The sequence below is a fragment of the Kribbella sp. NPDC043289 genome (assembly GCF_056436705.1).
This window is the reverse complement of record NZ_JBWKCB010000001.1, coordinates 1145203-1193007: the sequence shown is the minus strand read 5'-3', so window position 1 is coordinate 1193007 and position 47805 is coordinate 1145203. Positions and strand designations below refer to the sequence as shown.

The window sequence follows — 47805 nt, the reverse complement described above, 5'->3', positions numbered from 1 at the left end:
TGACCCGGACCATACGACTGGTTCGGCTGACCCGGGCCGTACGGCTGCTGCGGCTGACCCGGCTGCCCGGGACCGTACGGCTGGTTCGGCTGACCCTGAGCATGCGGCTGACCCGGACCATACGACTGGTTCGGCTGACCCGGGCCGTACGGCTGCTGCGGCTGACCCGGCTGCCCGGGACCGTACGGCTGGTTCGGCTGACCCGGGCCGTACGGCTGCTGCGGCTGACCCGGAGCGTGCGGCTGCTCGGGCTGGCCTGGGCCGAAGGGGTTCTCGGGCTGACCGGGTGCGTGCGGCTGGCCCGGACCGTACGAGGGCTGACCCGGACCGTACGACGGCTGTCCGGGGTTGTATGACGGCTGCGCCTCGCTCGGCCTGTACTGGGGCTGGGGACGCGCCGCCGGCGTGTGGGGTTGCGGCGGGGTCCACGGCTGCTGAGGCGGGTCGAACGGGTTGTGAGAAGTCTGCGGTGACGTGCTCCGCGTCGGCCGCTCCAGAACGATCGGGTCGCGGAACTCCGGTGACACCTCGCCAGGACCGCCGTGGTCGCGGACGTGGATGTGCCAGACGCCGGTCTCCTCGTCCTTGACCATCCGGGTCGGGTAGAACGGCGAGTGCGGCCCGTGGACCACCTCGTCGATGCCGACTGCGGGGTCCCGCATGAACGACAGGTCCTTGCCGTGGCGTGAGTCGATGTGCAGTACGACGCGACCCGCCGAGTACTGCCCGCCGCTGAAGTCCTCCGCACCTTCCGCGCCCTTGGCGGAGTGCGTGAACGCCGGCTCCTTCGCCGTCTGACCCGGGCGGTAGCGGTTCAGGAACCTCTCGAAATCGTCCACCGTATCGAAGCTCAACCCGCGCTGGATCTCGCCGCGGAAGTCGGGCAACTTGTTCAGCGTCGACGCTGCCACCCGCGCGACGGGGTTCCGCTCGACCGAGCGATCGCCGGCCCGGAACGCGTCGTTGATGTCCTGATGGTCGTGACCGATCAGCATCCGCTCGAGCGACGTCACCTCGCTCTCGGTCAGCGCGTTCGGGTCCCCGAGCTCCCGCCCGAGCCGCTCACGAATCTCCGCGAGCTTCCGGGGCTCCATCCCACCCCTCTGCGTCAACGCCCGGTGGTCCGCCGCCGAAGCCCGGAACCCCCGATCCGCCAACTCCGAGCCGGCGAAGGGATCCTCCCCGTTCCCGCGGTGCCCCCCGTACTCCCCACCATCCCCACGCCCACCAGCATGCGTCTCGGGGGCGTGCGTCTCAGGAGTGTGGGTGTCGGGGGTGTGCGCGTCCGGAGCGTGCGTCTCCGGCGTATGCGACTGCGGGGTATGCGACTCCGGGGTATGCGACTCCGGGGTGTGCGTGTCCCGGGCATGACTGTCCGAGGTATGTGTACCCGGGGTGTGCGAGTCCGCGTGCGTGCCCGTTCCCGGCGTGTGCGACTCCGGCGTGTGCGACTCCGGCGTGTGCGACTCCGGGGCATGCCTGCTATCTGGGGTGTTCGTACCCGGAGTGTGCGAGTCGGCGTGCGTGCCGGGCGTGCCCGGCGTACCCGGCTCCGGCGTGTGCGTACCCGGCTCCGGCGTGTGCGTACCCGGCTCCGGCGTGTGCGAACCCGGCGTGTGCGACTCCGGGATGCCCGAGCCCGGCGTACCTGGCTCTGGGGTGTGCTGGCCCGGAGTGTGTGGGTCGGCGGCGTTTGTGCGAGGCGTGCCTGAGCCTGGGGTGCCCGCTCCCGGTGTGTTTGGGGTGGGGTTGGGGGCGTCCTTGGGCGGGGGGACGTAGCGGGGTGGGGTGTTGGGGTCGGCGGGGACGCCTTCCCAGTGGCCGCCGCGTTCCCGGACGGCGAACTGCATGTCGGTGATGTGGACCTCGCGGGTGCCACCGTTCGGGTCGACGTGCTTGTACGGGTTGTCGAATGACCCGTCGGGGTTGACCGGCCGGTGGACCAGCCCGCCCGGCGGCTGGCTGTCGACGATCCGTACGACGCCCCCGTCGTCGACGAATGCGTTCAGCACGTGGCCGCCGCCCGGGATGTTCGGGTTGCCCGAGTGCCAGCGGACGAACACGTTCGCGTGCGTGCCCGGCGGCCGGCCGGCCAGCGCGTCGTGCACGGTGCGGAACGCGGCCTCGGTGAACTCGCTCGGGTTCAGGTTCGAGCGCTCGATCGACAGCTTGTGGCCGGGCTTGAAGTCCTTCAGGCCCATCCATTCCAGTGTCGGCTCGGGCATCTCGCCGCGGGCGAAGTTCCGTCCGTTGGCCAGCTCCGGTACGTCGCCGTTCAGGATCGACGCCGTCTTGCGCGAACAGTCCGCGCAGTTCATCTGGAACTCGGAGCCCCGGCCGTGATCCGGGTTCACGTGCCCGACCCACTTCTGGATGCTGCCCTCGGGCGGGTCGCCGATCGACGCACGCAGAGTCTGACGGCGCGGATCGTGCGGGTCCCGCGGCAGGAAGTTCCGCCCGTCGACCTGGGTGTCGTTCGGGTTGGCGTTCGGGTCCTGCGGGCGGTTCGGGTCCGAGTGCGCCGGGTACGGACGCTCGGGCGGTGTCTGATCGCGCAGGTGATCCGGCTTCAGCCGGTCGATCTCTTCCTGCCGCACCTTCGGGTCGTCGTACTTCGGGTCGTTGGCGTCGTCGTGCTTCGGGCCGTTCGGGTCGTCGTGCTCCCGCCGCGGCGCGTCGGGACGCGACTCCTGCCCTGGACGGTGCGGCTGGTTCGGCTCGTGCGGTACGTCGCGATGCCCGCCCGGCGTGCCATGACCAGCCACCCCCGGATGCACCGCGGGCGGCGCCACCACGTCCGGTGTACGCGCACCCGCCGGCGTCCCGTCCGGCGCATGCGTCGAGTCGGGAGCGTGCGTCGACTCGGGCGTATGCGTCGAGTCGGGCGTATGCGTCCCGGGCTCAGGAGTGTGGGTGGTGCTCGGGGTGTGCGTCCCCGGCTCCGGCGTGCGCGTACCCGGGGTTTGCGTACCGGCCTCGGGCGTGTGCGTCGACTCCGGCGTATGCGTCGACTCGGGTGTGCGCGTGCCCGGCTCAGGCGTCCGCGTTGGGCTGTGCGTCCCCGCCTCGGGCGTGTGCGTCGTACCCGGGGTACGCGTACTCGGCTCAGGCGTATGCGTGGTGCTCGGCGTGTGCGTCCCAGGCTCAGGCGTATGCGTGGTGCTCGGCGTGTGCGTCCCAGGCTCAGGCGTATGCGTCGTGTTCGGGGTGTGCGTCCCTGGCTCGGGAGTGTGCGTGGTGCTCGGCGTGTGCGTGCCCGCCGCGGGCGTGTGGGTGGGCGTGCCCGCCTCAGGCGTGTGCGTGGTGTTCGGGGTGTGTGTGCCCGCCTCTGGCGTATGCGTCGTGCCCGGCGTATGTGTCCCTGCCTCAGGCGCATGCGTCATGGACTCGGGCGTGTGAGTTCCCGGCTCGGGTGTGTGCGTCGAATTCGGCGTATGCGTGGACTCCGGCGTGTGCGTGCCCGCGGCAGGCGTGTGCGTGGACTCCGGAGTATGGGTCGCGCCGGGAGTGTGGGTGCTCTCGGGAGTGTGCGTGCCCGCGCCAGGTGTGTTGGTCGACTCCGGGGTGTGCGTCGTGCCCGGCGAATGCGTCGTCGGCTGACCGGGCGTGTGTGAAGTCGGCGAACCCGTCCCCGGATCAGCGTGCGAAGCAGGTGACGTCGTACCAGGATCAGCGTGCGACGCAGGCGACGACGTACCAGGCTCAGCATGCGAACTCGGCGACGTAGTACCAGGATCCGCGTGCGATCCCGGCGACGCGGTCCCCGGATCAGCGTGCGATACGGGCGACGTCGTACCAGGATCAGCGTGCGACGCAGGCGACGACGTACCAGGGTCGGCGTGCGATACCGGCGACGTCGTGCCCGGGTCCGCGTGCGAGACCGGTGTCGTCGGGGACTCGACGGTCGGGGTGTGGACCGACGGGGTGTCCACCGTCGGCGTGTGCGTGCTCGCCGGCGTCACGTGGGGCGTGTCCGGCGTGCCGTGCGACGGTACGTCGACATGCCCGCCCTCCACCGACGGTACGTCGACGCCGACCTTCGGCACGCTCTGCATCTTGAAGGTCTCGCCAACGATCGGGATCTTCGACATCCCGTTGACGACGTTGCCGACCTTCGGGATCTTCGACACCGCCCCGAGCGCCGCGTCGTGCATCGCGGCCCGGCCGATCTGCAGTTTCTCGGCGACCCCGGCGACCTTGGCGACCGTCATGCTGGCCGCGCCGAACTTGCCGGCCATCGCCGCGGTCTTCACCGCACCGGCGCTACCGCCGCTGGCGACCGTCGCGACGATGTTCGTGAGCGCCATCCCGAAGGCCTTGCCCGGGTTCTTGCTCCACTCGTCCCAGGCGACGAACCCCTTGAGCATCTCCTTGCCCATGTTGAGGCCCTGCTCGCCGAACTCCTTCACGGCGTCCGGCCGGGTGTTCAGGCCGGTCACCGAATCGAACGCCGCCCAGGCCAACTGGTACGGCGCGGTCACCACTTGGGCGACCATCATCCCGAGGCCCTTCCAGGAATCCCCCGCCTGCTGCCAGGTCGGCATGTCCCAGCCGAGCTTGTCGTGCATGAAGTCCCGCAGCGGACCGATCGAGCCCAGCGCCGGCAGCACCGGGATCAGCGTGAGGATGCTCTGCACCGTCTCGCCGACCACCGTCAGCACGCCGACGACCGCGTTCACGGGGAACTCGAGGCAGTCCTGCCACCACGGCTTGTCCCGCTCCTCCTCGGTACCCCACGCGGGCGGATCCGGTTCCTTGTCCTCGTCCGGCTTCGGCGGCGGCGGGTCGCCCTCCCGCTGGCCGGTCTTCACGTCCCAGGGTTTGCCGCCGTACAACCGGGCAATCGCGTTCGCCGCGTTGAAGCAGATGGTCGGCATCTCCTCCTGCATGATGCGGGTGACGTCTTTGACCATCCGGTTGTTGTCGTCGATCATGTCCTGATCGTTCTGCCACTCCGGATTACCGTTCTTCCGGCGGTGCCAGTCGTACGCCTCGGTGCGGATGTTGGTCAGCTGGGTGAGCTTTTCCTGCACCGCGCCGGCCAGGTTGCGCAGGTGTCCCGCGACCTGCGGCAGCGTCGGCCCGAACTCGCTCAGCTTGGTCTCGATGATCTGCGTCGAGCCGATCAGGCGGTACTTCTCGGGCGCCTGATAGTTGCCGTCCAGGCCCTTGAACGTCCTGTTCACGGTCTGGCCGAGCTGCGTGAACTTCGGCCCGAGGTCCCGCAGCGCCTGGTCGTGAGCATCGATCGTCTGGATCATCCTGGTCAGATCGGCGATCGGGATGCCTTCGGGTTTGATCATGGCAGCTCAGTCCTCAGTCACACGGGGGTCAACAGGTGCGTGGGGTACGGCGTACGGCGCGTCGATCAGGAGTCGATCAGGACTGCGGCCGGGCCGCGATCATCGCGGCGTCGAGCGACTGCAGGCTCGGCTGGAACGAGCTGATGCCGTGGTCGGCGACCAGGAACATCAGGTTCGAGTAGCCCGGCGGGACGAACACGAGGTACTCCTCGGCCTGGTACGCCGCCCACTCGGCCAGGTCCTCGGCCGTCGCCGAGTTGTCGGGATCCGACGACTCCGCGGTCAACCACTCCGCGAGTCGCACGCGCCCGGCCTGCGCTACGTCGTCCGGCACCACCGATGCCGGGTCCTGGTCCGTCATACCGCCCTGTTCCTTCCTGCGCCCCCGCCGCCCGGCACGTCCGGGATCACGCCGTTCTGTGCCGCCTGCTGCGCTCGCAGCGCCATCTCTTCCTGGCCGCCCATGTAGGCCTTGACCGCGTTCTGCGCGCCGGTCAGCGAGGCGCCGACCTGCTTCGCCGCAGACTCCAGGTTCGGACCCCAGTGCTGGGCGTACTCCCCCAGCGACGCGGCAACCACGGAGAACATCTGCCAGTTCAGGCCCTCCGCGAGCCCCTGGAGCGACGTTCCGTACGACTTCGCGTAGCCGTCGAACGGCTCCGCGGCCGTCACCGTCTTCTGGAGTACTTCGTTCACGCCCGCGATGTTGATGTCCCAGTCCACTGTCTTTCCTCCGATCAGCCGGATCCGGCCCACAACGAGCCCGGACGCGCCCCGTCAGGGGAACGTCCGGGACGGTGACGCTGAACTCGGCGGTCAGCCGCCGATGTTGTCGACCGCTGCGCCCGCCTTCTTCAAGGTCGCGGCGGCGGTGGCGTCGTTCTGCGACAGGGTGTCCTTCAGCGACTTGATGATCGCCAGGGTCTGGTCGGCCGCCTTGTTGAAACGGTCCTCGACGCCGCGGTAGTTCTCGGTCACGCCGCTGGCCGACGCGTCCGACAGCGCGGCGGTCACGTTCTGCTTGTGCGCCGCGATCAGCGCGGTGATCTGGCCGGAGAGGTTGTGGATCGTCGTCTGGACCTCGCCCGAGGCCGCGGTGTCGTAGCTGTTGCGGTTCGCCATTGCGGGTTCCTCTCTCAGCGCTTGCCGAATTTGGCGGAGTTGAAGTCAGCCGCGCCCTGGTTCTTCTTCGCGGTGTCCGCCATGTCGCTGTCACCGGTGCGGAACGCCGTGTCCATCCCGGACTGTCCCTGGTTGATCGCGGCGAGGCCGGCGTTCAGGTCGGCGGCGATCCCGTCGACGTTGCCCTTGAAGGAGTCGAACATCGCCTTACCGGCACCGTTCATCTTGCCTTCGAGCGGCTGCGCGGCGGCAACGAGTTGTTTCACCAGGCCGCCGAGGTCCTGGGTTCCGGTCGAGGTCTTCTTGGCCAGTTGGCTCAGGGTGTCCTGACCCATGTCCCAGCGTCCGGTCACGATTTCTCCTTCGACAGTGTGGTTGCGCCGCAGCGCCACGATAGTCGGAGAAACAGGTCAAGACCTGAATGGCAGACCGGCCCACGGACCCTTTCGATCAGGATCGAAAGGTCCGCGTGACGCGACTGTGAACTACGCCACGCGAACCCTGCCGAGACATTGCTGTGAGCAACAACAATTGCCCGATCAGGCAACGATCTGAACTGTGATCCCGACGCTGCGGGATCACACTTCACGACTAACCGGCGGTGCGCTTCCGGGCCGTCGCCGCGGTCTTCTTGACCGCGGTCTTGCGCGCCGGGGCCTTCTTCGCCACCGCGACCTTCTTGGCGGCGGTCTTCTTCGCCACCGTGTCCTTCGCCGCAACCTTCTTCGCCGCAGCCTTCTTGGCAGGCGCCTTCTTGGCCGGCAGGGCCTTCGCCGCGACTGCCGCCTGTTTCGCGCTCGGCTTCGCTGCCCGGCCCTCAAGGATCTCGGCCAGGAACTGACCGGTGTACGACGACGGGTTCGCCGCGACCTCCTCCGGCGTACCTTCCGCGACCAGCGTGCCGCCGCGGCGACCGCCGTCCGGACCGAGGTCGATCAGCCAGTCGGCGGTCTTGATGACATCGAGGTTGTGCTCGATGACCAGCACCGAGTTGCCCTTGTCGACCAGGCCGCTCAGAACACCGAGCAGCTTCCGGATGTCCTCGAAGTGCAGACCAGTGGTCGGCTCGTCCAGCACGTACACCGTGCGGCCGGTCGAGCGGCGCTGCAGCTCGGATGCCAGCTTGACCCGCTGCGCCTCACCACCGGACAGCGTCGGCGCGGGCTGCCCGAGCCGGACGTACCCGAGGCCGACCTCGACCAGCGTCTTCAGGTGTCGCGAGATCGCCGGGATCGCCGCGAAGAATTCCGACGCCTCCTCGATCGGCATGTCCAGTACGTCCGCGACCGTCTTGCTCTTGTAGTGCACCTCGAGCGTCTCGCGGTTGTACCGCGCGCCGTGGCACACCTCGCACGGGACGTAGACGTCCGGCAGGAAGTTCATCTCGATCTTCAGCGTGCCGTCGCCCGAGCAGGCCTCGCAGCGGCCGCCCTTCACGTTGAACGAGAAGCGACCCTGCTGGTACCCGCGGACCTTCGCCTCGGGCGTCTCCGCGAACAACTTCCGGATGTGGTCCCAGACCCCGGTGTACGTCGCCGGGTTGGACCGCGGCGTCCGGCCGATCGGCGACTGGTCGACGTGGATCACCTTGTCGACCAGGTCCATGCCGGAGATCTTCGTGTGCCGTCCCGGGACCGCCCGGGCGCCGTAGATCTGCCGCGCGAGCGACGTGTAGAGGATGTCGTTGACCAGCGTCGACTTGCCCGAGCCGGACACCCCGGTGACCGCGACGAACACCCCGAGCGGGATGGTCACGTCGATGTCCTTCAGGTTGTTCTGCCGGGCGCCGTACACCGTGAGCTCGCGGCCCTCGGTGAGCGGACGGCGCACCTCCGGGATCGGGATCTCGCGGCGGCCGGAGACGTAGGCACCGGTGATCGAGTCCGGGTGGTTGCGCAGGTCCTCGACCGTGCCGGACACGACGACCTGGCCGCCGTGCTCACCGGCGCCGGGGCCGATGTCGACGACCCAGTCGGCGTGGTCGATGGTGTCCTCGTCGTGCTCGACGACGATCAGCGTGTTGCCGAGCTCCTTGAGCCGGACCAGCGTCTCGATCAGCCGCCGGTTGTCCCGCTGGTGCAGACCGATCGACGGCTCGTCGAGCACGTACAGCACGCCGACCAGGCCCGAACCGATCTGCGTCGCCAGCCGGATCCGCTGCGCCTCGCCACCGGACAGCGAACCCGCCGGCCGGCTCAGCGCCAGGTAGTCCAGACCGACGTCGAGCAGGAACCGCAGCCGCTCGCCGATCTCCTTGACCACCCGCTCCGCGATCTGCTTCTCCCGCGGGGACAGCTCCATCTGCACCAGGAAGTCGTGCACCTCGTCGATCGACATCGCACTGATCTCCGCGATGTTCTTCCCACCGAGGGTGACCGCGAGCGAGATCGGCTTCAGCCGCGCGCCGTTGCAAGCCAGGCACGGGACCTCGCGCATGTACTCCTCGAAGCGCTCCCGCCCGGTGTCGCTCGACGCCTCCGCGTGCCGGCGCTCGACGTACGGGATCACGCCTTCGAAGGTCGTGTAGTACGAGCGCTCGCGGCCGTAGCGGTTCTGGTACGAGACGTGGACCTGCTTGTCGTGGCCGGTGAGCAGCGCCTTCTTCGCCTTCGCCGGCAGCTCACCGAACGGCGTGCTGGTCCGGAACTTCAGGTCCTTCGCGAGCGCCTCGAGCAGCCGCTCGAAGTACTGCGAGACGTTCTGCCCGGACCACGGCTGGATCGCGCCCTCGTCGAGCGACTTCGACGGGTCCGGGACCAGGAGCTCCGGGTCGACCTCCATCCGCGTGCCCAGACCGGTGCACACCGGGCAGGCGCCGTACGGCGAGTTGAAGGAGAACGACCGCGGCTCCAGCTCGTCGATGGCGAGCGGGTGGTCATTCGGGCAGGCGAGCTTCTCGGAGAAGCGGCGCTCACGGTGCGCGTCGTCCTCCGGGAGGTCGACGAAGTCCAGCACGACCAGACCGCTGGCCAGGCCGAGCGCGGTCTCCACCGAGTCGGTCAGCCGCTGCTTCGCGGAGCCCTTCACCGCGAGCCGGTCGACGACGACGTCGATGCTGTGCTTCTTCTGCTTGTCGAGCTTCGGCGGCTCGGTGAGCTGGATCGTCTCGCCGTCGACGCGGGCCCGGGAGAACCCCTGACCGGTCAGCTGGCGGAACAGGTCGACGTACTCCCCCTTGCGGCCGCGGACGACCGGGGCGAGCACCTGGAACCGCGTGCCCTCCTCGAGCTCGAGGACCCGGTCGACGATCTGCTGCGGGGTCTGCCGCGCGATCGGCTCGCCGCACTCCGGGCAGTGCGGACGCCCGGCGCGCGCGAACAGCAGCCGGAGGTAGTCGTAGACCTCGGTGATCGTGCCGACGGTCGAACGCGGGTTGCGTGAGGTGGACTTCTGATCGATCGAGACGGCCGGTGACAGCCCCTCGATGAAGTCGACGTCGGGTTTGTCCATCTGCCCGAGGAACTGCCGGGCGTACGCCGAGAGCGACTCGACGTACCGCCGTTGGCCTTCGGCGAAGATCGTGTCGAAGGCCAGGCTGGACTTCCCGGACCCGGACAGGCCGGTGAAGACGATCATGGCGTCCCGCGGCAGGTCGACCGAGACGTCCTTCAGGTTGTGCTCACGCGCTCCGCGCACGATCAGACGGTCAGACACAAGCTCACTCTCAGCCGTTCTCGAGGGGGTATCCGGGTGGTTCTCTCACTGGCCCCGTCATGCTAACGAGGCCCACCGACAAAAACTTCCGCCGCCGGAATCGGTGCCTGCTCCGGGGATCGCCTTCGAAAGTATATTCGATCAACGAAGCGGGTCGGCGCAGGCTACGGGCTGTCCGGTACCCGACATGACGCGCGGCGCCGCAAGTGCAAGGATCGACGGAGTCACCGAGATCCAGGGAGAAGGCAGATGCCCGAGTACCACGGGAACGTCAAGGTCGGCGGACCGGCACAGACACACGAGCTGGCCCGGTTGATGATCACCAAGGTCGCGGTCGGGCCGATGGACAACAACGCCTACCTGCTGCGCTGCCGGCAGACCGACGAGCAGGTCCTGATCGACGCCGCGAACGAGGCAGACACGCTGCTCCGGCTGATCGGCGACGGCGGCCTCGCGCGGGTCGTCACCACGCACCGCCACCAGGACCACTGGGAGGCGCTGGCGGAGGTCGTCGCCCGCACGGGCGCCACCACAGTCGCCGGCCGGTACGACGCCGAGGGCATCCCGGTCCCGACCGACCAGCTCGTCGACGACGGCGACCACATCGCGGTCGGCCAGTGCAGCCTGCGCGTCATCCACCTCGTCGGCCACACCCCCGGCTCGATCGCGCTCCTGTACGACGACCCGGACGGCGCCCCGCACCTGTTCACCGGCGACTCGCTCTTCCCGGGCGGCGTCGGCAACACGCAGGGTGACGCCGAGCGCTTCACGTCCCTCGTCAACGACGTCGAGGCCAAGCTCTTCAACCAGCTCCCCGACGAAACCTGGGTCTACCCCGGCCACGGCTCCGACACCACCCTCGGCACCGACCGCCCCAACATCGCCGAATGGCGCAAGCGCGGCTGGTAGATGTTCGAGTACCACGGGTGGGCCACGCTGCGTGATTCCGAGGACGGGTACGACGGAGCAGCCGACGACCTGACCGACGTGACGTACGACGCGGTGAAGAAGGAGATCGCCGACCTGCGCAACGACCTGCAGGTCGCGGATCTCCGCATCGCCAACGGCTCGGCCCACCTGTGGCTGGCAGGCCTCCGCAATCACCGCCAGCGTGACGTGATCGAAGTGTTCCAGCGGATCGCCGGGATCGCCCCGTGGTCGTACGGGCTGCTGCACGTGTACGACGACGAGGATCAGAACCGCTGGATCACCTGGGTGATGAAACGCGGCAGCGTGACCCCTGAAGCGGACTCCTACCTGTCGCCGCATGTAGGCGTGGTGGAAGACGCAGAGTGACCAGGTTCGCCGTGGATGGCGATGGGTCCTTCATCCACTTGGGGTGATGGAGCGGTGCAGCCGCGGCCTGATGCTGGCCGCAATGATTCATCTGCGGGTCGTCAGTCCACCCGAAATCACCGATGCGGTGGTGCCCGTGCTGCGCGCGGAGCCGACGGTGATGAACCTGGCCGTGTTCCGATCCGCGGTGAGCAAGCCCGACGGGGACGCGGTCCAGTTCGACGTCCAGCAGGCCGCAGCCGACCACGTCATCGAGCGGCTGCGCGAGCTCGGCGTGGAGCAGCACGGGACGATCACGCTCGAGAACATCGACGCCTCGGTCTCAGCGCTCACCGACGATGTCCCGGCAGGTCGACTGCGGTTCCAGCAGTTCGCGCCGGTGTGGGCCGAGGTCGAGGCCCGGATCCGGCTCGGGGGGATCTACCCGCCGAGCTGGTTCGGGTTGCTCGTCATCGCGAGCCTGATCGGTGCCGTCGGGATCCTGACGAACTCGCAGATCCTGATTGTCGGAGCCATGCTCGTCGGGCCGGAGTACGGCGCCATCCTCAGCCTCGCCTTCGGCGTGACCCGCCACGACGCCACCCGGGTCCGGCACGCCGCGGCCGCCCTGGCCGTCGGGTTCGCCCTCGCGGTGATCGCCGCGCTCGCGTTGTCCGCGGTGATCCGCTGGGCGAACCTACAGCCGAAGGCCTACGCGCTCGGAATCCGGCCGGTGTCCGGTCTGATCAACACCCCCAACTGGTTCTCCCTGATCGTCGCCTTGCTGGCCGGGGTGGTGGGCGTTGTCTCAGTCACCGAGGCCAGATCGAGCACGCTGATCGGGGTGTTCATCTCGGTCACGACCATCCCCGCGGCGGCCGACATCGGGGTGTCGCTCGCGTTCGGCAGCGGTAGTGAGGCTTGGGGCGCGACCCTCCAGCTCCTCCTCAACGTCACGGTTCTGACGGCTGTGGCGATCGCCGGACTTCCCGCACAGCGAGCCATTTGGCGACGGGCGACCCGCCGGCGTACCCGACTTGGAGGTTGATGACATGACCGGCACACAACACACCGAACCTGCCCGCGGGCAGATGACCCAGGACGGATTCCGCGCGCTGTACCGGCGGCTGCGGGACGACCGGCCGTGGGGACCTGACGACCGGCGCGGAGCGTTGAACTACCTCACCCCCACCGAGAGGCTCGCCGCCGCCCGCGAGGTCCGGCTCGGCCGTGCGGTGTCGCTGGCCGCACCGATAGAGGGCCGGGTGACGCCGGACAACCCCGACCCCGCGCGGCATCGCATGAAGGGGTTGCCGGCGACACAGACCGAGCACGGCCTCGCGTTCGCCCTCGATCGGATCGAGATGAACATCCACGGGAACGCCGACAGCCACATCGACGCCCTGTGTCACGTGGTCTTCGACGGCGAGATGTACGACGGAGTGCCCGCGGACACCCTCACCGAGGCCGGGGCATCCGAACTGTCCATCGCCACGGCTGCCGACGGAGTCGTCGGTCGCGGCGTGCTGCTCGACGTACCGAAGTCTCGCGGGGTGGATTGGCTGGAGCCGGGCGACCAGGTGACCGTCGACGACCTGCTCGCCGCCGAGCAGCGTGAGGGTGTCCGGGTCGGCCGTGGCGACATCCTGCTGGTCCGGGTCGGCCATCGGCTGCGGCGCCGCGAGCTCGGGCCCTGGGATGTCGCGGCGGCCCGCGCCGGGCTGCACCCGGATGTCATGCCCTTGCTGGCCGAGCGAGAGATCTCTGTGCTGGGAAGCGACGGCAACAACGACACCGCGCCGAGCCTGGCGGAGGGCGTTGACTTCCCGATCCATGTGCTTGCCATCGACGCGCTCGGGATCATGCTGATGGACTACCTCGAGTTCGATGAGCTGGTGCCGGTGTGCGAGGAAGCCGGGCGCTGGTCGTTCCTCTGCGTCATCGCGCCACTCCGGCTACCAACCGGGACCGGATCACCGATCAACCCGATCGCCGTCCTCTGACGACCCGTCTCGTCCTAGGCTGCCGGGGTGACTGGGTTCGCGGAGTATCGGCCAGGGAGTTCGCGGCAGACTATCGGCGCCGCGGTCGTCGTACGGCCGGCAGAGATTGCCGATCTCGACGCCTGCGCCGAGCTGATCGTCTCGCGGACCGGCGGGTCCGCGACCGATCGGCGTGACCGCTTGCTGGCGGATCTGCGGGATCCGCTGAAGTACGTGGCGGTCGCCGTCGTCGACGACGAGATCGTCGCCTATGGCGGAGTGATCCGTCACGACCGCTCCCCCGCGGATCCGCCGACGACCGCTCCGTCCGGCTTCTACCTGATCGGCCTGATCGTCGCGCCCGCGTGGCGGCGGCACGGGATCGGCGATCTGCTGACGCAGGAGCGGATGCGGTGGACCGCCGAGCGCGCCGACGAGATCTACACGTTCGTCAACCTCGCGAACGCGGCGATCCTCGACCTCCACCAGAGGTTCAGGTTCACCGAAGTGACCCGCGACTTCACCTTCCCCAACGCTCCACTGAAACCTGGGACCTGCGTGCTCCTGCGATCCGACCTCAGCGATCGGTGAGTTCGGCCGGGTAGGCGATCACGTCGACCAGTGCGTTGTTGCGGATCGCCGTGATCTCGGTGCGACGGGCGATGGCGTCCTCGAAGAGTTGGCGTTGCAGGGACTGCGCGTCGCGCAGGGGTACGCCGTTCACGGCGAGAACGAGATCGCCTTGGCGCAGGCCCGCGGCGGCTGCCGGGCTGGCCGGGATGACCTCGACGACCCGTAGTGCCGTGCGTTGGTCGAAGCGTTGCACCAGCGCCGGATGCAGCGGAGCGGGCGTGCTGACCAGGCCGAGGTACCCGCGGCGCACTCGCCCGTCGTGCAGGAGCGAGTAGATGATCCGGCGGGTCGTCGGGTTGATCGGTACGGCGAGCCCGAGGCCGATCCCGGCGACCGCGGTGTTGATGCCGATCACGCGCCCGTTGCCGTCGGCAAGCGCACCGCCGGAGTTGCCCGGGTTGAGCGCCGCGTCGGTCTGGATGACGTCCTCGATGATCCGGTTCGCCGACCCGCTCCGTACCGGTAGCGACCGGCCGAGCGCACTCACCACGCCCGCGGTCACGCTGCCCGCCAGGCCGAGCGGGTTGCCGACCGCAACGACCAGGTTCCCGACCTTGAGATGGTCCGCGTCGCCGTACTCCGGCGGGTCCGGGACCTCGCGGTCGGCCCGCAGTACGGCGAGATCCGACAACCGATCGACGCCGACCACGTGCGCCTGCGCCGTCGTACCGTCCGCGAACTCGGCCGACGCCCCGGAACCGTCACCGACGACGTGGGCGTTCGTCAGCAGATGCCCGTCGCCGGTCAGCACCACGCCCGAGCCGGACGAGTCGCCGCGCCGGCTGTGGATCCGCAGGCTCGCGACCCGCGGGATCAAGTGTTCGGCCACGCCCGAGACCACTCGGGAGTAGGCATCCAGAACGTCGTCCCCAGCGATCTCATCAGCCATCTCGCGCCTCCTGAATTACATCATTACACCGCAAGCCAAGCGCGGGCCACGGCGTGAACCGGACCACAATCCTGACCGATCGGTTGAAAACTGGCCGATCGGTCAGTCACGATGCTGTCATGGCAGTCACCACCCCCGCCCGGGAGCGGACCAGGAACGAGATCGTCCGGCAGGCGATGGACCTGTTCCAGGCCGGCGGCTACAACGCGACGTCGCTGCAGGACATCGCGACCGCGGCCGGCTGCTCCAAGGCGACGGTGCTCTACCACTTCAGCGGCAAGCCGGCCGTGCTCGCCGCCGTCCTCGAACCCGCCGCCGCCGACCTGGCGCAACTCGTCGCGGCCGCGGCCGAGCTGCCCCGGCCCGCCGCCCAGGAGCTCGCGATCAAGAGCTTCATCGACCTCGCCGTCGTGCACCGCGGCGTGGTGGACGTGCTGCAGGACATCATCCCGGTGATCGAACAGATGACCGAGGTCGCGCCGCTGGTGGCCGACGGGATGCGACTGACGGAGTACATGGCCGGATCCGACGACCCGCTCGAGCACGACCTGGCGAAGTTCGCGATCAACGGTCTGCTCGGCGAGTGCCGGCACTCCGGTGAACGCACCGACGACGAGCTCCGAAGACTCTGCGACATCGCCCTGCGGAGACTGCTCCGCCGCGCCTGAGCCTGCCCCGAACCCCGCCGCGCCGACGGGCGCTGCACCCCTGCCTGTACGCGGTACCTGACAGCGAATCACGCCGTACCTGACACCCGAAACGGACCCCGATGGCCAACTTCCTGTACCGGCTCGGCCGGTTCTCCTACCAGCGCCGTCGGCTCGTCGCGGCGGTGTGGGCGCTGTTCCTCGTCCTGCTCGGCGTCGGCGCGCTCACGCTGGGCGGCAAGACCGCGAACACGTTCTCGATCCCGGGCACCGAGTCGCAGCGCGCGCTCGACGCGCTCAAGCAGGAGCTGCCGGCCGCCAGCGGCGCGTCCGCCACGGTCGTGGTGAAGGCTCCGGACGGCAAGACGCTCGCCGACCCGACGGTGAAGGCCGCGGTCGGCGCGACGGTCGCCAAGGTCACGAAGGTGCCCGAGGTGATCGCGGCCGTCGACCCGTTCACCAGCAAGGCGATCAGCCCGGACGGTACGACGGGGCTGATCAGCGTCCAGTTCGACAAGCCGGCCGACGAGCTCTCCGCCGAGAGCAGCGACGGGTACGACGGTCTGAGCGGCCTCAGCTCGGGTGACCTCAAGGTCGTTCCGGGTGGCCAGATCAAGGCCGGGATCCCGGAGATCGGGGCGACCGAGGTGATCGGTGTCGCGGTCGCGGCCGTCGTACTCGTCGTCACGTTCGGATCGCTGGTAGCGGCCGGGATGACGCTGGTGACCGCGTTGCTCGGTGTCCTGGCCGGGATGGCCGGATTGTTCATCGTGACCGCGTTCACCGACGTGTCGTCGACGGCGCCGATCCTGGCGTTGATGCTCGGCCTCGCGGTGGGGATCGACTACTCGTTGTTCATCAGCTCGCGGCATCGCTCGCAACTCGCCGAGGGGATGGATCCGGAGGAATCGGTGGCGCGAGCTACCGCGACAGCCGGCTCCGCAGTGTTGTTCGCCGGCGCGACCGTAGTGATCGCCCTGGCTGGGCTGTCGGTGGTCGGCGTGCCGTTCCTGACCGCGATGGGGCTGGCCGCCGCGGCCACCGTACTCACCGCCGTACTCGTAGCGCTGACGTTGCTGCCGGCGCTGCTCGGCTTCGTCGGGAACCGGGTGCTGCCGCGGAAGATCCGGAAGGCGCCGACGACGCACCATCACGCGCGCGGCTTCGGGTTCCGGTGGGGTCAGTTGGTCACCCGGCTCCGGGTGCCGATCGTTGCTGTCGGCATCGTCGGCCTCGGGTTGCTGGCGATCCCGGCGAAGGACATGCAGCTCGCGCTTCCGGACGGAGCCTCGGCGGCGGCCGGGAGCAACCAGCGGGTCGCCTACGACCTGACCGCGGCCGCGTTCGGTCCCGGGGCGAACGGCCCGCTCGTGGTTGTTGTGAAGAGCAACGACGCGGCGACGTCGAACGGGATCGTTCAGCAGGTCCTGGGCAAGGCGCAGGGACTGCCCGATGTGGTCGCCGCACAGCCGGCGGCGGCAAGCCAGGACGGTACGACGCGGTTGCTGCAGGTGATCCCGAAGAGCGGGCCGGCCAGCGAGCAAACGGCTGACCTGGTGAAGAACCTGCGCTCCGCGGTACAGCCGCTCGCCACGGGTGACGCGAGCATCTCGGTGACCGGGAACACCGCGGTCGGGGTCGACGTGTCGAACAAGCTGTCCGACGCGTTGCCGACGTACCTGTTCGTGGTGATCGGGTTGTCGTTCCTGCTGTTGCTGCTGGCGTTCCGGTCCGTGCTGGTGCCGTTGAAGGCGACGCTCGGGTTCGTGCTGACGATCGGCGCAACGTTCGGGATCACGGTCGCGGTGTTCCAGGAAGGGCATCTGGCGAGCTGGGTCGGGCTGGACTCCCCCGGTCCGCTGGTGAGCTTCCTGCCGATCATCATGATGGGCATCCTGTTCGGGCTCGCGATGGACTACGAGGTGTTCATCGTGTCGCGGGTCCGGGAGGAGTTCGTGCACGGCAAGCACGCGAACGACGCCACTATCCAGGGTCTCGGCCACGGCGCCCGCGTGGTCACCGCCGCGGCCCTGATCATGGCGTCCGTCTTCGCCGGCTTCATCCTGGTCGAGGACCCGATCATCAAGGCGATCGGCTTCGGCCTCACCATCGGCGTCCTGATCGACGCCTTCGTCGTCCGGATGACCCTCGTCCCCGCCATCCTCAGCCTCCTCGGAGACCGCGCCTGGTGGTTCCCGAAGTGGCTAGACCGCCTGACTCCCCGAGTAGACATCGAAGGCGAAACCCTTCGGATCGACAAGGAACCGCGAACCGACGAACTCGCGGGCGTACGCTGACGCACGCCACGGGGCATCAGCAGCAGCTGGTGCCCCACCCAACAAACTCGACGCATCACCCACGCGGTACGGCGTGTAGCTCTCCGCCGAAATGCTCACCCGACCGGCGAGGACCGGGCTGGGAATGACGTAGATGCTGCCGTCGCCGAGAACGATGAAGAACAGGTCGATCGAGTCGGGGTCGTAGGGCATCTTGCTCGCGGACTTGTCCAGCACGTACGGACGCCGCCCGATGCCGACGTTCCAGTAGCCGCGCCTGGTCCGGGCTGCACAGGACTTGACCTGCACGCGTTGAACGCCATCTGGCGTGGTTACGAGCAGGTCGTATTCCTGAGGCTCGATCGGCAGCGCAACGGCACATCCCCGCAAGGTGAACCAGGCCATCGCCAGCGGAGCTGCCGAAAAGCGGAGCATCTCGGGCCGGACCGGCTCGTCGAAGACCTCGATCGGTGTTGGCTGCGCCAGTGGTGACTTCAGATGCGTGCAGTCCAGACCCAGCCGGACGGCGTGACCCTTGATCCGGACCCGCTCTGCTCCGTTGTCGACGATACCGAGGCTGACGATCACGTCCGCCCAGCAGCTTGCGCCCGCCACGGCCTCGCGCAGTTGCTGATCAGACCAGCGACGCTGGCCCGTGAAGTGTGACGTGTCCAATGCGAGCCGCGCTGCGTGCCGCCTGATCGATCCGGTGGAGGTGTTTTTCAGCCCGAGTGCACGAGCAACGGCTCTCCACGACGGGCTGCTCTCGACCGCCTCGGACAATTGAGCATCGGTCCAGCTACGTCGGTTCTCGGTGTTCTCCATGAGGGCAAACGTAATGAGGAGCACCGACAGAATCGGTGCCCCTCATGGCGGTCGGGCTGCCGAGATTTGAACTCGGGATCTCGTGTCCCCCAGACACGCGCCCTAACCAAACTAGGCCACAGCCCGCCAGCTCGCTCCGAAGAACGAACCGGGGTAAACCATACCCCATCTGGAGAGCTGCTCTGACCAGGGTCCCGTCAGCGTTTCTTGTTCTTTTGGCGGGCTCGGATTGAGACGTGGACGGGGCTGCCGACGAAGCCGAAGTCCTCGCGGAGGCGGCGCTCGATGAAGCGCTGGTACGACGGCTCGATCTGGCCGGAGGTGAAGATCGCGAAGGTCGGCGGCATCGTGGTGGCCTGGGTGCCGAACAGGATCTTCGGCTGCTTGCCGGAGCGCACCGGGTGCGGGTGCGCGGCGACGAGGCGGCCGAGGAACGCGTTCAGCTGTCCGGTCGGGACGCGGGTCTGCCAGCCCTCAAGCGCCGCCTCGATGCCCGGCACCAGCTTCTCCATGTGCCAGCCGGTGAGCGCGCTGATGTTCACCCGCGGTGCCCAGCGGAACTGCACCAGGTCGCGGTCGATCTCCCGCTCCAGGTAGTAGCGCCGCTCGTCGTCCATCAGGTCCCACTTGTTGTACGCGATCACCAGCGCCTTGCCGGCTTCCTCGACCGCGTTCATGATCCGCAGGTCCTGCTCGGTGATCGACTGCGAGGAGTCGATGACGACGACCACGACCTCGGCGCGCTCGATCGCGGCGTTGGTCCGGAGCGAGGCGTAATACTCGTGGCCCTGGGAGTTCTTCACCTTGCGGCGGATGCCGGCGGTGTCGATGAAGCGCCACTCATGGCCGCCGAGCGTGATCAGCTCGTCGACCGGGTCGACCGTGGTGCCGGCGACGTCGCTGACGACGACCCGGTCCTCCTTGGCCACCTTGTTCAAAAGCGAGGACTTCCCGACGTTCGGCTTGCCGACGATCGCGACCCGGCGCGGTCCGCCGATCTCACCGTCGCGCTCGGCCGGGGCCTCCGGCAACGCCTCGAGGACGGCGTCCAGCATGTCGCCGGTGCCGCGGCCGTGCATCGCGGAGACCGGGAACGGTTCGCCGATCCCGAGACTCCACAGGTTCATCGCTTCGGACTCGATGCGCTGGTCGTCAACCTTGTTCGCCGCGAGCACCACCGGCTTGCCCGACTTCCGCAGTACCCGGACGACGGCCTCGTCGGCGTCGGTGATACCGACCACGGCGTCGACCACGAACAGCACCGCGTCGGCGGCGTTGATCGCGACCTCGGCCTGGGCGGCGACCAGCGCGGCCATCCCGACCGCGTCCGGGTCCCAGCCGCCGGTGTCGACGACGGTGAACTCACGGCCGGCCCAGTTCGCGTCGTAGGAGACGCGGTCCCGGGTGACGCCCGGGGTGTCCTCGACGACCGCCTCACGGCGGCCGATGATCCGGTTGACCAGCGTGGACTTCCCCACGTTCGGCCGGCCGACGATCGCGAGCACGGGCAACGGCCCGGAGTCCTCGCGGTCGTGCGTCGGTAGTTCGATGGGCAGGTCAGTCATCAGGGTCCCTCTGGTCTCGCCAGCCCGGAAGCGGGTGGCCGGTAGATTCCACGGCCGCCCTCACATGGGCGCGCAGAACGTCGCCAATGTGGTCGGCGACCGCTTGTACGTCGGAATGTCTCCTGGGAAAGGGTACGCGGTCGACGGCGAAAGCCTCGCCGTACACCACGTCGATCCGGCTCCCGGACGGTGGATGGCCCTCCACACCGGCGCCCGGCAACCGTGTTCCCATCAGCGCCACCGGCAGGATCGGCGCGCCGGTGACCATCGCCAGGTACGCGATCCCGACCTTGATCCGGCTGAAGTCCCCCGGTCCGCGGGTGCCTTCCGGGTAGATGTTCAGCACCCGCCCGTCGCGGAGCACCTGCAGCGAGCGCCGGACCGCGAGCATGTCGTACGACGACCGGTCGACCGGGATCTGACCGACCCGGCGCAGGAACGTGCCCTGGAATCCCCCGAACACCTCGATCTTGCCGAGCTGGTGCAGCATCCGCGGCGCGACCGCGCCGAGCAGCGGGGCGTCCAGCAGACTCAGGTGGTTCGGCGCCATCAGCAGCGGGCCGGTGAGCGGGAACCGCTCCTCGTGGTGGACGGTCAGGTCGTACTTGCGCAGGAAGTACACCTTGGCCAGCTTCCGCAGCGACAGCGCCAGCCGGTACGGCTGCGGGGACAGATCGTCCGTCCGGGGAAGATCCTTGTGCAGATCCTTGTCTCGGCCGATCTCGGCCGTCATGACTCCCGGCCCCGCGGAACTGTCTCGGCCTCCTTAGCCAGTCGGCTGATCACGTCGACGACCTCTTCCAGGGTCATGTACGTCGAGTCGATGGTGACCGCGCCGTCGGAGGCGATCTGGAACTCGGACACCGTCGAATCGTCGGCGTCGCGCCGGACGATCTGGTCGCGGAGCTCCTCCGCGGTCACGGAGCCGGCCGCCAACTCGGCGCCGCGGCGGGCCATCCGGGCCTCCTGGTCGGCGGTCAGCAGCACCTTCAGCTCGGCGTCGGTCGCGACCACCGTGGCGATGTCGCGGCCCTCGACGACGATCCCGCCGCTCGGCTGCGCGTCGTCGATGATCGCCCGCTGCCGCTGGATCAGCTCCTTGCGGACGTCCAGGTTGGTGGCGATCTTCGAGACCACCTCGCTGATCCGGGGCTCCCGGATCGCGGCCGTGACGTCAATTCCGTCGGCGATCACGAACTGGTGACCCGGGTCGGTGCTGATCTCCAGCCGCAGCTCCCGGGCGCGCCGCGCGACCGCTGCCGTGTCGTCCAGATCCAGCCCGCGCTCGACGGCAGACCACGTCACCGCACGGTACGTCGCTCCGGTGTCCAGGAACCGGAGTCCGAGACGGGTGGCTACTCCGCGGGCGGTGCTCGATTTACCGGAGCCGCTCGGCCCGTCAACAGCGATGATCATGCCCCGAAGATTACCGTCGCGAGGGGACAAACTTAGCGGTGGACCACCCAGCCACGCTCGGTGAGGACGTCGACGAGCTGGTCCACGGAGGCGGGCTTGACCGCCAGTTCGACCTCACCGACGGGACGGCCCGGGCTGTGGTCGATCCGCAGGTCCTCGACGTTGGCGCCGGACTCGGCCGCGTCCGCGAACAGCCGGGCCAGCTGGCCGGGGCGGTCGGGGATCGTGACCAGGACGGTCACCAGGTCGATGTGCGGCGTACCGTGCTTGCCCGGGACGCGGACCGCGCCGGACACGCCCTGGCCGAGGATGGCGGTCAGTTCGTCGCCCGCCTCTTCCTTGCCGAGAGCAACGAGAAGCCGGTCGAGCTCGCCGCGGATCTGTTCCAGCAGGCCGCTGAGCGCGGTCGAGTTCGCGGACACGATCTGGGTCCACAGCGCCGGGTCGCCGGCCGCGATCCGGGTGACGTCGCGGACGCCCTGGCCGGACAGCTCCAGGTGCGACGACGGCGCGTTCGCGAGGGTGCCGGCGGCGAGTGCGGACATCAGGTGCGGCAGATGCGACACCCGGGCGACACCGAGGTCGTGGTCCTCGACGGACATCTCGACGGTCCGGGCGCCGGCTGCTTCGGCCAGTCGCCGGACGAGGTCGACCGCTTCGGGGTCGCTGGTGTCGTGCGGCGTGATCGCCCAGGTCGCGCCGTCGAACAGGTCAGCACGTCCGGCCAGCGGACCGTTCCGTTCGGAGCCGGCCATCGGGTGACTGCCGACGTACCGGCTGAGGTCGCCGGTCAGGCGGCGAGCGTCGGCGAGCGGCTTGGACTTCACGCTGGCCGCATCGGTGACGACCGCGCCCGACCGTTCGGTCTGCACGAGCTGCTCGGCGATCACCGCACCGACGTGATCCGGCGGCACGGCGACCACGACCAGCTGCGGCTCGATGTCGACCCGTCGCGAGCCGGCCCCGATCCGCTCGGCCATCAGCGCGTTGTCCGCGTTCCCGTCGACGAGCTCCACGACCACCCCGAGCCGCGCGAGCGCGAGACCGATCGACGTACCGATCAGCCCGGTGCCGACGACGCGGACCGGGCCGCGGAGCTCACTCACTGGGCGCCGGTCAGGTCTGGACGGAGAGCGACCGCGCCGTGGAGGTAGACGTGCTGGATCTTGTCTCGCGACCGCGGGGTCTCGGTGTGCAGCATCAGCCGGACCACCCGCGGTAGCGCGTGCGGGACCGGGATCTCCTGCATGCACATCAGCGGTACGTCGGTCAGCCCGATCTGCCGCCCCGCGACGGCGGGAAACTCCGACCGCAGGTCCGACGTGACGGTGAACAGGATGCTGATCAGATCCTCGTTCTCCAGATCGTTCGCCTCCAGGACCGCCTTCACCAGCTCCGCGGACCGCTCGAGCAGATGCTCACGCTCGTCCACGTCCAGTTGGGTGGCACCCCGGATCGCCCGTACCGCCACGTCTCGCCTCCTTGGTCGTCTGCCCCAAACCTTAGGCCAATGTAGTCAAAGCGCGGACAGCCGTCTCAGCGGCGTCGACCGTCTGCTCCAGCAGCAGCGCGATCGTCATCGGTCCGACACCGCCTGGAACCGGTGTGATCAGCCGGGCCACCTGCGCCGCTACCTCGAAATGCACGTCGCCGACATTGCCCTCGTTGTAGCCGGCGTCGACCACGACGGCGCCCGGCTTCAGCCAGTCACCACGGACGAAGTTCGGCTTCCCGACCGCGGCGATCAGCACATCGGCGGTCCGCACCAGTTCCGGCAGGTCGCGGGTCCGGGAGTGCGCGTAGGTCACCGTGGCGTTCGATGCCAGCAGCAACATCCCGGCCGGCTTCCCGAGGATCGGGCTGCGACCGATCACCACCGCATGCGCCCCTTCGAGCGGTACGTCGTACGCCTCGAGCAACCGCATGATCCCGCCGGGGGTCGCGGACCGGAATCCCGGGTCGCCGAACGCCATCGCGGCGAACGACCGCATCGTCACGCCGTCGACGTCCTTGCCCGGATCGATCGCCTCGAACGCGGCCCGCTCGTCGATCTGCGCGGGCACCGGGTGCTGCAGCAGGATCCCGTGCACCGCCGTGTCCGCGGAGAGCTTCGCGATCTCGGCGACCAGCTCGTCGGTGGTGGTCTCGGCCGGCAGCACGATGCTCCGGGACGCGATCCCTGCCTTCTTCGACCGGTTCTGCTTCATCCGCACGTACGTCGCCGACGCGGGATCGTCTCCCACCAGGACGGTCGCGAGACACGGCTGCACACCGGTCCGCTCCTGCAACGCGTGGGCCCGCTCGGCCGCCTTGGCCACCATCTCGGCCGCCAGGTCGGTCCCGATCATCAGGTCAGCAGTCATCTGTGCGCACTCCTCTGGGCGTCAGTTCACAAGTGCCCAGGCGCGCGGCGAAGCCGGATGGCAGACCGTTCCCCGGTGGTCGTCCACCTCAGCGCCAGTCGCGGTCCGCCCTCAGGATACCGACCCGGTCGGCCGTCACGCCGCGCGGCTGAGCTCCAGCACCGGAATGGTGCGGACACCAGCGGTACGCCGCTCGTAGTCGGCGAAGCCCGGGTAGCGGCGCGCCTGCTCGGCGTAGATGCGGTCGCGCTCCTCGCCGGTCACTTCACTGACCTTCACGTCGAACGTCTCGGTCCCGATCTCGACGGTGCCGTCGCCGGCGGCGATCAGGTTGCGGTACCAGTCCGGGTTCGTGGGGGCTCCGCCCTTGCTCGCGAACACGTAGACGACGTTCGGGTCGGTCTCGTTCTGCAGGTACATCGTCGGGGCGATGTACTCCTCGCCGCTCTTGCGGCCACGGTGGTGCAGCAGGACCATCGGGGCGCCCTCGAACGGCCCGCCGACCCTGCCTTCGTTCTCCCGGAACTCCGCGATGACGTTCGCGTTCCAGTCGCTCATATCAAGGTCCCTTTCAGAGAAGTCCTGCGTGGTCCAACGCGAGATAGGCGGCATCGATTCCGGTCATGGCACCGGGCATCCGCAATTCGGCACGGAACGCGTCCACGGACAGCTCGACCGGCACGCAGTCCTCCGCTTCGTCCAGCTGCTGCTTCCCGTCGGGACGGCAACCGCGCGCGATCGCGACGTACTTGCGGAACGTCGACGACGCACCGGACCACTGCCAGCCGACCACGTCGAGCGTCTCGCAGGTGTACCCGGTCTCCTCCTCGAGCTCTCGGGCACCGGCGACGGCCACTTCCTCCCCGGGCTCCACCAGGCCACCGGGCAGGTTGGTGACGACGCTGTCCGGGCCGGCGCGGAACATCCGGATCGTGACGATCCGCCCGTCCGGCGTCAGCGGCAGCACGGTCACCCCGGACGCCACCCCGGCCTCCGGACCGAGCACGTCCCACTCGACCTCGCGACCGTCCGGCATCCGGTACGTGCGCAGGCGCACGCTCAGGAAGCGCTGGAAGCCCTTCTCTTCCCCCAGCAACTCCCACGGCGCCGGGTCGGCGGGCCGAGACAACTCAGCCGCCACGGTGTCCGTGACGGCTGAGTTCTCGTGCTGATCCGTCACAGCGGACGGTCGTCGTCGGAGTTGTCCGGCGGAGCCACCGGTACGTCGTCCGACGGCGGCGCGACCGGGGTGTCGTCCCCCTCAGCCGACGTGGTGTCCTCGGCCTTGGCGGACTCGCCGTCCTCCGAGTCCGTGGAGCCGGCCGCGTCCTCAGCCGGCCGGGACTCGGACAGAATCCGCTCGAGGGTCTCCTCGGTCATTCGCTTGAACTTCCGCACCTGGGACCTGCTCCGGTCCAGGACGGCGACCTCGAGCTGGTCCGGGGTCAGCGCCCGGACCTCGGTGCCGTCGTGGCCGAGCGCGTCCACCGCGAGCCGGAGCGCGCCGGCCAGCGAGATGCCGTCGGTGTAGTGCTCGCCGATGTACTCCGCGACCTGGTCGGCCGGACCACCCATCACGGCGTACCCGCGGACGTCCGCGATCGAGCCGTCGTAGGTGAGCCGGTAGATCTGGTCCTCGGCCGTCGAGGAGCCGACCTCGGCGACCAGGATCTCGACCTCGAGCGGCTTCTCACCGCCAGAGGAGAAGATCGCGCCGAGGGTCTGCGCGTACGCGTTGGCCAGCGCCCGGCCGGTGACGTCCCGCCGGTCGTAGGAGTACCCACGCATGTCGGCCAGCCGCACGCCGGCGATCCGCAGGTTCTCGAACTCGTTGTACCGGCCGACGGCCGCGAAGGCCATCCGGTCGTAGATCTCGGCCACCTTGTGCAGGGCGGGCGAGCGGTTCTCCGCGACGAACAGGATGCCGTCGGCATATTGCAGCGCGATCGCGCTGCGGCCCTTGGCGATGCCTTTCCGGGCGAAATCCGCCCGGTCCCGCATCAGCTGCTCGGGCGAGACGTAGAAGGGAACGCTCATCGAATCCTCTGTCAGTTCGGTCGGGGGGACAAGACAGCGTCAGGTCAGGGACGCCGCGGCCGGACCGTCTGGCCGCAGGTGCCGCTGGCTCCAGGCCGCGTCGACGAGCCCCGCGACCTCGTCCTCCGGCAGTCGCCGGTAGCCGTCCGCGGTGACCACGCCGACCACCGGGAAGATCCGCCGGAGCATGTCCGGGCCACCGGTCGCCGAGTCGTCGTCGGCCGCGTCGATCAGGGACTGGATCGTCACCGTCACGCAGTCGATCTCGGACAGGTCCTCGCGGTACAGCTTCTTCAGCGCGCCGCGGGCGAACAGCGAACCCGAGCCGACACTGTGGAAGTGGTGCTCCTCGTAGCGACCGCCGGTGGCGTCGTACGAGAAGATCCGCCCGCCCTTCAGGTCGGCGTCGTAGCCCGCGAACAGCGGCACCACGGCCAGACCCTGCATCGCCATCGCCAGGTTGCCCCGGATCAGCGCGCTCAGCCGGTTGGACTTGCCGTCGAGGCTCAGGGTGGCGCCCTCGAGCTTCTCGTAGTGCTCCAGTTCGACCTGGAACAGCCGGACCATCTCGATCCCGAAACCGGCCGAGCCGGCGAAGGCGACCGCCGAGTACTCGTCGGCCGGGAACACCTTCTCGATGTCACGCTGGGCGATGATGTTGCCCATCGTGGCCCGCCGGTCGCCGGCCATCACCACGCCACCCGGGAAGGTCGCGGCGACGATCGTCGTCCCGTGCGGGACCTGACTGGACAGGTCACCCGCCCCCGGGGACCGCCGTCCGGGCAACAGGTCGGGCGCGTGCCCGGCCAGGAAGTCCATGAACGACGAGCCCCCTGGGGTCAGGAAGGCTTCCGGCAACCGGCCGGAGGCATCGAATGTCATCGAGCGGTTCACTCCCCACCCTTTTGAACGAATCCGCGAACGAACTCCTCGGCGTTCTCCTCGAGGACCTCGTCGATCTCGTCCAGGATCGAGTCCACGTCCTCGTCGAGCCGTTCCTTGCGCTCGGCGACGTCTTCGGACGTCTCGACCTGCTCGACCTCTTCCTCGGTCGAGGAACGCTTCGGCTGCTTGTGCTGCTGACCGCCGTCCTTCGCCATGGCCACCTCCTAGAACCGCTGGGAAGGCCGCCCAAATCGGCCTTCACTAGCGACCCTACCCGGCGCCGCCCCCAGTAATGGTGCGAACCAGGTCACTCGCGGTGTCGCATTGGTCAAGAAGTGCCCCGACGTGCGCTTTCGTGCCCCGCAGCGGGTCCAGCGTCGGGATCCGCTGGAGCGATTCCTTCCCGGGCAGATCGAAGATCACCGAGTCCCAGGAGGCGGCCGCGACCTGCGGCGCGTACTGCTGCATGCAGCGGCCGCGGAAGTAGGCCCGGGTGTCGGTCGGCGGGTGCGCGACGGCCATCCGGATCTCCTCGTCGGTGACGACGCGCTGCATCCGGCCGGACTTCACCAACTTGTAATACAGGCCCTTGTCCGGGCGCAGGTCGGCGTACTGCAGGTCGACGAGGTGCAGCTTCGGGTCGTCCCACTCCAGGCCGTCGCGGTCCCGGTAGGACTGCAGCAGTTTGTACTTCGCGACCCAGTCCAGCTGGTCCGACAACTTCATCGGGTCGGTGGCGAGCTGGTCGAGGATCTGCTCCCATCGGTGCAGCACGTCCTTCGTCTGCCGGTCCGCGTCGTCGCCGTACCTGTCCTCGACGTACTTGCGGGCCTGCTCCAGGTACTCCGTCTGCAATTGGACGGCCGTGAGCTTGCGGCCGTCCTTGAGGGTCAGCAGATGCGTGCAGGACGGGTCGTGGCTGACCTCGTGCAGCGCGGTCACCGGGCGGTCCACACCGAGGTCGTCGGTCAGCCAGCCGTCCTCGATCATCGCCAGCACCAGCGACGTCGTCCCGACCTTCAGGTACGACGAGATCTCGGACAGGTTGGCGTCGCCGATGATCACGTGCAGCCGGCGGTAGCGGTCCGGATTCGCGTGCGGCTCGTCGCGGGTGTTGATGATCGGGCGTTTCAGCGTCGTCTCCAGGCCGACCTCGACCTCGAAGTAGTCCGCCCGCTGGCTGACCTGAAACCCGTGCGTGGCACCGTCCTGGCCGATCCCGACGCGGCCGGCGCCGGTGACCACCTGACGGCTCACGAAGAACGGCGTCAGGTGCCGCACGATCGACGCGAACGGCGTCGACCGGCGCATCAGGTAGTTCTCGTGCGAGCCGTACGACGCGCCCTTGTTGTCGGTGTTGTTCTTGTAGAGGTTCAGCTGCGGAGCCCCGGGGATCAGCCGGGCCTGGCGCGCGCCCTCCATGATCACCAGCTCGCCGGCCTTGTCCCACACCACCGCGTCGCGCGGGTTGGTGGTCTCGGGCGCGGAGTACTCCGGGTGGGCGTGGTCGACGTACAGCCGGGCGCCGTTGGTGAGGATCACGTTCGCCAGGCCGGTCTCCTCGTCGGTGAGCTGGCTGGAGTCCGCCACCTCCCGGCTCAGGTCGAAGCCGCGCGCGTCCCGCAACGGGTGCTCCTCGTCGAAGTCCCATCGGGTCTTGCGCGCGAGCGGCTGCGTCTGCGCGTAGCCGTTCACCACCTGGCTCGAGGTCAGCATCGGGTTCGCCCCGGGCTGGCCCGGCACCGAGATGCCGAACTCGGTCTCGGTACCCATGATCCGCCGAACACTCATGGAGTTGAGCCTACGCGGTACCGACGACCAAAGGGGTTGCTGTGTCCACAGGGTTACCTGTGAAAATGCTCCGGTGGACGAACTCGTGGCGATTCTTGACGACGACAACCGGGTCACCGGGACGGCACCACGATCCGTGATGCGGCGTGACAACCTGCGGCACGCGGCCACCGGCGTCCTCGTCCGGAACCCGGCCGGCGACATCTACGTGCACCGCCGGACGCCGACCAAGGACGTGTACCCGGGCCGGTACGACTTCGCCGCCGGTGGGGTCGTGGCGGCCGGCGAGGAGCCCTTCCACGCCGTCGTACGGGAGCTGGACGAGGAGCTCGGGATCTCCGGGGTGGAGCTGATCCGGTTGCCCGAGGGTGACTACGCCGACGACAACACGACGTACCACGCCTACCTGTACGCCTGCGTCTGGGACGGCGCGATCAAGCACCAGCCCGAGGAAGTCGCGTGGGGCGCGTGGCTCTCCCCCGCCGAGCTCGTCGCCAAGCTCGATGGCTCGGAGTGGTCGTTCATGCCCGATGCTGTCGCACTGCTCGGCCCGTACGTCCGCAGCCTGCTGTGATCCTTGTCGAGGGCTGGGACAGCCGTGCGTGGATCGATGGCCCCTGGATCCACCGGTCGCCGCGGCGGCCGGAAGTGCGCCCCCGGCTGCTCGCCGAGACCACGCTCCTTCCCTGGCTCGCCCCGCAGTTGCCACTGCCCGTCCCGCTGCCCGAGCTGACGGAGGACGGCGTACGGCATCTGCTGTTGCCCGGCGAACCGCTCTCTGCGGACAGCCTGGAAATTGGGCGGAAACTGGGCGCGTTCCTCAAGGCCTTGCACGCTGTTGACCCGTCAGAAGCCGTTGCGTACGGCGCACTCGACGCCGAGACCGCGACGGCTGCCAAGACGCTCGAATTGGTCGAATTCCGGACGCGGATCGTGCCTTTACTCCCGTCCGAGGTCCGCACCACGGCGAGTGAGCTGCTCGACCGTGTCGCCCGGGTGCGGACGTCCCTGGTCCACTGCGACTTCGGTCCGGACCACATCCTGACGACCGACGGCCGGGTCACCGGGATCATCGACTGGACCGACGCGGTCATCGGAGACCCGGCCCTGGACCTCTGCTGGCCCCTCAACGGCGCCCCGGAAGCCGTCGCCGCCGGCGTCCGTGAGGTCTACCAGCCAACACGCGAGTTGATCGAGCGTTCGAAGGACTGGGCGCGGCTCTCCCCCTGGTACGGCGTCCACCGCGGTCTGCTGCTCGACCTGCCCGGCGACGTCGAGACGGGACTGCCGCAGATCATCGCCGCGCTCTGATGCAACCAGTTGGCCGGCGACCGGTCATTAGCTGCTGTGAAGATCATCCTGACTGACGATACGGAGCCGTCGATGGGATCCGCAGGCGCCGGTGCAGCGAGCGAGCCTGCGCCCGTCGACGGCTCGGACCACGATCTGTGGGAGCGGTTGCGCACCGGGGACCACTTCGCGCTGGGCGAACTGTTCGACCGGTACGCCGACGACGTCCGCGCGTTCGCGTTCCGTCGTACTGCCTCGTGGAGCACCGCGGACGACGTGGTGCAGGCGACGTTCCTGAACACCTGGCGGCGGTTCGAGCGGAACCCACCGGGGCGGCTGACCGCGCCGAGCGCTCGCGGCTGGCTGCTCGTGGTGGCCGGCAACGAGTGCCGGACGCTGGCTCGGACGGCGAACCGCTTGCGGAAGCTGGTGGATCGCCTGCCCGGTCCCGCGCCCGGTGACGACCACGCTCCGGACGTCGCCCGCCGCCTCGACGACGAACTCCGGATGTCCGCGATCCGCCGCGCCGTCGCGAAACTCCCCCGGCACGAACGCGAGACGCTCGAGCTCGTCGTCTGGTCCGGACTGACCACCTCCGAGGCGGCGGAAGCCCTCGGCGTACCGATCGGGACCGTCAAGGCCCGGCTGCACCGCACCCGTCAGCGTTTCCCCGACCTGCTCACCCGGGTCGACCTCACCGAGGAGCTCTCATGAACACCGAACTCGAACCGCCGCGCGTACCGCCGCTGACCGCCGCCGAGCACGCCCGGATGCGCAACCAGCTGATGGAGCGGACCCGGCCCGCCACGCGTCGTCCGGCCCGCCACCGGGTCGCCCCGGTGGTTGGCGTCGCCGCCGTCGCAGCCGTGGTCGCCGGCACGCTCGTCATCACCCAGAAGTCACCGGACCACGCCGGGGTAGCCGGTACGTCGACGCCGGGCGCGGCCCCGACCCTGGCGTACGGCACGACCAAGCCACAGGCCCGCGTCGGCGTCGACCTCGGCCCCGTTCCGCAGGCCCAGTTGGCGAAGGTCGTCAACGGGTGCCAGTTCCCCGATGAGCCAGGCCCTGCTGAGCTCGTCTGGAGCCGTCACGTCCGGGGCATCTCCAAGGACAGCACCACGCTGGTGGGGCTGGCGCGGGACACGAAGGGTGCGACCCCGAAGCCCGTGAACGGCGACGGCGGTCGCAGGCCGGGGGCCGGGGCGGGAGGGGCTCCCGCCCCCTTCAGCCTCGGGTACCGGTACTGCCTCTCACGGACGCCGCCGCTCAGCAAGCTCGGCTCGATCGGCACGGTCGGCAGGGTCGACGACAAGGCATGGCGGGCCGACCCGACCGTGAAGCGCGGTCTGGTGGCGCTCGCCGGGTCGGACGGCGACTTCACGAACGACCTCCACACCTTGCAGGCGTGGCGGATCTACCGAGCGCTGCCCGAGATCGCGAAGGTCGAGGCCCGCTACGTCCTGGACGGTAAGCCCGGCCCGTGGACCAGCGGTGTCGTCGACGGCGGCTTCGCCTACACCGAGGTCCAGGCGACCGGGACGTTCAAGTCCGGCCAGCACCTCAAGACCGAGATCCGGGCGTTCGACGCCAAGGGCCGCCAACTGCTGTTCAACTAGCCACGACGGCGGGCCACGGCGCGGGCGTAGTTGATGCCGACCAGGCCCGCCCAGCAGATCAGGACGCCGAACTTCCCCATCATGTCGGCCGCGATCGCCGTGATCGGGATCGCCGCCACGATCGAGACGATCGCCAGCGCGAGACCACCCGGGTCCGTCTCCCGGCTCGGGTGGCGGCTCACCGGCCGGGCCGGTACGGGTTCCGGCAGCAGGCCGGCGCGGCGCTGGGCGTCGCGCTGGTCGAGCTTGTCCAGGAAGCTGTCGATGACCTCGGACTCGTACTCCGGCCCGAGCTCCTGCCGTGCCGCCACCGCGGCCCGCAGGTCCTTGCGTAGATCGTCCGTCGCCATAGCAGCACGGTAGGCCCGCGAGGACGCCGTACCAATCGGGGAAACCCCCCGACTCAACCGGGGGTTATCTCTACCCCCTGAGGACAGAGAAACGCCCCTGGACCGGCTGGTCCAGGGGCGTTTCGCAGTATGGATGCTTACAGGTACTGACCCGTGTTGGTCGCGGTGTCGATCGACCGGCCGGGCTCGGTGCCCTGCTTGCCGGAGATGAGCGTCCGGATGTAGACGATCCGCTCGCCCTTCTTGCCGGAGATCCGGGCCCAGTCGTCCGGGTTCGTGGTGTTCGGCAGGTCCTCGTTCTCCTTGAACTCGTCCACGCAGGCCTGCAGCAGGTGCTGCACCCGCAGGCCCTTCTGGTTCTCGTCCAGGAACGCCTTGATCGCCATCTTCTTCGCCCGGTCGACGATGTTCTGGATCATCGCGCCCGAGTTGAAGTCCTTGAAGTACAGGACCTCCTTGTCACCGTTGGCGTAGGTGACCTCGAGGAACCGGTTCTCGTCGGCCTCGGTGTACATCCGCTCGACGGTGCGCTGGATCATCCCGTCCACGCAGGCCTGCCGGTCGCCACCGAACTCGCTCAGGTCGTCGGTGTGCAGCGGCAGTCCGCTGGTCAGGTACTTCGAGAAGATGTCCCGGGCCGCCTCGGCGTCCGGGCGCTCGATCTTGATCTTCACGTCCAGCCGGCCGGGCCGCAGGATCGCCGGGTCGATCATGTCCTCACGGTTCGAGGCACCGATCACGAGGACGTTCTCCAGGCCCTCGACACCGTCGATCTCGCTGAGCAGCTGCGGGACGATGGTGTTCTCGACGTCGGAGGAGACACCGGAACCGCGGGTGCGGAACAGCGAGTCCATCTCGTCGAAGAACACGATCACCGGCATTCCCTCGGACGCCTTCTCGCGCGCCCGCTGGAAGACCAGGCGGATGTGCCGCTCGGTCTCACCGACGTACTTGTTCAGCAGCTCCGGGCCCTTGATGTTCAGGAAGAACGACTTCTGCTCGGCGACACCGGTGCGCTCGGCGACCTTCTTGGCCAGCGAGTTCGCCACCGCCTTCGCGATCAGCGTCTTCCCGCAGCCGGGCGGCCCGTAGAGCAGCACGCCCTTCGGCGGCTTGAGCTCGTGCTCCAGGAACAGGTCCTTGTGCAGGTACGGCAGCTCGACCGCGTCCCGGATCTGCTCGATCTGGCCGGCCAGGCCACCGATCTGGGTGTAGTCGATGTCCGGGACCTCTTCGAGCACCAGCTCCTCGACCTCGGACTTCGGGATCTTCTCGTAGACGTACCCGGAGCGGGGCTCCAGCAGCAACGAGTCGCCCGACCGCAGCGGCACGTCGAGCAGCGGCGACGCGAGCCGCACCACCCGCTCCTCGTCCGCCTGCGCGATGACCAGGGCCCGCTCACCGTCGGCGAGCAGTTCCTTGAGCATCACCACGTCGCCGACGACCTCGAACTCGCAGGCCTCGACCACGTTGAGTGCTTCGTTCAGCATCAGTTCCTGGCCGAGCCGCAGCGCGTCCAGGTCCACCGACGGGCTCGCCGCGACCCGGAGCTTCCGGCCGCCGGTGAACACGTCCAGCGTGTCGTCTTCATTGCGTCCGAGGAAGGTGCCGAATCCGGACGGCGGTTGCGCCAGCCGGTCGACTTCCTCCTTCAGGGCGATGATCTTCTCTCGCGCCTCCCGCAGCGTGTCGGCCAGCCGCTCGTTCTGAGCGGTGACACTCGCCAAGGAGGCCTGGGTTTCGGACAGTCTGCTCTCGAGCGACCGGCTGTCCGCCGGGTGCTCGAGCAGCCGACGTCGCAACGCCGCGACTTCGGCTTCCAGGTACCGGACCTGGTTACGCAGTTCTGCCGCGGTAGGGCTCTCGTCTCCAGCCACGATCATCACCTCACCATGTGGGGCTCGACCCTATGGACCTTACCCAGAAAAGCTCGCCGGGCAAGCTGTATCCCATCACGTGTCGGTTGCGGATGAACCAGTTGCCTTCGGCATGTCGCCCGACGAATCCGCAGGGGCTTCCGCACGACGGGGCCCGAGGTAATCGTCGCCGTACGCACCAGGCGCGGGGCGCCGCTTCTTCCGGGGTGCCTGCTCCCCGTGCGCCATCCGTCGCGCGGTGACCAGGAAGGCGGTGTGACCTTGCATCCGGTGTCCCGGACGAACCGCAAGGCCTTCTACGTGCCAGTCTCGCACGAGTGACTCCCACGCGCGCGGCTCGGTGAACTCGCCGTGCGCCCGCAGTGTCTCCACGACCCGGCTCAGCTGCGTCGTGGTGGCGACGTACGCGCAGAACACCCCACCCGGGGACAGGGCCTCGGCGCAGACGTCGATGCACTCCCACGGGGCCAGCATGTCCAGGACGACGCGGTCCACATCCTGCTCGTTCAGCTTCTCGACCAGGTCGCCGACCTCGAGCCGCCAGGCCGGGTGCTCGGCTCCGAAGAAACCGGTGACGTTCTTGCGCGCGACCTCGGCGAAGTCCTCGCGGCGCTCGAACGAGATCACCTGCCCCTGGATCCCGACCGCACGCAGCAACGCGGTGGTCAGCGCGCCGGAGCCGGCGCCGGCCTCGACCACCTTCGCGCCCGGAAAGATGTCGGCCATCGTGACGATCTGCGCGGTGTCCTTCGGGTAGATCACCGCCGCGCCGCGCGGCATCGAGACCGAGTAGTCGGCCATCAGCGGGCGCAGCGCGAGGTACTCGACGTTGCCCTTGGAGCGGATCGTGACCGCGTCCGGGCCGTCGATCAGTTCGTCGTGCGCGATCCCGCCCTTGGTGGTGTGGAAGATCTTCCCGCGCTCCAGCTTCACCGAGTGCCGGCGGCCCTTGGAGTCCTGCAGGGTGATCCACTCGCCCTCCTGCAAGGGGCCGTGGTGCACCCCGGAGAACGCCTGGTCAGGAAAGTCACGCAAGTCAGCCATAAGGCGCTCACCTTAACTTTCGGTCACCGGAACCGAGTAATCAGCCGGACCGGAACGCGCGTTCCACGTCCGCGGTCGCGAGCACGCCGTACACCGTGCCGTTCGCGTCCAGGACGAGGTACTCCGAGGCAGGGTGCTGGCGGAGCGTGGCGAGGATCTCCTCGCCGGTGTCGTTCACGCCGATGATGTGGCCCGCGCCGATCCGCGTCGAGACCTCGCTGACCGTGGTCCACGGGCGCTGGTTCGGCGCGACCGCGGCGACCGCGGACTCCGACACCAGCGCGTGCGGGCTGCCGTCGCCGTCGATCACCACGACCGCGCCGGCCTGGGCCTCCCCGGCCATCCGGACCGCCTCGGAGATCGGTGTCCCGGAATGTACGGCGACGGCGCGGCGGGCCAGCGTCCGCACCTGGAGCGTGGGCAGCTTGCTGCGCAACCGGGCCTGCATCAGCGATGCGGTCGAGCCGCTCCACAGGAAGAAGCCGACCAGCAGCGCGATCACGAAGTCGATCATCGACGGCTGCCAGCCCCAGAGCTGCTCGAACAGGACCGGCGCGGCCAGCACCGAGATCGCCAGCAGCCGGCCCGCCCAGGCCGCCACCACGGTGCCGGTGTGCATGTTGCCGGTGAGCTTCCAGACGATCGCGCGCAGCACCCAGCCGCCGTCGAGCGGCAGGCCGGGCAGTAGGTTCGTGACGCCGACGATCAGGTTCGCGATGCCGAGCTCCAGGAGGGCGACGTACCCGACGCCCTCGTCGAAGGCGCGGGAGCCGAGGTACGCGAGGCCGCCGACGATCAGGGATGCGATCGGGCCGACCACCGAGACGGCGAATTCCTCGAGTGGTGACTTCCGCTCACCCTCGATGTGCGTACCGGCCGCGAAGAAGCCGAGGTTGATCTCCGAGACGCCGATCCCGAACTTCAGCGCCATCAGCGCGTGCGCCAGCTCGTGGACCAGGATCGACAGCGTGAAGGCGACCACGAAGGCGAACGCCGCGAGGTAGCGCCAGCCGCCGAGCTCGGGGAACTGGCGGCCGATGATCGCCGCGAAGCCGAGCGCCAGCAGCATCGCCACCGGCAGCCAGGTGAAGCGCATCGTCAGCCGGATCCCGCGGACACGACCGAGCACCCAGGTACCGGGCGGTGGTGGACCGGCCGGCTGGGCGGAGTTCTGGGAGTCGCGAGAATCTGGCATCAAGCCAACGCTACTGGTCTCGTGGTAACTCCGTGCTACGCACCCACCGTGAGCCGGGCGGCAAACCTCCTGGATGCTGTTTTCCACAGGGTCGGGGTGGGCGCGCGCGAACTGTCGGTCGTTGTGCCTAGGGTTTGGGGCATGAGCGTCGCAGCCGCAGTCGATCCGCACCAGCATCCGCGGGGTGCCCTGTCGCCCTCCCGAGCGGCGGACTTCATGAGCTGCCCGTTGAAGTACCGGTTCCGCGTCGTCGACCGGCTGCCCGAGAAGCCGTCGCCGGCGGCCGTCCGCGGGACGGTGGTGCACGCGGTGCTCGAGCGTTTGTACGACCTTCCGCGCGGGCAGCGGACGCTCGAGCAGGCCGCCGAGATGCTGGAGCCGCAATGGCAGCGGGTGCTCGAGGAGGAGCCCGAGGTCGCGCAGCTGTTCGCCGAGGACGCGAGCGGCGAGGAGCTGGCCAAGTGGCTCGCCGAGGCCCACCAACTGCTCGGCAAGTACTTCACCCTCGAGGACCCGAACGCCCTGGAGCCCGCCGAGCGCGAGCTGTACGTCGAGACCGCGCTCGACTCCGGTCTGGTACTGCGCGGCTACGTCGACCGCCTCGACGTCGCGCCGACCGGTGAGATCCGGGTCGTCGACTACAAGACCGGCCGTTCGCCGTCGGAGTTCTTCGAGGCGAAGGCGCTGTTCCAGATGAAGTTCTACGCGCTGGTGCTGTGGAAGCTCCGCGGCGTGGTGCCCGCGATGCTCCAGCTGGTCTATCTGGGCAACGGCGAGATCGTCCGCTACGTCCCCGACGAGGCCGACCTGCGCGCCTGCGAGCGCAAGGTGTCCGCGCTCTGGATCGCGATCACCCGCGCGCTGGACTCCGGCGACTGGCGGCCGAGCCCGGGCCCGCTGTGCGACTGGTGCGACCACAAGGCGATCTGCCCGGCCTGGGGCGGCACTCCCCCGCCGCTGCCGACCCGCTCCGTCGAGGAGGTCGCAGCCGAGTCCGCCGGCATCGACCTGATCACGGTCGACGGCTGAGCGACGACCACCAGTCGGCCGAGGAACCCTCGGTCGATAGGTTTCGTCGCATGAGTGTGGGTGACGCTGCGGTCCAGGCGGTCGGGTTGTGGAAGCGGTACGGCGGTGGGCAGACGCAGGTCGACGCGCTCGCCGACGTGAGCGCGGATTTCGGGCGCGGCCGGTTCACCGCGATCATGGGCCCGTCCGGCTCCGGGAAGTCGACGTTGCTGCATTGTCTCGCGGGGCTCGACAAGCCGACGCTCGGGCAGGTGCTGCTCGGCGACGTCGACCTGACCAAGCTGCCCGAGAAGCAGCTCACGCACCTGCGCCGCGACCGGATCGGCTTCGTGTTCCAGGCGTTCAACCTGGTCCCGACGCTGACGGCGCTGGAGAACATCACGCTCCCTCTCGACCTGGCCGGCCGCAAGCCGGACCAGGAGTGGCTGACCACGGTCATCGACTCGATCGGCCTCAGCGACCGCCTCGGTCACAAGCCGTCGGAGCTGTCCGGCGGTCAGCAACAGCGGGTCGCCTGCGCCCGTGCGTTGGTCTCCCGACCTGATGTGGTGTTCGCCGACGAGCCGACCGGCAACCTGGACTCCCGCTCCTCCGGTGACGTCCTCGACTTCCTGCACCGCTCGGTTCGGGACTTCCAGCAGACGGTCGTGATGGTGACCCACGATCCGAGCGCGGCGTCGTACGCCGACCGGGTGCTGTTCCTCGCCGACGGCACGCTGCAGTCGGAACTGATCGACCCGACCGCCGAGTCGGTGCTCGACACGATGAAGCGGCTCGACGCGGCCCCGGCCGACGACCTGGCCGGCTGATGTTCAAGCTCGGTCTGCGCTCGGTCCTCGCGCACCGGCTGCGGTTCGTGCTGTGCACGATCGCCGTGACGCTCGGCGTCGCGTTCGCCGGCGGTGCGATGGTCTTCACCGACACGCTCTCCACCGCCCTGAAGAAGAACTTCGCGGTGAGTACGGCGGACATCACCGTCACGCCGTCCACTCCGATCGAGGCAGGTGCCGGCCAGCCGGCGACGTTCCAGTCCGATGTCGCCGATCGCATCCGCACCGTCCCCGGAGTCGCCGACGCCACGCCGCAACTGTTGATCAGCGACGTCGAGATCCTCGGCCCGGACGGCAAGCCCCTGCAGAACTTCGGACTGACGAGCTTCGGTGCTTCCTGGCCCCGCGACAGCGCGACCGCTCCCTTCAAGCTGGTCGACGGCATCGCCCCGTCCGGCCGCGGCCAGCTCGCGCTCGACGAGTCCACCGCCAGCCGCGCGGGCTACGACCTCGGCGACCAGGTCAAGATCGTCACTCCGACCCGGTCCGTCACGGCGGCGCTGACGGCAACCACCACGCCGGCGGCCGCGGGCGTTGCGGCCGGGGCGCCGCTGGTCACCTTCGACGGCGCGACGGCCCAGTTCCTGCTGCTCGGCAAACCGGGTTGGACGTCGATCACCGTCGCGGTCCAGCCGGGCTCCGACCCGGACACGGTCAGCAAGGCGATCGCCCAGACCGTCGGCGACTCCGTCAAGGTCCGTACGGCGAAGCAGGTCACCGCCGACGGTGAGCACGACCTCGACACCACGTTCGGCGGTTTCAGCACGGTCCTGGTGGTGTTCGCCTTCCTCGCGCTGTTCGTCGGCACGTTCCTGATCGTCAACACGTTCGCGATGGTGGTCGCGCAGCGCTCCCGCGAGCTCGCGATGCTGCGCGCGATCGGCGCGTCCCGCGGCCAGGTCACCGGCACGGTAGTTGCCGAGAGCGTGGTGATCGGTGCCGTCGGCGCCACCCTCGGTCTGCTGGTCGGGATCGGCGTCGCCTTCGGAATCAGGTTCGTCTACGAGCGCCTCGACCTGCGGATCCCGACCGCGGCACTGCAGGTGAAGCCGACGACGATCATCGTCTGCTACCTGATCGGCATCGGCGTGACTGTCGCCGCCGCGGCCCCCGCCGCCCGCCGGGCCGGCAAGCTGCCACCGATCGCCGCGATGCGCGACGACGTCGGCGCCCCGGAACGCTCGCTGCTCGTCCGCCTGCTGATCGGCGGCTTCGTGCTGCTGATGGCCGTCATGTTGTACGCGGTCGGTCTCGGCGCCGGCGGCCTGCCCGGCGCGGTCCTGATCATGCTCGCGGCCGGCACCGCGGTGATCAGCATCGTGATGCTCAGCCCGCTGCTCAGCCGGTACGTCGTCCGCGCGCTGATGTACCCGTTCGGCCGCAAGGCACCGGTCACCCTCGGCCGCCGCAACGCCGAACGCAACCCCCGCCGGACCTCGGCGACCGCGTCCGCGCTGATGATCTCGGTCTCGCTGATCTGCGGCCTGATGGTGATCACCGCGTCGGCCAAGGCCTCGATCAGCCAGAGCATCGCCGACGCGCTCGGCACGTCCGAGCTGCTGATCACCTCCGACGGCACGCCGACCTTCAGTTCGCAGATCGGCGACCGGACGGCGAAGGTCGCCGGCGTCCAGTCGGTGCACCGCGTCCGGCAGGACTCCGGCCAGATCGGCAAGACGAACGTCCCGGTCACCGGTGTCAGCGACGGCACTCTGGACGGCCCGATCACCACCACGTTCGACGCCGGCTCCGCGGCCGCGCTCGGCTCCGGCCAGGCGCTCCTGCCCCGGAACCTGGCGAAGACACTCGACCTGACCGTCGGCAAGACGTTCGACCTGACCACCACGACCGGCAAACACCGCCTGACCGTCGGCGGCATCATCGCCCCGAACCGGCAGCTCAACGCGGTCGTCGTCGCGCTCCCGACGTACGCCACCATCGGCGACTCCGCCAGCGACACCCTGCTGTACGTCGACGTTGCCCAGGGCAAGCAGGTCGGCGAGGTCCGGGCCGGCGTCCTCGACGCGCTGACCAAGGACTACCCGTCGATCCAGGTCCGCGACCAGCAGGCGTACGCCGCGAGCGCCCGCGAACCCGTGAACGGTGTGCTGGCCGCGGTCGGGTTCCTGCTCGCGATGGCGATCCTGATCGCGCTGCTCGGCATCGTGAACACCCTCGCACTCGGCGTGGTCGAGCGGACCCGTGAGATCGGCCTGCTGCGGGCGATCGGGATGGACCGGCCGCAGCTCAGCTGGATGCTGCGGGTGGAGTCGATCGCGATCACGTCGCTCGGTTCACTGCTGGGGCTTGTGATCGGCGTCCTGTTCGCGTCCGCGATCCAGTCCGCGATGGTCGACAACGGTCTGGCGGTGCGCGACATCCCGGTGCTGCAACTGGCGTGCGCGGTCGGCGCCGCGATGCTGTTCGGCGTACTGGCTGCGGTCTGGCCGTCACGGCGCGCAGCCCGTTTCGATGTGCTGCGGGCGATCGCCTCGGAGTGACTCCTGAGGTGGAGCCAGACCAGTGATTCACAGGTAGCCTGCCGGTGTGCCGGGGACTGTGCAGTCGATCGAGCGGGCCGCGGCGGTGCTGCGACTGCTCGCCGCCGCGCCCGACGGGCTGGGGGTCGCCGACCTGGGTAATGCGCTCGGGCTGGCGAAGACGACCGTGCACGGCATCCTCCGCACCCTGCACCAGGTCGGCTTCGTCGAGCAGGACCACAGCGGCGCGCACTATCACCTCAGCGACGCGTTCGGCCGCCTCGGCGAGAGCTATCTGGACCCGAACGAGCTCCGCAGCCGCGCGATCAACTGGGCCGACTCACTCGCGTCCCGCAGCGGCGAGGTGGCGCGCGTCGGCCGCCTGGTCGACGGCGTCGTGGTCGTCGTCCACCACGTTTTCCGCCCCGACGACAGCGACCAGAACCTCGACGTCGGTACGACGCTTCCGCCGCATGCCACCGCCTTGGGCAAGGCCGTGCTGGCCTACGACACCAGCGGTGCCGCGCGACCGCGGACCCTGGAGGCGTTCACCACGCGGACGATCACCGATCCGGCCCGGCTGGCCGAGGAACTCGCGACGGTCCGGGCGCGTGGCTGGGCCAGCGAGTTCGAGGAGCACACGGTCGAGCTGGCGAGTATCGCGGCGCCGATCCGCGGCCTGGGCGGCCTGGTCGTCGGCGCGGTCGGGCTGGCCGGACGAGTGGAGCGGATCTGTGACAGCAAGCTCCGGCACCGGGCGGATCTGGTGACCATGGTTCGGGCGACGGCGGAGGCCATCGGGCGTGACCTCCGGGAGGACACTTGAGGCAGGGACCACCGGCACGTTCTGGGGGCACAGACCGGCGGCTGATCGGGGGGTGGGGAAATGGCTGAGCAGTACGTGGCCGCAGTGGACCAGGGGACGAACTCGACCCGCTGCATTCTGTTCGACCGGCGCGGGCGGCTGGTCTCGGTCGCCCAACGGGAACACCATCAGTTGTTCCCGCGACCGGGCTGGGTCGAGCACGACGCCGGGGAGATCTGGAACAACGTCACCCGGGTGGTACCGGCGGCAATCCGGCAGATCGGGGCGATGCCGTCCCAGATCGTAGCCATCGGCATCGCCAACCAGCGGGAGACGAGTCTGCTCTGGGACCGGTTTACCGGGCAGCCGATCGGTCACGCGGTGGTCTGGCAGGACACCCGGACCGACCGCCTGGTCACCGAACTTGCGGGCGACCAGGGCCCGGACCGGTACTCCGAGCTGTGCGGTCTGCCGTTGACGACGTACTTCTCGGCACCGCGGATCCACTGGATGCTCGACCACACGCCCGGTCTGCGACAGCGCGCCGAGCGTGGCGAGATCCTGTTCGGCACGATGGAGTCCTGGCTGATCTGGAACTTCACCGGCGGTGCGTCCGGCGGGCTGCACGCCACGGACGTGACGAACGCGAGCCGGACGATGCTGATGAACATCGAGACGCTCGAGTGGGACGACCGGTTGCTGGCGGCCTTCGACCTGCCACGCGCGATGCTGCCGGAGATCCGTTCGTCGTCCGGGGTGTTCGCAACCGCGACCGAAGTGCTGCCCGGGGTGCGGATCGGCGCCGCGCTCGGCGACCAGCAGGCCGCGCTGTTCGGCCAGACCTGCTTCAGCGCCGGTGAGGCGAAGTGCACGTACGGCACGGGGTCGTTCCTGCTGATGAACACCGGTCCGGAGATCGTCCGGTCCAAGCACGGCATGCTCACGACCGTCGCGTACCGCATCGGTGACCACCCGGCGTCGTACGCGCTGGAAGGTGCGATGGCGGTGACCGGGTCGCTGGTGCAGTGGTTCCGGGACGGGCTGGGGATGATCCACACCGCGGCCGAGATCGAGACGCTCGCGCGGACCGTCGACGACAACGGCGGCGCGTACATCGTGCCCGCGTTCTCCGGGCTGTTCGCGCCGCATTGGCGCAGCGAGGCGCGCGGCGTGATCGCGGGGCTCACGGCCTACATCACCAAGGGGCACCTGGCCCGGGCGGTGCTGGAGGCGACCGGGTTCCAGACCCTGGAGGTGGTCGACGCGATGAACGCGGACTCCGGGATCGAGCTGACGTCGTTGAAGGTCGACGGCGGGATGACGGCGAACAACCTGCTGATGCAGTTCCTCGCCGATCTCCTCGACGTCCGCGTCGTCCGCCCGATGGTGACCGAGACGGTCTCCCTCGGCGCCGCGTACGCCGCTGGTCTCGCGGTCGGGTACTGGCCCGATCTCGAGGGGCTGCGCAGCAACTGGCACCGCGCCGGCCAATGGGTCCCGCACATGGACCCGGCCCGCCGCGCCACGGAGTACACGAACTGGCAGTCCGCCGTCCAGCGCACCTTCAACTGGATCCGCCCCGAAGACCACGAGCTCTAGCAAGCCTTTCGGGGGAGCGCGAAGAGCGGTAGCCGTGATGGGGCTGTCAAACGCTTGATACGTGTGCTGCTTAGCGTCCTGAGTCATCAGGTAGGACAACTCGGGAGGAAACAAGCTCATGTTGACCGCAGGCAGGATTCTCGCCGCCGCCGCACTGGGGCTGAGCAGCGCCGCACTCGTTCCGGTCGCCGCGCACGCGGCGCCGCAGGCCGGATTGGTGATCACGCACATCAAGTGCAACGAGCAGGAGGACAACACCGGCGCGGACGACGCGTACCTGGTTGTCGACGGCAGCACCATCTGGGGGCCGGTGCAGATGACCACCGGGGACAGCAAGGACATCCAGCGGGTCGCCGTCCCGCAGGGCAAGGTGCTGACCCTGATGGAGGGCGACTTCCCCGATGACGACGACAACCTCGGCGCCAAGACCGTGAACGGCCCCGGCGACTACACCTTCACCGACGACGGCGCGAACTACGTGGTGACCGTCGCCAACGGCTGACCCCACCGCCCGGGGTCGGTACGGGAGGGCCGGTTGGAGCCGGCCCTCCCGGCCGTCAGATCGGCGAGACGATGTCCGGGGCCTCGAGGCGGACCTTGTCGGCGGACTCGTCGTCGGGCTGGTCCTGGGAGTCGCGCTCGGACTGGACCCGCTTGAGGTAGACCGACACCTCTCGTTCGATGGTCGCCTCGTCCCAGCCGAGGATCGGGGCGATCAGGCGGGCCGCCGCCTCGGCCGCGCCGACGCCACGGTCCCAGGCCTCGATCGAGATCCGGGTCCGCCGGGCCAGGATGTCGTCGAGATGCCGGGCCGCCTCGGCCTTCGCGCCGTACACGATCTCGGCCTTCAGGTAGTCCTGAGTGCCGGGCAACTGCTCGCCCAGCGACGGGTCCTCCGCGACCAACTCGAGGACTTCGTTGACCAGAGCACCGTACCGGTTCAGCAGGTGCTCGATCCGGGCGACGTGCAGGCCGGAGCGCTGCGCGATCAGGTGCCGCTGGTTCCACAGCGCCTGGTACCCGTCCGCGCCGACCAGCGGGATGTTCTTCGTGACACTGCGCGGGACCCGGCCGTCGAGCGCGTCCGCGGCCGCGTCGATCGCGTCCTTGGCCATCACCCGGTACGTCGTGTACTTGCCCCCGGCAACCACCACGAGACCCGGTGCCGCGTGCGCGACCACGTGCTCGCGGGACAGCTTCGACGTACTCTCCGACTCACCGGCCAGCAGCGGCCGCAGACCGGCGTACACGCCCTCGACGTCCTCGCGGGTGAGTGGCGTGGTGAGGACGGCGTTGACGTGGTCGAGCAGGTACTCGATGTCCTTGCTGGTCGCCGCCGGGTGCGCCTTGTCCAGGTGCCAGTCGGTGTCCGTGGTGCCGATCAGCCAGTGCCGGCCCCACGGGATGATGAACAGTACGGACTTCTCGGTCCGCAGGATCATCCCGGTGCTGGACTGGATCCGGTCCTTCGGTACGACGAGGTGGATCCCCTTCGACGCGCGGACGTGGTACTGGCCGCGCTCCCCCACCATCGCCTGGGTGTCGTCGGTCCACACGCCGGTCGAGTTCACGACCTGCTTGGCGCGGACCTCGAACGTGCGCCCGCTCTCCAGGTCCTTCGCCTGGACGCCGGTGACCCGCTCGCCCTGACGCAGGAATCCGGTGACCTTCACCCGGTTCGCCACGTGCGCGCCGTACGACGCCGCGGTACGAGCGAGCTCCATCGTGTGCCGCGCGTCGTCGACCTGCGCGTCGTAGTACTGCAGCGCCCCGACGAGCGCCGACTTCTTCAGCGACGGCACCAGCCGCATCGCCCCGCGGCGCGTCAGGTGCCGGTGCAGCGGCAGTCCGGCGCCGAGGCCGGAGCTGACCGCCATGCCGTCGTACAACGCCACGCCGGCGCCGGCGTAGAACCGCTCCCACCAGCGGTGCTGGAGCGGGTACAGGAACGGCACCGGCTTCACCAGGTGCGGCGCCAGGCGCTGCAGGAGCAGACCGCGCTCCTGCAACGCCTCGTGCACCAGTCGGAAGTCGAGCATCTCCAGGTAGCGCAAACCGCCATGAATCAACTTGCTGGACCTGCTGGAGGTACCGCTCGCGAAGTCGCGCGCCTCGAGCAGTCCGGTGGTCAGACCCCGGGTCGCGGCATCGAGTGCCGAACCAGTGCCGACCACCCCGCCACCGATCACCAGGACGTCCAGTTCCCGTCCGTCGGCCATCGCGTCGATCGCTTCGGCCCGCGCCTGCGGTGACAGAGCCACTACGCCCACTGTGCTGTTCCTTCCGATTCCGTATCTCGTGCTATCTCAGTCGACGTCGACCCAGTCGAGGGTGCGCTGGACGGCCTTCTGCCACCCGGCGTACCCGTGCTGTCGCTGTTCGTCCGTCCACTGCGGTTCCCACCGCTTGTCCTCGTTCCAGTTCTGAACCAGCTCGTCCTTGGTCTTCCAGAAGCCCACGGCGAGCCCGGCGGCGTACGCCGCGCCCAGGGCGGTGGTCTCCGCGACGACCGGCTTGCTCACCGGTACGCCGAGGATGTCCGCCTGCATCTGCATGGCCAGCTCGTTGGCTGTCACACCGCCGTCGACCTTCAGGACGTCGAGCTTCACGCCCGAGTCCTTCTCCATCGCGTCCGCGACGTCCTTGCTCTGGTAGCAGATCGCCTCCAGTGTTGCGCGCGCCAGGTGAGCGTTGGTGTTGAACCGGGACAGTCCGACGATCGCCCCGCGGGCATCGGACCGCCAGTACGGCGCGAACAGGCCGGAGAACGCGGGGACGAAGTACACGCCACCGTTGTCCTCGACCTGCCGGGCCAGCGTCTCGGTCTCGCTCGCACCGGAGATGATGCCGAGCTGGTCCCGCAGCCACTGGACCGCCGACCCGGTCACCGCGATGGATCCCTCCAGCGCGTAGATCGGGGCCTCGTCGCCGAATTTGTAGCACATCGTCGTCAGCAGGCCGGCCTTCGACCGGACCAGCTCGGTACCGGTGTTCAGCAGCATGAAGTTACCGGTGCCGTAGGTGTTCTTCGCCTCGCCCGGGTTGAAGCAGACCTGGCCGACGGTCGCGGCCTGCTGGTCACCGAGGTCACCGGTCAGCGCTACGACGCCACCCAGTGGACCGTTGGCGAGCGTCTCGCCATACATGTTCGGGTCCGAGGACGGACGGATCTCCGGGAGCATCTGCCTTGGGATGTTGAAGAAGCTGATCAGCTCGTCGTCCCAGTCGAGCGTCTCGAGGTTCATCAGCATCGTGCGGCTGGCGTTGGTCACATCCGTGATGTGGACGCCACCCTCCGTACCCCCCGTCAGGTTCCAGAGCAGCCAGGTGTCGGTGTTGCCGAACACCGCGTCCCCGGCCTCCGCGGCCTCGCGGACCCCGTCGACGTTCTCCAGGATCCACTGCACCTTGCCGGCCGAGAAGTACGTCGCCGGCGGCAGACCGGCCTTCTGCCGGATCACGTCACCCTTGCCCTCGCGGTCGAGCGCGGAGGCGATCCGGTCGGTCCGGGTGTCCTGCCAGACGATCGCGTTGTAGTAGGGCCGCCCGGTCTTGCGGTTCCAGACCACGGCGGTCTCGCGCTGGTTGGTGATGCCGAGCGCCGCCAGGTCGCTCGACTGCAGCCCTTGGGCGTTCATCGCGGTCCGGATGACCGCGCTCGTCCGCTCCCAGATCTCCACCGGGTTGTGCTCGACCCAGCCGGCCTGCGGCAGGATCTGCTCGTGCTCCAGCTGGTGGATGCCCACCTCGTTGCCGGAGTGGTCGAAGATCATGAAACGGGTGCTCGTGGTGCCCTGATCGACGGCACCGACGAAGTCAGCCATGGAAAATCCTCTCCTCACAGTGCGCGGTAGTGCGGTGCATCATGCCGACGTCTCCTCCTCGGGTACCGGAACCCGGCCCACCTCTTCGTCCGCGTCGCCGACTGGCAAGTACCGGCCGACGAGCACGTCGTAGAGCAGGGCGCCGATGAGCGCACCGATGATCGGTCCCACGATCGGGACCCAGAAATAGAGATCACCGAACTGATCCTTGAAGGCTTGTCCCCCGTACCCGGTCAGCGCGGAGGCGAGCCGTGGGCCGAAGTCACGCGCGGGGTTGATCGCGTACCCGGCCAGGGTGCCCCAGGCCATCCCGATGCCGACCACCAGCAGGCCGATGATGAACGGGCCCAGGTTCGCGGCCGGTGCGGTGTTGCGCAGGTCGACGATGGCCAGGATGACCAGCATCAGGATCGCCGTACCGATGATCTGGTCCAGGAAACCGCTCCACACGCCCGCCCCGAGCGCGGTGTTGCCGTTGCCCGGGAGGGTGGAGAACACCCCCTGGCTCTTGATCGTCAGTCCGGGGTCGAAGTGGTTCAGGACCTTGGAGTAGTTCCAGCGGACCACCATCGCCGCCGCGAACGCGCCGAGGAACTGGGCCGCGATGTAGGGCAGCACCTTCCGCCACGGGAATCCACGGAAGACCGCCAGGGCGATCGTCACCGCGGGATTGATGTGGCCACCGCTGAGCCGGGCGGACACGTAGACGCCCATGGTGACGCCGATACCCCAGGCCCAGCCGATCGAGTCGTGGTTGCCGATCCCCCCGGCCACCACTTGGGCGACCACCCCGACGCCGAACAGGATCAGGATGAACGTTCCGGCGAACTCCGCCGAACACTCCCCCAGAAGGGTTCTTGGTTTGACCGCTTCGGTCGTAGCCATGCTTGGCCTCCCTTCCACGCCGTGACGACCACGGCTGGCTGGAATGTAGGAGCGTTGGACCGGCGGTACAACGCCCCTCGTTCGACATTGTCGAACGGGGACCGCCGGTGCCTCGGCTGCGACACACGGTGACCACCGGCCCACTCACCGAACGCAGCGGGTCGACCGCCCACAGCGATAGGTTGGGCTCCCACTTCCGAACCCCGCCCGAGGAGCCCCGCCTGTGGCCGTCTCGCCGTACACCTTCAAAGGTGTGCTGGCAGTGCTCGACATCGACGACCGGAGCCGCTCGGCCCTCGAGAAGTTCTTCGGTAC

45 protein-coding genes, 1 tRNA gene and 1 riboswitch (1 of these 47 only partly in view) are annotated in these 47805 nt (G+C 69.0%); of the genes, 18 read left to right on the top strand and 28 right to left on the bottom strand.

Going from position 1 to position 47805, the window contains the following annotated elements; all coding sequences use genetic code 11:
• The 6 genes from AC0662_RS05600 to uvrA form a co-directional block, all read right to left on the bottom strand.
• The coding region (locus AC0662_RS05600) for a toxin glutamine deamidase domain-containing protein (RefSeq protein WP_478298763.1) at nt 1-5303 on the bottom strand (5303 nt) is incomplete at its 3' end.
• 76 nt (nt 5304-5379) lie between these two features.
• Nucleotides 5380-5664, bottom strand: a complete 285-nt coding sequence (locus AC0662_RS05595) for a hypothetical protein (protein ID WP_478298761.1) — start codon at nt 5662-5664, stop codon at nt 5380-5382.
• Entirely contained in the window at nt 5661-6026 is a 366-nt protein-coding gene (locus AC0662_RS05590; protein ID WP_452198589.1) for a DUF6507 family protein, read from the bottom strand. The genes AC0662_RS05595 and AC0662_RS05590 overlap by 4 nt, the downstream gene beginning before the upstream one ends.
• Before the next feature lie 93 nt (nt 6027-6119).
• Complete coding sequence (locus tag AC0662_RS05585) at nt 6120-6425, bottom strand: hypothetical protein (RefSeq protein ID WP_452198587.1); 306 nt, start codon at nt 6423-6425, stop codon at nt 6120-6122.
• Nucleotides 6426-6439: 14 nt separating this feature from the next.
• Nucleotides 6440-6778, bottom strand: a complete 339-nt coding sequence (locus tag AC0662_RS05580) for a hypothetical protein (protein ID WP_452198585.1) — start codon at nt 6776-6778, stop codon at nt 6440-6442.
• Between the two features lie 238 nt (nt 6779-7016).
• Nucleotides 7017-10079, bottom strand: a complete 3063-nt coding sequence (uvrA, locus tag AC0662_RS05575; RefSeq protein WP_478298758.1) for an excinuclease ABC subunit UvrA — start codon at nt 10077-10079, stop codon at nt 7017-7019.
• A 249-nt stretch (nt 10080-10328) separates the two neighbouring features.
• Between uvrA and AC0662_RS05570 the strand changes: the two genes are divergently transcribed.
• From AC0662_RS05570 to AC0662_RS05550, 5 genes are read left to right on the top strand one after another with little or no spacing between them, the layout of a single operon-like run.
• Nucleotides 10329-10988 (top strand): MBL fold metallo-hydrolase, encoded by a 660-nt coding sequence (locus AC0662_RS05570; RefSeq protein ID WP_478298756.1) that lies wholly within the window; start codon nt 10329-10331, stop codon nt 10986-10988.
• A complete protein-coding gene (locus AC0662_RS05565) occupies nt 10989-11375 on the top strand; it encodes an Imm7 family immunity protein (protein WP_478298754.1) in 387 nt (128 codons plus the stop codon). It begins immediately after the preceding gene.
• 46 nt (nt 11376-11421) lie between these two features.
• Nucleotides 11422-12402 (top strand): DUF389 domain-containing protein, encoded by a 981-nt coding sequence (locus AC0662_RS05560; protein ID WP_478298752.1) that lies wholly within the window; start codon nt 11422-11424, stop codon nt 12400-12402.
• Between the two features lie 4 nt (nt 12403-12406).
• A complete protein-coding gene (locus AC0662_RS05555; protein WP_478298750.1) occupies nt 12407-13357 on the top strand; it encodes a cyclase family protein in 951 nt (316 codons plus the stop codon).
• Between the two features lie 27 nt (nt 13358-13384).
• Complete coding sequence (locus AC0662_RS05550) at nt 13385-13927, top strand: N-acetyltransferase family protein (protein WP_478298748.1); 543 nt, start codon at nt 13385-13387, stop codon at nt 13925-13927.
• On the opposite strand, the gene AC0662_RS05545 is transcribed toward AC0662_RS05550, so the two are convergent.
• A complete protein-coding gene (locus AC0662_RS05545) occupies nt 13914-14858 on the bottom strand; it encodes a S1C family serine protease (protein ID WP_452198572.1) in 945 nt (314 codons plus the stop codon). The two genes, AC0662_RS05550 and AC0662_RS05545, sit on opposite strands and share 14 nt — an antisense overlap.
• A 119-nt stretch (nt 14859-14977) precedes the next feature.
• Between AC0662_RS05545 and AC0662_RS05540 the strand changes: the two genes are divergently transcribed.
• Complete coding sequence (locus tag AC0662_RS05540) at nt 14978-15526, top strand: TetR/AcrR family transcriptional regulator (RefSeq protein WP_478298746.1); 549 nt, start codon at nt 14978-14980, stop codon at nt 15524-15526.
• Between the two features lie 101 nt (nt 15527-15627).
• Entirely contained in the window at nt 15628-17802 is a 2175-nt protein-coding gene (locus tag AC0662_RS05535; RefSeq protein WP_452198568.1) for an MMPL family transporter, read from the top strand.
• On the opposite strand, the gene AC0662_RS05530 is transcribed toward AC0662_RS05535, so the two are convergent.
• The 14 genes from AC0662_RS05530 to dop form a co-directional block, all read right to left on the bottom strand.
• Entirely contained in the window at nt 17710-18606 is an 897-nt protein-coding gene (locus tag AC0662_RS05530) for a group I intron-associated PD-(D/E)XK endonuclease (RefSeq protein WP_478298744.1), read from the bottom strand. The two genes, AC0662_RS05535 and AC0662_RS05530, sit on opposite strands and share 93 nt — an antisense overlap.
• Before the next feature lie 51 nt (nt 18607-18657).
• Nucleotides 18658-18732 (bottom strand) — tRNA-Pro (locus tag AC0662_RS05525).
• A 71-nt stretch (nt 18733-18803) separates the two neighbouring features.
• Nucleotides 18804-20171, bottom strand: coding sequence for a ribosome biogenesis GTPase Der (gene der, locus AC0662_RS05520; RefSeq protein ID WP_478298742.1), 1368 nt, complete (start codon nt 20169-20171; stop codon nt 18804-18806).
• Nucleotides 20164-20904 carry a lysophospholipid acyltransferase family protein gene (locus AC0662_RS05515; protein ID WP_452198562.1) on the bottom strand — a complete coding sequence of 247 codons (741 nt, stop codon included), beginning with the start codon at nt 20902-20904 and terminating at the stop codon, nt 20164-20166. The genes der and AC0662_RS05515 overlap by 8 nt, the downstream gene beginning before the upstream one ends.
• Nucleotides 20901-21587: a (d)CMP kinase gene (gene cmk / locus AC0662_RS05510; protein WP_478298740.1), complete on the bottom strand. Its 687-nt coding sequence runs from the start codon at nt 21585-21587 to the stop codon at nt 20901-20903. The genes AC0662_RS05515 and cmk overlap by 4 nt, the downstream gene beginning before the upstream one ends.
• A gap of 32 nt (nt 21588-21619) precedes the next feature.
• Complete coding sequence (locus tag AC0662_RS05505; protein ID WP_452198558.1) at nt 21620-22693, bottom strand: prephenate dehydrogenase; 1074 nt, start codon at nt 22691-22693, stop codon at nt 21620-21622.
• Nucleotides 22690-23058, bottom strand: coding sequence for a chorismate mutase (aroH, locus tag AC0662_RS05500; RefSeq protein WP_184832232.1), 369 nt, complete (start codon nt 23056-23058; stop codon nt 22690-22692). The genes AC0662_RS05505 and aroH overlap by 4 nt, the downstream gene beginning before the upstream one ends.
• A gap of 31 nt (nt 23059-23089) precedes the next feature.
• Nucleotides 23090-23950: a bifunctional 5,10-methylenetetrahydrofolate dehydrogenase/5,10-methenyltetrahydrofolate cyclohydrolase gene (locus AC0662_RS05495; protein ID WP_478298738.1), complete on the bottom strand. Its 861-nt coding sequence runs from the start codon at nt 23948-23950 to the stop codon at nt 23090-23092.
• Nucleotides 23951-23977: 27 nt separating this feature from the next.
• Nucleotides 23978-24062: riboswitch (ZMP/ZTP riboswitch) on the bottom strand.
• Nucleotides 24063-24085: 23 nt separating this feature from the next.
• On the bottom strand, nt 24086-24508 hold the full coding sequence (locus AC0662_RS05490) for a nitroreductase family deazaflavin-dependent oxidoreductase (RefSeq protein ID WP_478298736.1): 423 nt from the start codon (nt 24506-24508) through the stop codon (nt 24086-24088).
• A gap of 13 nt (nt 24509-24521) precedes the next feature.
• Nucleotides 24522-25130, bottom strand: a complete 609-nt coding sequence (locus AC0662_RS05485) for an NUDIX hydrolase (RefSeq protein WP_478298734.1) — start codon at nt 25128-25130, stop codon at nt 24522-24524.
• Nucleotides 25127-25987: a proteasome subunit alpha gene (gene prcA, locus AC0662_RS05480; protein WP_452198550.1), complete on the bottom strand. Its 861-nt coding sequence runs from the start codon at nt 25985-25987 to the stop codon at nt 25127-25129. Before prcA ends, AC0662_RS05485 begins: the two co-directional genes overlap by 4 nt.
• A 39-nt stretch (nt 25988-26026) precedes the next feature.
• Nucleotides 26027-26869, bottom strand: coding sequence for a proteasome subunit beta (gene prcB / locus AC0662_RS05475; protein WP_452198548.1), 843 nt, complete (start codon nt 26867-26869; stop codon nt 26027-26029).
• A gap of 8 nt (nt 26870-26877) precedes the next feature.
• On the bottom strand, nt 26878-27087 hold the full coding sequence (locus tag AC0662_RS05470) for a ubiquitin-like protein Pup (protein ID WP_387779528.1): 210 nt from the start codon (nt 27085-27087) through the stop codon (nt 26878-26880).
• Nucleotides 27088-27142: 55 nt separating this feature from the next.
• On the bottom strand, nt 27143-28663 hold the full coding sequence (gene dop, locus AC0662_RS05465; protein WP_478298732.1) for a depupylase/deamidase Dop: 1521 nt from the start codon (nt 28661-28663) through the stop codon (nt 27143-27145).
• A gap of 73 nt (nt 28664-28736) precedes the next feature.
• Between dop and AC0662_RS05460 the strand changes: the two genes are divergently transcribed.
• The 4 genes from AC0662_RS05460 to AC0662_RS05445 all read left to right on the top strand — a co-directional run bounded on the left by AC0662_RS05460 (nt 28737) and on the right by AC0662_RS05445 (nt 31572).
• The gene (locus tag AC0662_RS05460) at nt 28737-29237 is read left to right on the top strand and encodes an NUDIX hydrolase (protein ID WP_478298730.1); all 501 of its coding nucleotides are present in this window, start codon (nt 28737-28739) and stop codon (nt 29235-29237) included.
• Nucleotides 29234-29974, top strand: a complete 741-nt coding sequence (locus AC0662_RS05455; RefSeq protein ID WP_478298728.1) for a phosphotransferase — start codon at nt 29234-29236, stop codon at nt 29972-29974. Before AC0662_RS05460 ends, AC0662_RS05455 begins: the two co-directional genes overlap by 4 nt.
• 72 nt (nt 29975-30046) lie before the next feature.
• Nucleotides 30047-30667 (top strand): RNA polymerase sigma factor, encoded by a 621-nt coding sequence (locus tag AC0662_RS05450; protein ID WP_452198540.1) that lies wholly within the window; start codon nt 30047-30049, stop codon nt 30665-30667.
• Complete coding sequence (locus AC0662_RS05445; protein WP_478298726.1) at nt 30664-31572, top strand: hypothetical protein; 909 nt, start codon at nt 30664-30666, stop codon at nt 31570-31572. Before AC0662_RS05450 ends, AC0662_RS05445 begins: the two co-directional genes overlap by 4 nt.
• Here the strand turns inward: AC0662_RS05445 and AC0662_RS05440 are convergent.
• The 4 genes from AC0662_RS05440 to AC0662_RS05425 form a co-directional block, all read right to left on the bottom strand.
• Nucleotides 31569-31922: a hypothetical protein gene (locus AC0662_RS05440; RefSeq protein WP_478298724.1), complete on the bottom strand. Its 354-nt coding sequence runs from the start codon at nt 31920-31922 to the stop codon at nt 31569-31571. The two genes, AC0662_RS05445 and AC0662_RS05440, sit on opposite strands and share 4 nt — an antisense overlap.
• 137 nt (nt 31923-32059) lie before the next feature.
• Nucleotides 32060-33805 carry a proteasome ATPase gene (arc, locus tag AC0662_RS05435; RefSeq protein ID WP_478298722.1) on the bottom strand — a complete coding sequence of 582 codons (1746 nt, stop codon included), beginning with the start codon at nt 33803-33805 and terminating at the stop codon, nt 32060-32062.
• Between the two features lie 69 nt (nt 33806-33874).
• Entirely contained in the window at nt 33875-34843 is a 969-nt protein-coding gene (locus tag AC0662_RS05430; RefSeq protein WP_452198532.1) for a tRNA (adenine-N1)-methyltransferase, read from the bottom strand.
• Between the two features lie 40 nt (nt 34844-34883).
• Entirely contained in the window at nt 34884-36038 is a 1155-nt protein-coding gene (locus tag AC0662_RS05425; RefSeq protein WP_452198531.1) for a site-2 protease family protein, read from the bottom strand.
• A gap of 141 nt (nt 36039-36179) precedes the next feature.
• On the opposite strand from AC0662_RS05425, the gene AC0662_RS05420 reads away from it, so the two are divergent.
• From AC0662_RS05420 to AC0662_RS05395, 6 genes are all read left to right on the top strand, one after another.
• The gene (locus AC0662_RS05420; RefSeq protein WP_452198530.1) at nt 36180-37067 is read left to right on the top strand and encodes a RecB family exonuclease; all 888 of its coding nucleotides are present in this window, start codon (nt 36180-36182) and stop codon (nt 37065-37067) included.
• A gap of 50 nt (nt 37068-37117) precedes the next feature.
• On the top strand, nt 37118-37876 hold the full coding sequence (locus tag AC0662_RS05415) for an ABC transporter ATP-binding protein (RefSeq protein WP_452198528.1): 759 nt from the start codon (nt 37118-37120) through the stop codon (nt 37874-37876).
• Nucleotides 37876-40398 (top strand): ABC transporter permease, encoded by a 2523-nt coding sequence (locus AC0662_RS05410; RefSeq protein ID WP_478298718.1) that lies wholly within the window; start codon nt 37876-37878, stop codon nt 40396-40398. Before AC0662_RS05415 ends, AC0662_RS05410 begins: the two co-directional genes overlap by 1 nt.
• Nucleotides 40399-40444: 46 nt before the next feature.
• Nucleotides 40445-41203, top strand: a complete 759-nt coding sequence (locus tag AC0662_RS05405; protein WP_478298716.1) for an IclR family transcriptional regulator — start codon at nt 40445-40447, stop codon at nt 41201-41203.
• Between the two features lie 60 nt (nt 41204-41263).
• Complete coding sequence (glpK, locus tag AC0662_RS05400) at nt 41264-42781, top strand: glycerol kinase GlpK (protein WP_478298715.1); 1518 nt, start codon at nt 41264-41266, stop codon at nt 42779-42781.
• 118 nt (nt 42782-42899) lie between these two features.
• Nucleotides 42900-43283, top strand: a complete 384-nt coding sequence (locus AC0662_RS05395; protein WP_452198520.1) for a hypothetical protein — start codon at nt 42900-42902, stop codon at nt 43281-43283.
• A gap of 55 nt (nt 43284-43338) precedes the next feature.
• On the opposite strand, the gene AC0662_RS05390 is transcribed toward AC0662_RS05395, so the two are convergent.
• Genes AC0662_RS05390 through AC0662_RS05380 form a run of 3 tightly spaced genes read right to left on the bottom strand, consistent with a single transcriptional unit; the run spans nt 43339 to nt 47490 of the window.
• Nucleotides 43339-45051, bottom strand: coding sequence for a glycerol-3-phosphate dehydrogenase/oxidase (locus tag AC0662_RS05390; protein WP_478298713.1), 1713 nt, complete (start codon nt 45049-45051; stop codon nt 43339-43341).
• 36 nt (nt 45052-45087) lie between these two features.
• Entirely contained in the window at nt 45088-46605 is a 1518-nt protein-coding gene (gene glpK / locus AC0662_RS05385; protein WP_452198517.1) for a glycerol kinase GlpK, read from the bottom strand.
• Nucleotides 46606-46644: 39 nt separating this feature from the next.
• On the bottom strand, nt 46645-47490 hold the full coding sequence (locus tag AC0662_RS05380; RefSeq protein ID WP_452198515.1) for an MIP/aquaporin family protein: 846 nt from the start codon (nt 47488-47490) through the stop codon (nt 46645-46647).
• Nucleotides 47491-47713: 223 nt separating this feature from the next.
• On the opposite strand from AC0662_RS05380, the gene AC0662_RS05375 reads away from it, so the two are divergent.
• Nucleotides 47714-47805 carry the 5' end (the start) of an NACHT domain-containing protein gene (locus tag AC0662_RS05375; protein ID WP_478298710.1) on the top strand. 3370 nt of this gene lie beyond the right edge of the window, so only the first 92 of its 3462 coding nucleotides appear in the window; it begins with the start codon at nt 47714-47716; its stop codon lies off the right edge, out of view.

Excerpts from the sequence above, each read along its gene's own strand:
- AC0662_RS05415 (WP_452198528.1), top strand. The coding sequence starts at position 37,118 with ATGAGTGTGGGTGACGCTGCGGTCCAGGCGGTCGGGTTGTGGAAGCGG.
- AC0662_RS05395 (WP_452198520.1), top strand. The coding sequence starts at position 42,900 with ATGTTGACCGCAGGCAGGATTCTCGCCGCCGCCGCACTGGGGCTGAGC.
- AC0662_RS05570 (WP_478298756.1), top strand. The coding sequence starts at position 10,329 with ATGCCCGAGTACCACGGGAACGTCAAGGTCGGCGGACCGGCACAGACA.
- glpK (WP_452198517.1), bottom strand. The coding sequence starts at position 46,605 with ATGGCTGACTTCGTCGGTGCCGTCGATCAGGGCACCACGAGCACCCGT.
- AC0662_RS05545 (WP_452198572.1), bottom strand. The coding sequence starts at position 14,858 with ATGGCTGATGAGATCGCTGGGGACGACGTTCTGGATGCCTACTCCCGA.
- AC0662_RS05540 (WP_478298746.1), top strand. The coding sequence starts at position 14,978 with ATGGCAGTCACCACCCCCGCCCGGGAGCGGACCAGGAACGAGATCGTC.
- AC0662_RS05425 (WP_452198531.1), bottom strand. The coding sequence starts at position 36,038 with ATGCCAGATTCTCGCGACTCCCAGAACTCCGCCCAGCCGGCCGGTCCA.
- AC0662_RS05445 (WP_478298726.1), top strand. The coding sequence starts at position 30,664 with ATGAACACCGAACTCGAACCGCCGCGCGTACCGCCGCTGACCGCCGCC.
- AC0662_RS05565 (WP_478298754.1), top strand. The coding sequence starts at position 10,989 with ATGTTCGAGTACCACGGGTGGGCCACGCTGCGTGATTCCGAGGACGGG.
- AC0662_RS05555 (WP_478298750.1), top strand. The coding sequence starts at position 12,407 with ATGACCGGCACACAACACACCGAACCTGCCCGCGGGCAGATGACCCAG.
- der (WP_478298742.1), bottom strand. The coding sequence starts at position 20,171 with ATGACTGACCTGCCCATCGAACTACCGACGCACGACCGCGAGGACTCC.
- AC0662_RS05450 (WP_452198540.1), top strand. The coding sequence starts at position 30,047 with ATGGGATCCGCAGGCGCCGGTGCAGCGAGCGAGCCTGCGCCCGTCGAC.
- AC0662_RS05490 (WP_478298736.1), bottom strand. The coding sequence starts at position 24,508 with ATGAGCGACTGGAACGCGAACGTCATCGCGGAGTTCCGGGAGAACGAA.
- AC0662_RS05420 (WP_452198530.1), top strand. The coding sequence starts at position 36,180 with ATGAGCGTCGCAGCCGCAGTCGATCCGCACCAGCATCCGCGGGGTGCC.
- AC0662_RS05440 (WP_478298724.1), bottom strand. The coding sequence starts at position 31,922 with ATGGCGACGGACGATCTACGCAAGGACCTGCGGGCCGCGGTGGCGGCA.
- prcA (WP_452198550.1), bottom strand. The coding sequence starts at position 25,987 with ATGAGCGTTCCCTTCTACGTCTCGCCCGAGCAGCTGATGCGGGACCGG.
- AC0662_RS05410 (WP_478298718.1), top strand. The coding sequence starts at position 37,876 with ATGTTCAAGCTCGGTCTGCGCTCGGTCCTCGCGCACCGGCTGCGGTTC.
- dop (WP_478298732.1), bottom strand. The coding sequence starts at position 28,663 with ATGAGTGTTCGGCGGATCATGGGTACCGAGACCGAGTTCGGCATCTCG.
- arc (WP_478298722.1), bottom strand. The coding sequence starts at position 33,805 with ATGATCGTGGCTGGAGACGAGAGCCCTACCGCGGCAGAACTGCGTAAC.
- prcB (WP_452198548.1), bottom strand. The coding sequence starts at position 26,869 with ATGACATTCGATGCCTCCGGCCGGTTGCCGGAAGCCTTCCTGACCCCA.
- AC0662_RS05430 (WP_452198532.1), bottom strand. The coding sequence starts at position 34,843 with ATGGCTGACTTGCGTGACTTTCCTGACCAGGCGTTCTCCGGGGTGCAC.
- AC0662_RS05535 (WP_452198568.1), top strand. The coding sequence starts at position 15,628 with ATGGCCAACTTCCTGTACCGGCTCGGCCGGTTCTCCTACCAGCGCCGT.
- glpK (WP_478298715.1), top strand. The coding sequence starts at position 41,264 with ATGGCTGAGCAGTACGTGGCCGCAGTGGACCAGGGGACGAACTCGACC.
- AC0662_RS05585 (WP_452198587.1), bottom strand. The coding sequence starts at position 6,425 with ATGGCGAACCGCAACAGCTACGACACCGCGGCCTCGGGCGAGGTCCAG.
- AC0662_RS05560 (WP_478298752.1), top strand. The coding sequence starts at position 11,422 with ATGGAGCGGTGCAGCCGCGGCCTGATGCTGGCCGCAATGATTCATCTG.
- cmk (WP_478298740.1), bottom strand. The coding sequence starts at position 21,587 with ATGATCATCGCTGTTGACGGGCCGAGCGGCTCCGGTAAATCGAGCACC.
- AC0662_RS05495 (WP_478298738.1), bottom strand. The coding sequence starts at position 23,950 with ATGACTGCTGACCTGATGATCGGGACCGACCTGGCGGCCGAGATGGTG.
- AC0662_RS05530 (WP_478298744.1), bottom strand. The coding sequence starts at position 18,606 with ATGGAGAACACCGAGAACCGACGTAGCTGGACCGATGCTCAATTGTCC.
- AC0662_RS05595 (WP_478298761.1), bottom strand. The coding sequence starts at position 5,664 with ATGACGGACCAGGACCCGGCATCGGTGGTGCCGGACGACGTAGCGCAG.
- AC0662_RS05470 (WP_387779528.1), bottom strand. The coding sequence starts at position 27,087 with ATGGCGAAGGACGGCGGTCAGCAGCACAAGCAGCCGAAGCGTTCCTCG.
- AC0662_RS05380 (WP_452198515.1), bottom strand. The coding sequence starts at position 47,490 with ATGGCTACGACCGAAGCGGTCAAACCAAGAACCCTTCTGGGGGAGTGT.
- AC0662_RS05515 (WP_452198562.1), bottom strand. The coding sequence starts at position 20,904 with ATGACGGCCGAGATCGGCCGAGACAAGGATCTGCACAAGGATCTTCCC.